The sequence below is a fragment of the Xanthomonas sp. 60 genome, assembly GCF_011761925.1.
This window is the reverse complement of the sequence record NZ_JAASQW010000003.1, coordinates 296,374-352,354: the sequence shown is the minus strand read 5'-3', so window position 1 is coordinate 352,354 and position 55,981 is coordinate 296,374. Positions and strand designations below refer to the sequence as shown.

General features: G+C 68.9%; 52 protein-coding genes (2 of these 52 running past the window's edge). 29 read left to right on the top strand and 23 right to left on the bottom strand.

Annotation, left to right across the window (positions count from 1 at the left end; all coding sequences use genetic code 11):
- Window positions 1–254, top strand: partial view of a malonyl-ACP O-methyltransferase BioC gene (gene bioC / locus FHY09_RS08525; RefSeq protein ID WP_166926125.1) — the end only. The gene continues 631 nt to the left of window position 1, outside the view; 254 of the gene's 885 nt are visible here — the last part of the coding sequence; its start codon lies beyond the left edge, outside the window; it ends in the stop codon at window positions 252–254.
- Between the two features lie 16 nt (window positions 255–270).
- Here bioC and FHY09_RS08520 read toward each other — a convergent pair whose 3' ends face one another.
- Both FHY09_RS08520 and FHY09_RS08515 read right to left on the bottom strand, forming a co-directional pair.
- Window positions 271–888, bottom strand: coding sequence for a YdcF family protein (locus FHY09_RS08520; protein WP_166926578.1), 618 nt, complete (start codon window positions 886–888; stop codon window positions 271–273).
- Window positions 873–1,835, bottom strand: a complete 963-nt coding sequence (locus FHY09_RS08515) for a pyridoxal-phosphate dependent enzyme (RefSeq protein WP_166926123.1) — start codon at window positions 1,833–1,835, stop codon at window positions 873–875. The genes FHY09_RS08520 and FHY09_RS08515 overlap by 16 nt, the downstream gene beginning before the upstream one ends.
- A gap of 157 nt (window positions 1,836–1,992) precedes the next feature.
- Between FHY09_RS08515 and FHY09_RS08510 the strand changes: the two genes are divergently transcribed.
- The 9 genes from FHY09_RS08510 to FHY09_RS08470 all read left to right on the top strand — a co-directional run bounded on the left by FHY09_RS08510 (window position 1,993) and on the right by FHY09_RS08470 (window position 12,422).
- Window positions 1,993–2,511: a hypothetical protein gene (locus FHY09_RS08510; RefSeq protein ID WP_166926121.1), complete on the top strand. Its 519-nt coding sequence runs from the start codon at window positions 1,993–1,995 to the stop codon at window positions 2,509–2,511.
- Window positions 2,512–2,971: 460 nt separating this feature from the next.
- Window positions 2,972–4,861: a tRNA uridine-5-carboxymethylaminomethyl(34) synthesis enzyme MnmG gene (gene mnmG / locus FHY09_RS08505; protein ID WP_166926119.1), complete on the top strand. Its 1,890-nt coding sequence runs from the start codon at window positions 2,972–2,974 to the stop codon at window positions 4,859–4,861.
- Window positions 4,862–4,889: 28 nt separating this feature from the next.
- On the top strand, window positions 4,890–5,420 hold the full coding sequence (locus FHY09_RS08500; protein ID WP_166926117.1) for a gamma carbonic anhydrase family protein: 531 nt from the start codon (window positions 4,890–4,892) through the stop codon (window positions 5,418–5,420).
- Between the two features lie 150 nt (window positions 5,421–5,570).
- Window positions 5,571–6,248, top strand: a complete 678-nt coding sequence (locus FHY09_RS08495; protein ID WP_166926115.1) for an RDD family protein — start codon at window positions 5,571–5,573, stop codon at window positions 6,246–6,248.
- Entirely contained in the window at window positions 6,245–7,243 is a 999-nt protein-coding gene (locus FHY09_RS08490; protein WP_166926113.1) for a stage II sporulation protein M, read from the top strand. Before FHY09_RS08495 ends, FHY09_RS08490 begins: the two co-directional genes overlap by 4 nt.
- Window positions 7,233–8,915, top strand: a complete 1,683-nt coding sequence (locus FHY09_RS08485; RefSeq protein ID WP_166926111.1) for a DUF4129 domain-containing protein — start codon at window positions 7,233–7,235, stop codon at window positions 8,913–8,915. The genes FHY09_RS08490 and FHY09_RS08485 overlap by 11 nt, the downstream gene beginning before the upstream one ends.
- Window positions 8,912–10,111, top strand: coding sequence for a DUF4350 domain-containing protein (locus FHY09_RS08480; protein WP_166926110.1), 1,200 nt, complete (start codon window positions 8,912–8,914; stop codon window positions 10,109–10,111). The genes FHY09_RS08485 and FHY09_RS08480 overlap by 4 nt, the downstream gene beginning before the upstream one ends.
- The gene (locus tag FHY09_RS08475) at window positions 10,108–11,127 is read left to right on the top strand and encodes an AAA family ATPase (protein ID WP_166926109.1); all 1,020 of its coding nucleotides are present in this window, start codon (window positions 10,108–10,110) and stop codon (window positions 11,125–11,127) included. Before FHY09_RS08480 ends, FHY09_RS08475 begins: the two co-directional genes overlap by 4 nt.
- Window positions 11,124–12,422, top strand: a complete 1,299-nt coding sequence (locus FHY09_RS08470; RefSeq protein WP_166926108.1) for a DUF58 domain-containing protein — start codon at window positions 11,124–11,126, stop codon at window positions 12,420–12,422. The genes FHY09_RS08475 and FHY09_RS08470 overlap by 4 nt, the downstream gene beginning before the upstream one ends.
- 24 nt (window positions 12,423–12,446) lie before the next feature.
- Here the strand turns inward: FHY09_RS08470 and FHY09_RS08465 are convergent, their stop codons facing one another.
- A complete protein-coding gene (locus tag FHY09_RS08465; RefSeq protein ID WP_166926107.1) occupies window positions 12,447–13,625 on the bottom strand; it encodes a glutathionylspermidine synthase family protein in 1,179 nt (392 codons plus the stop codon).
- A 3-nt stretch (window positions 13,626–13,628) separates the two neighbouring features.
- A complete protein-coding gene (locus FHY09_RS08460; protein WP_166926106.1) occupies window positions 13,629–14,201 on the bottom strand; it encodes a DUF1190 domain-containing protein in 573 nt (190 codons plus the stop codon).
- 211 nt (window positions 14,202–14,412) lie between these two features.
- On the opposite strand from FHY09_RS08460, the gene ilvD reads away from it, so the two are divergent.
- Window positions 14,413–16,245, top strand: a complete 1,833-nt coding sequence (ilvD, locus tag FHY09_RS08455) for a dihydroxy-acid dehydratase (RefSeq protein ID WP_166926105.1) — start codon at window positions 14,413–14,415, stop codon at window positions 16,243–16,245.
- A 3-nt stretch (window positions 16,246–16,248) separates the two neighbouring features.
- On the opposite strand, the gene dinG is transcribed toward ilvD, so the two are convergent.
- The 3 genes from dinG to aroE all read right to left on the bottom strand — a co-directional run bounded on the left by dinG (window position 16,249) and on the right by aroE (window position 19,698).
- The gene (gene dinG, locus FHY09_RS08450) at window positions 16,249–18,351 is read right to left on the bottom strand and encodes an ATP-dependent DNA helicase DinG (RefSeq protein ID WP_166926104.1); all 2,103 of its coding nucleotides are present in this window, start codon (window positions 18,349–18,351) and stop codon (window positions 16,249–16,251) included.
- A gap of 138 nt (window positions 18,352–18,489) precedes the next feature.
- Complete coding sequence (locus FHY09_RS08445) at window positions 18,490–18,852, bottom strand: hypothetical protein (RefSeq protein ID WP_456362745.1); 363 nt, start codon at window positions 18,850–18,852, stop codon at window positions 18,490–18,492.
- Window positions 18,853–18,855: 3 nt separating this feature from the next.
- Window positions 18,856–19,698: a shikimate dehydrogenase gene (gene aroE, locus FHY09_RS08440; RefSeq protein ID WP_166926102.1), complete on the bottom strand. Its 843-nt coding sequence runs from the start codon at window positions 19,696–19,698 to the stop codon at window positions 18,856–18,858.
- A 67-nt stretch (window positions 19,699–19,765) separates the two neighbouring features.
- Here aroE and FHY09_RS08435 point away from each other — a divergent pair, with 67 nt between their 5' ends.
- The gene (locus FHY09_RS08435; protein ID WP_166926100.1) at window positions 19,766–20,638 is read left to right on the top strand and encodes a tolB family protein; all 873 of its coding nucleotides are present in this window, start codon (window positions 19,766–19,768) and stop codon (window positions 20,636–20,638) included.
- A gap of 11 nt (window positions 20,639–20,649) precedes the next feature.
- On the opposite strand, the gene FHY09_RS08430 is transcribed toward FHY09_RS08435, so the two are convergent.
- From FHY09_RS08430 to FHY09_RS08420, 3 genes are all read right to left on the bottom strand, one after another.
- Window positions 20,650–20,931, bottom strand: a complete 282-nt coding sequence (locus FHY09_RS08430; RefSeq protein ID WP_166926098.1) for an SHOCT domain-containing protein — start codon at window positions 20,929–20,931, stop codon at window positions 20,650–20,652.
- A gap of 32 nt (window positions 20,932–20,963) precedes the next feature.
- Complete coding sequence (gene hemB / locus FHY09_RS08425) at window positions 20,964–21,953, bottom strand: porphobilinogen synthase (protein ID WP_166926096.1); 990 nt, start codon at window positions 21,951–21,953, stop codon at window positions 20,964–20,966.
- A 103-nt stretch (window positions 21,954–22,056) separates the two neighbouring features.
- Complete coding sequence (locus FHY09_RS08420) at window positions 22,057–22,305, bottom strand: hypothetical protein (RefSeq protein WP_166926094.1); 249 nt, start codon at window positions 22,303–22,305, stop codon at window positions 22,057–22,059.
- A gap of 182 nt (window positions 22,306–22,487) precedes the next feature.
- On the opposite strand from FHY09_RS08420, the gene FHY09_RS08415 reads away from it, so the two are divergent.
- Window positions 22,488–22,895, top strand: coding sequence for a hypothetical protein (locus tag FHY09_RS08415; RefSeq protein ID WP_166926092.1), 408 nt, complete (start codon window positions 22,488–22,490; stop codon window positions 22,893–22,895).
- A gap of 69 nt (window positions 22,896–22,964) precedes the next feature.
- Here FHY09_RS08415 and FHY09_RS08410 read toward each other — a convergent pair whose 3' ends face one another.
- From FHY09_RS08410 to FHY09_RS08395, 4 genes are all read right to left on the bottom strand, one after another.
- Window positions 22,965–24,758 carry a DUF885 domain-containing protein gene (locus FHY09_RS08410; protein ID WP_166926090.1) on the bottom strand — a complete coding sequence of 598 codons (1,794 nt, stop codon included), beginning with the start codon at window positions 24,756–24,758 and terminating at the stop codon, window positions 22,965–22,967.
- Window positions 24,759–24,875: 117 nt separating this feature from the next.
- On the bottom strand, window positions 24,876–25,376 hold the full coding sequence (locus tag FHY09_RS08405) for a cytochrome c oxidase assembly factor Coa1 family protein (protein WP_166926088.1): 501 nt from the start codon (window positions 25,374–25,376) through the stop codon (window positions 24,876–24,878).
- A 36-nt stretch (window positions 25,377–25,412) separates the two neighbouring features.
- Window positions 25,413–27,638, bottom strand: a complete 2,226-nt coding sequence (locus tag FHY09_RS08400) for a S9 family peptidase (RefSeq protein WP_166926086.1) — start codon at window positions 27,636–27,638, stop codon at window positions 25,413–25,415.
- Window positions 27,639–27,738: 100 nt separating this feature from the next.
- Window positions 27,739–28,374, bottom strand: coding sequence for a glutathione binding-like protein (locus tag FHY09_RS08395; protein ID WP_166926084.1), 636 nt, complete (start codon window positions 28,372–28,374; stop codon window positions 27,739–27,741).
- A 111-nt stretch (window positions 28,375–28,485) separates the two neighbouring features.
- On the opposite strand from FHY09_RS08395, the gene FHY09_RS08390 reads away from it, so the two are divergent.
- The gene (locus FHY09_RS08390; RefSeq protein WP_166926082.1) at window positions 28,486–29,100 is read left to right on the top strand and encodes a TIGR00645 family protein; all 615 of its coding nucleotides are present in this window, start codon (window positions 28,486–28,488) and stop codon (window positions 29,098–29,100) included.
- A 168-nt stretch (window positions 29,101–29,268) separates the two neighbouring features.
- Window positions 29,269–30,288: an energy transducer TonB gene (locus FHY09_RS08385; protein ID WP_166926080.1), complete on the top strand. Its 1,020-nt coding sequence runs from the start codon at window positions 29,269–29,271 to the stop codon at window positions 30,286–30,288.
- A gap of 62 nt (window positions 30,289–30,350) precedes the next feature.
- On the opposite strand, the gene FHY09_RS08380 is transcribed toward FHY09_RS08385, so the two are convergent.
- From FHY09_RS08380 to FHY09_RS08370, 3 genes are read right to left on the bottom strand one after another with little or no spacing between them, the layout of a single operon-like run.
- Window positions 30,351–31,535 (bottom strand): ABC transporter permease, encoded by a 1,185-nt coding sequence (locus tag FHY09_RS08380; protein ID WP_166926077.1) that lies wholly within the window; start codon window positions 31,533–31,535, stop codon window positions 30,351–30,353.
- Window positions 31,532–32,278, bottom strand: a complete 747-nt coding sequence (locus FHY09_RS08375) for an ATP-binding cassette domain-containing protein (RefSeq protein ID WP_166926075.1) — start codon at window positions 32,276–32,278, stop codon at window positions 31,532–31,534. The genes FHY09_RS08380 and FHY09_RS08375 overlap by 4 nt, the downstream gene beginning before the upstream one ends.
- Window positions 32,275–33,792, bottom strand: a complete 1,518-nt coding sequence (locus tag FHY09_RS08370; RefSeq protein ID WP_166926073.1) for an alpha/beta hydrolase — start codon at window positions 33,790–33,792, stop codon at window positions 32,275–32,277. Before FHY09_RS08370 ends, FHY09_RS08375 begins: the two co-directional genes overlap by 4 nt.
- A gap of 135 nt (window positions 33,793–33,927) precedes the next feature.
- Between FHY09_RS08370 and FHY09_RS08365 the strand changes: the two genes are divergently transcribed.
- The 6 genes from FHY09_RS08365 (at window position 33,928) to FHY09_RS08340 (ending at window position 40,450) form a co-directional block, all read left to right on the top strand.
- Complete coding sequence (locus FHY09_RS08365) at window positions 33,928–34,824, top strand: LysR substrate-binding domain-containing protein (RefSeq protein ID WP_166926071.1); 897 nt, start codon at window positions 33,928–33,930, stop codon at window positions 34,822–34,824.
- Window positions 34,825–34,920: 96 nt separating this feature from the next.
- Entirely contained in the window at window positions 34,921–36,117 is a 1,197-nt protein-coding gene (locus FHY09_RS08360; RefSeq protein WP_166926069.1) for a CoA transferase, read from the top strand.
- Window positions 36,114–37,046, top strand: coding sequence for a hydroxymethylglutaryl-CoA lyase (locus FHY09_RS08355; protein WP_166926067.1), 933 nt, complete (start codon window positions 36,114–36,116; stop codon window positions 37,044–37,046). The genes FHY09_RS08360 and FHY09_RS08355 overlap by 4 nt, the downstream gene beginning before the upstream one ends.
- A 68-nt stretch (window positions 37,047–37,114) precedes the next feature.
- On the top strand, window positions 37,115–38,455 hold the full coding sequence (locus FHY09_RS08350; protein ID WP_166926065.1) for a GntT/GntP/DsdX family permease: 1,341 nt from the start codon (window positions 37,115–37,117) through the stop codon (window positions 38,453–38,455).
- 41 nt (window positions 38,456–38,496) lie between these two features.
- The gene (locus FHY09_RS08345) at window positions 38,497–39,756 is read left to right on the top strand and encodes an OprD family outer membrane porin (protein WP_166926063.1); all 1,260 of its coding nucleotides are present in this window, start codon (window positions 38,497–38,499) and stop codon (window positions 39,754–39,756) included.
- 199 nt (window positions 39,757–39,955) lie between these two features.
- Window positions 39,956–40,450, top strand: coding sequence for a hypothetical protein (locus tag FHY09_RS08340; RefSeq protein ID WP_166926061.1), 495 nt, complete (start codon window positions 39,956–39,958; stop codon window positions 40,448–40,450).
- A gap of 99 nt (window positions 40,451–40,549) precedes the next feature.
- Here the strand turns inward: FHY09_RS08340 and FHY09_RS08335 are convergent, their stop codons facing one another.
- Window positions 40,550–41,299: a ferredoxin--NADP reductase gene (locus FHY09_RS08335; RefSeq protein ID WP_166926059.1), complete on the bottom strand. Its 750-nt coding sequence runs from the start codon at window positions 41,297–41,299 to the stop codon at window positions 40,550–40,552.
- Between the two features lie 142 nt (window positions 41,300–41,441).
- Here FHY09_RS08335 and FHY09_RS08330 point away from each other — a divergent pair, with 142 nt between their 5' ends.
- The 4 genes from FHY09_RS08330 to FHY09_RS08315 all read left to right on the top strand — a co-directional run bounded on the left by FHY09_RS08330 (window position 41,442) and on the right by FHY09_RS08315 (window position 45,060).
- A complete protein-coding gene (locus tag FHY09_RS08330) occupies window positions 41,442–42,353 on the top strand; it encodes an ABC transporter ATP-binding protein (RefSeq protein WP_456362763.1) in 912 nt (303 codons plus the stop codon).
- Window positions 42,350–43,150, top strand: coding sequence for an ABC transporter permease (locus FHY09_RS08325; protein WP_166926057.1), 801 nt, complete (start codon window positions 42,350–42,352; stop codon window positions 43,148–43,150). The genes FHY09_RS08330 and FHY09_RS08325 overlap by 4 nt, the downstream gene beginning before the upstream one ends.
- Before the next feature lie 75 nt (window positions 43,151–43,225).
- The gene (gene panE / locus FHY09_RS08320) at window positions 43,226–44,164 is read left to right on the top strand and encodes a 2-dehydropantoate 2-reductase (protein WP_166926055.1); all 939 of its coding nucleotides are present in this window, start codon (window positions 43,226–43,228) and stop codon (window positions 44,162–44,164) included.
- Window positions 44,161–45,060, top strand: a complete 900-nt coding sequence (locus FHY09_RS08315; protein WP_456362744.1) for an NAD-dependent epimerase/dehydratase family protein — start codon at window positions 44,161–44,163, stop codon at window positions 45,058–45,060. The genes panE and FHY09_RS08315 overlap by 4 nt, the downstream gene beginning before the upstream one ends.
- A gap of 4 nt (window positions 45,061–45,064) precedes the next feature.
- On the opposite strand, the gene FHY09_RS08310 is transcribed toward FHY09_RS08315, so the two are convergent.
- Entirely contained in the window at window positions 45,065–45,880 is an 816-nt protein-coding gene (locus FHY09_RS08310) for a TatD family hydrolase (protein WP_456362743.1), read from the bottom strand.
- Window positions 45,881–45,948: 68 nt separating this feature from the next.
- On the opposite strand from FHY09_RS08310, the gene hrpB reads away from it, so the two are divergent.
- The gene (hrpB, locus tag FHY09_RS08305) at window positions 45,949–48,453 is read left to right on the top strand and encodes an ATP-dependent helicase HrpB (protein WP_166926053.1); all 2,505 of its coding nucleotides are present in this window, start codon (window positions 45,949–45,951) and stop codon (window positions 48,451–48,453) included.
- 127 nt (window positions 48,454–48,580) lie between these two features.
- Window positions 48,581–48,976 carry a hypothetical protein gene (locus FHY09_RS08300; RefSeq protein ID WP_166926051.1) on the top strand — a complete coding sequence of 132 codons (396 nt, stop codon included), beginning with the start codon at window positions 48,581–48,583 and terminating at the stop codon, window positions 48,974–48,976.
- Window positions 48,977–49,076: 100 nt separating this feature from the next.
- Here the strand turns inward: FHY09_RS08300 and FHY09_RS08295 are convergent, their stop codons facing one another.
- Both FHY09_RS08295 and FHY09_RS08290 read right to left on the bottom strand, forming a co-directional pair.
- Window positions 49,077–49,661: a pseudouridine synthase gene (locus tag FHY09_RS08295; RefSeq protein ID WP_456362742.1), complete on the bottom strand. Its 585-nt coding sequence runs from the start codon at window positions 49,659–49,661 to the stop codon at window positions 49,077–49,079.
- A gap of 78 nt (window positions 49,662–49,739) precedes the next feature.
- The gene (locus FHY09_RS08290) at window positions 49,740–50,594 is read right to left on the bottom strand and encodes a class I SAM-dependent methyltransferase (RefSeq protein WP_166926048.1); all 855 of its coding nucleotides are present in this window, start codon (window positions 50,592–50,594) and stop codon (window positions 49,740–49,742) included.
- 172 nt (window positions 50,595–50,766) lie between these two features.
- Between FHY09_RS08290 and FHY09_RS08285 the strand changes: the two genes are divergently transcribed.
- The gene (locus FHY09_RS08285) at window positions 50,767–51,723 is read left to right on the top strand and encodes an aldo/keto reductase (protein ID WP_166926046.1); all 957 of its coding nucleotides are present in this window, start codon (window positions 50,767–50,769) and stop codon (window positions 51,721–51,723) included.
- Window position 51,724: 1 nt separating this feature from the next.
- Here FHY09_RS08285 and FHY09_RS08280 read toward each other — a convergent pair whose 3' ends face one another.
- Together FHY09_RS08280 and FHY09_RS08275 are read right to left on the bottom strand one after the other, a co-directional pair.
- Entirely contained in the window at window positions 51,725–53,911 is a 2,187-nt protein-coding gene (locus FHY09_RS08280) for a hypothetical protein (protein WP_166926044.1), read from the bottom strand.
- A gap of 107 nt (window positions 53,912–54,018) precedes the next feature.
- A complete protein-coding gene (locus FHY09_RS08275; protein ID WP_166926042.1) occupies window positions 54,019–54,921 on the bottom strand; it encodes a LysR family transcriptional regulator in 903 nt (300 codons plus the stop codon).
- A 105-nt stretch (window positions 54,922–55,026) separates the two neighbouring features.
- On the opposite strand from FHY09_RS08275, the gene FHY09_RS08270 reads away from it, so the two are divergent.
- Window positions 55,027–55,981, top strand: partial view of an MFS transporter gene (locus FHY09_RS08270; protein WP_166926040.1) — the 5' portion only. Its footprint extends 281 nt past the window's final position; the window shows 955 of its 1,236 coding nt (coding positions 1–955); its start codon is at window positions 55,027–55,029; its stop codon lies beyond the right edge, outside the window.

Sequence of the window (55,981 nt, the reverse complement as noted above, 5' to 3'; positions counted from 1 at the left end):
GCGAGCTGCGCGCGCTCGGCGCCACCAATGCGCGCCAGGACCGGCGCCGCACGCTTACCGGACGCGCGCGTTTTTCCGCCGCGGCGCAGGCCTACGAGCCGCTGCGCCGCGCCGACGGCACGCTGCCCAGCAGTTGGGAGGTGATCTATGCGCACGCCTGGGCGCCACCGCCCGGCGCCCCGATCCGCGGCCAGGGCGAAGACATCGCCAGCATGCCCGTCGCGGCCATTCCGATCCGCCGCCGGACGCCCTGACCGGTCGGCGGTCCGGTCAGCGTGCCTGGCCCGTGAGCAGGTCGCGATGGAAGAAATAGATTTCCTGCGCCAGGAAACGCCAGCTGGTATGGAAGCTGCGGAAACGCGTGCTCGGCGTGGATGACGCCAGCGCGTCGATGTCCAGCGCACGTGCCAGCCGCAGCGCGCGCGCCATGTGCAGCGGATCACTGACGATGATCACCCGGCCGATGCCGCGCTGGTCCATCAGCCGCTTGGCTTCTTCCAGGTTCTGCACCGTGTTGCGCGAAGCCGTTTCGATCAGGATGGCATCGTCCGGTACGCCTTCCTTCATCGCATAGCGCCGCGCCACCTGGGACTCGGAAAAGCGTGCACCGCTGCCGCCGTAGCCGCCGGTGAAGATCAGCAGGGGTGCGTAACCGGCGCGGTACAGATCCAGGCCGTGGCGGATGCGCTCCTGGAACACCGGCGAGGGTTTGGCATCGTAGGCGGCCGCGCCGAGCACGATGATCGCGTCGGCACGACCGGCCTGGTCTCGCTCACCCACCCAGACGATCCACGCGGTCACCCCCAGCAGCCAGGCCAGCACCAGCAGGAACAGGCGCCACAGCCACCCCAGCACGCCGGTGCGGCGGCGGCTCATCGGCCCCCCCAGGGCAATGCGTCCAGATCGACATTGCCACCGGACAGCACCAGTCCCACGCGCAGCCCGGCCAGTGCGTCGCGGTGGGCCAGCACCGCCGCCAGCGCGATGGCCGAAGAAGGCTCCACGACCTGCTTGGTCACCTGCCAGAGCAGGCGCATGGCGGCCACGGTCGCGGCGTCTTCCACGACTACCACGTCGGCGCCTGCGGCGCGCAGCACGGCGAAGTTGGGGGCGCCCAGGGTGCCGCGCAGGCCGTCGCAGAGGGTCTGCGGCGTGAACTCCAGGCGCAGCGCACCGGCCGCCAGCGAGCGGGCGGTGTCGGCCGCGCCGGCGGGCTCGGCCAGCAGCAGGCGGCTCTGGGGCGCGGCATGCTGCAGCGCCAGCGCCGTGCCGGCGGCCAGCCCACCGCCACCGACCGGCACCACCATCACATCCAGCGGTCCCACCGCGTGCAACAGCTCCAGCGTCGCGGTGCCCTGCCCGGCCATGACCTCGGTATTGGCGTAGGGATGCACCAGCGTGGCGCCGGTCTCGGCCTGCACCTGGGCGCACATCCGTTCGCGCGCGGCGATGGTCGGTGCGCACCGCCACAACGTGGCGCCGTGGCGGGTGATGTTGTCCAGCTTGGCGGCCACGGCGCCTTCGGGTACCACGACATGGCAGGCGATCCCGCGCGTGCGGGCGGCAAGCGCCAGCGCCGCCCCGTGGTTGCCCGAGGAATGCGTGACCACGCCCCGCGCGGCCTGTTCGTCCGTCAGCGCCCACACGGCATTGCAGGCGCCCCGGAACTTGAAGGCCCCGGTGCGTTGCAGGTGCTCGGCCTTCATCGACAGGTCCAGGCCGGCGAGCGCATCCAGCGCAAGCGAACGCAGTACCGGCGTCACGGTGGCGTGCGTCGCAATCCGCGCGGCGGCGGCGAGCAGGTCTTCAGTGCGGGGCAGCAACACCTCATTCATGCACAGAGATTAACGTAAGCCCGGCGTGCGTTTGCGCTCGCGTGCAGGCCGGAACGGGCTGGCTAAAATCCGCCGTTCATGCTTTGTCTTCCGAGTTAAGGGCGTATTCAACGCGCTCGGCCGAAGCTGGGGTACAGAACCCTGGGGGGCACCCATCATGAAGATCCGTCTGACTCTCGCCGGAGGCCTGTTGCTGGCCCTGTCCGGCTGTGCGACGTACGACTATGTCGGTAGTGGCGGCGGTGGCGGCGGAAGCGGCTACTACCACGGCACGCCCTCCACCCAGTACCGGTATCCCTACGGCTACCCCTCCAGCTATCCCTATGGTTATGGGAGCGGCTACTACGGCGGGGGTGGCTATTACGGTGGCGGCTACTATGGCGGTGGGTACCCGGTCTACCGCCCGTACCCGAACTACCGCCCGCCGCACAATCATCGTCCGCCGCAGGGGGGCCACCGTCCACCGCCGGATCGGCCGCGGCCGCCGCGCCAGAGCGGCTCGCCCTGGCGCAACATGGATGGCAACGCCGGTCCGCGCCCGAGCATGGGCGGGAACCGTCCGTCGCCGCCGCCGCAGTCACGTCCCTCTCCGCCGCCGCGTCCGGCAAGCCCGCGTCCGAGCGGCTCGCCGTGGCGAAACATGAACCGCTCCACAGAACGGCAGGTTGAACGCTGAAAACCGCTTGATCAGCTTTCAAAGAAGCGGCAAGCTGATCGCGCAGTGCCCCGCAGCGTCCTAAAGTGACAAAAACGACGCGGCAGGTCACCCCGTTCCATGCCGATATCCGCCGGGAACATCTGGATCCCCCCTGTTCCGGCCCTGTCGGATGTCGGCACCTCTGAAAGCAAAGGCCCCGCGCAAGCGGGGCCTTTGTGTTTCACCGGTGCTGGAAAAAAACCGGGCCGGACAGTCCCCCGACTGCCGGCCCTTCGCTTCCCCCGCGTGCATCTGGACCAGCCCCTGTTCCAATTCCGGTCCGTAGCGCCTGAGGCGCCGATCACGTTGAGTGCTGAATAGTTATCCGCAGGAAACATGCCAACTTTAGGGTCGTTTTCGGCGCGGGCCGTGATTGGCGCTAAAATCACCACCCCCGGCGCCCGACCTGCGGCACCTGACCCCCTGCGAATGTCCTTCCATGACTGATTCCTTCCAGCGCTACGATGTCATCGTCATCGGCGGTGGCCATGCCGGCACCGAAGCCGCACTGGCCTCGGCACGCGCCGGTGCGCACACCCTGCTGCTGACCCACAACATCGAGACCGTGGGCGCGATGAGCTGCAATCCGGCGATCGGCGGCATCGGCAAGGGCCATCTGGTCAAGGAGATCGACGCCCTCGGCGGCGCCATGGCGCATGCCGCCGACCGTGCCGGCATCCAGTGGCGCACCTTGAACGCGTCCAAGGGCCCGGCCGTGCGCGCCACCCGCTGCCAGGCCGACCGCAACCTGTACCGCATGGCGATCCGGGCGATCGTCGAATCGCAGCCGAACCTGACGGTTTTCCAGGCCGCCGTGGACGATCTGGTGATCGAGGGCGACCGCGTGTGCGGTGTGCTCACCCAGACCGGCCTGCGTTTCGACGCGGCGGCCGTGGTGCTGACCGCCGGCACCTTCCTGGCCGGGAGGATCCATGTAGGCCCCACCCAGTATGCCGCCGGACGCATGGGTGACCCGCCGGCCACCACGCTCGCCGCACGCTTGCGCGAGCGTCCCTTCCAGGTGGATCGCCTGAAAACCGGCACGCCGCCGCGTATCGACGGGCGCTCGCTGGATTACACCGTGATGGACGAGCAGCCCGGCGATGACCCGCGCCCGGTGATGTCCTTCCTGGGCTCGGTGGACGAGCATCCGCCACAGGTGAGCTGCTGGATCACCCATACCAGCGCGCGTACCCACGAGATCATCCGCCAATCGCTGCACCGCTCGCCGCTGTACAGCGGGCAGATCGAGGGCATCGGTCCGCGTTACTGCCCGTCCATCGAAGACAAGGTGGTGCGCTTTGCCGAGAAGGAAAGCCACCAGATCTTCGTCGAGCCCGAGGGACTGGGCATCGTGGAGATCTACCCGAACGGAATCTCCACCTCGCTGCCGTTCGATGTGCAGCTGGCGATGGTGCGCAGCATCCGTGGCTTCGAGAACGCGCACATCACCCGGCCCGGGTATGCCATCGAATACGACTACTTCGACCCGCGCGGACTGAAGGCCACGCTGGAAACCAAAACGGTCCAGGGGCTGTTCTTCGCCGGGCAGATCAACGGCACCACCGGCTACGAGGAGGCGGCGGCGCAGGGCCTGCTCGCCGGCCTGAACGCCGCGCGCCAGGTGCAGGGGCTGGAGGGCTGGTGCCCGCGCCGCGACGAGGCCTACCTCGGCGTGCTGGTGGATGACCTGATCACCCACGGCACCACCGAGCCGTACCGCATGTTCACCAGCCGTGCCGAGTACCGACTGCAGCTGCGCGAGGACAACGCCGACCAGCGCCTGACGCCGGTCGGCCGCGGCATGGGCCTGGTGGATGACCGGCGCTGGGCGGCGTTCGAGACCAAGCAGGCCGCCGTGGCCGCCGAAAGTGCCCGGCTGCGGGCCGTGTGGGTGACCCCGGGCAACGCGCTGGGCCGTGAGGTGGAGCAGGTCCTGGGGGTGGCGGTGAGCCGCGAGACCACGGTGCTGGACCTGATCAAACGCCCCGAACTGGATTATGCCCGGCTGATGCAGGTGCCCTCGCTGGGCCCGGCGGTGGACGATGCCAAGGTGGCCGAACAGGTGGAGATCGGGGTGAAGTACGCCGGTTACCTGGACCGCCAGCGCGATGAGATCGAGCGCCAGCAACGCCACGAGCGCACGGCGATCGATGCCGCGTTCGATTTCGCCAGCGTGCGCGGGCTCTCCGCCGAGGCCCTGCAGAAACTCGAGCGCGTGCGCCCGCAGACCATCGGCCAGGCCCAGCGCATTCCCGGCATGACACCGGCGGCGATCTCGCTGCTGCTGGTGCATCTGGAGCGTGCGCGGCGCGGCCGCGTGGCCTGATCTTCCCCATCCTGCAGGAGCCCCACCCATGACCTCACTCCGCCCGTTCCGCGGCACGCTGCCGGTGGTTGGCGCGCGCGCCTACGTGGACCCTGCCTGCACGATCATCGGCGATGTCGAGCTGGGCGAGGATGTGTCCGTGTGGCCCGGCACGGTGATCCGTGGCGACGTCAACCATGTGCGCATCGGCGCACGCACCAACGTGCAGGACGGCACCATCATCCATGTCAGCCATCACAGCCCGTTCAACGCAGCCGGCCATCCCACGCTGATCGGCGAAGGCGTGACGGTCGGGCACGGCTGCATCATCCACGCCTGCACCATCGGCGATTACAGCCTGATCGGCATGGGTGCGTGCATCCTGGATGGCGCGCGGGTGTCGATGCATGGCTTCGTCGGTGCCGGCGCCGTAGTGGGCCCGGGCAAGGTGGTCGGCGAGGGCGAGCTGTGGCTGGGCAATCCGGCACGCCCGGCGCGCCTGCTGCGCGACAAGGAAATCGAGGCACTGCATTACTCGGCCGACCACTACGTGCGGTTGAAGGACGAGTACCTGGCCTGACGGTGCGCCGTGCCCGGAAGCGTCCGCCGGGGGTGACTCTGCTAAAGTCGGGCACCGACCAGGACGACGTCGAGACGCCATGCCCCTGCATGCCAGCCGGAGAGGACTCCGGTACCCCTGCCCAGCCCCTGCGCCGTGACGCCGGCTCCCATGCTGGACACCTACCGTGAGGTGATCACGCCGGAAGGCGTGCCGCTGCAGCTTCCGGTGGCCGGCCCGGTCCCGCGTGCGCTGGCCTGGCTGGTGGACCTTGGCGTGCGCCTGGGCGCGCTGACCGTACTCTCGGTCCCGCTCGCGCTGGGCGGTGGCTTCGGCCGCGGGCTGTACCTGATCCTGATGTTCCTGCTGACCTGGGCCTACACCATCGTGCTGGAAGCGCTGTGGGGCCAGACCGTTGGCAAGCGCCTCCTCGGCCTGCGGGTGGTGGCGCAGGATGGCGCGCCGATCGGCTGGAATGCCGCGGTCACCCGCAACCTGCTGCGTACCGTGGACATGCTGCCGCTCGGGTATGCGGTGGGGCTGCTGAGCAGTCTGTTCGATCGCCATGGCCGGCGCCTCGGCGACCTCGTGGCCGGCACCGTGGTGGTGCATGCCGCGGCCGCACCGGGCCTGGCGCCGACCACCATCGACAGCGTGCTGGCCCCGGCGGTGCCGCTGCAGCCCCTGGAGCAGGCCGCCGTGATGGCCTTCGCCGAGCGCGCGCCGCGCCTGTCGCCGCAGCGGCAGCAGGAACTGGCGGCACTGGCCGTGCCCCTGACCGGTGCCGGTGGACAGGCCGGCGTGCTGCGCCTGTATGCCATGGCCAACTGGCTGCTGGGCCGCCGATGAAACAGGAGCAGTTCGTCGCCCGCTACGAGCAGGAATGGCGTGAGCTGGAGTACTGGCTGCTGCACGGCCGGCGCAGCGCACGCCGCGTGCCGGCGATGGCCGAGGGTGCCCCGGCGGCGATCGCCGACGGCGAGGTGCCGCAGCGTTACCGGCGGCTCTGCCAGCACCTGGCGCTGGCGCGGCGCCGTGGTTACAGCCCCCAGCTGGTGGCCCGCCTGCAGCAGCTGATGCAGGCAGGCCACAACGCGCTCTACCGCACACCGCGCTTCCGCTGGCGACGGATTCCCGAATTCCTGCTCGCCGATTTCCCGCAGCTGGTGCGTGACCACGCCACGGCCATGTGGGTCTCGCTGGCGTTGCTGGGCGTGCCGCTGGTGGCCAGCTTCGTGCTGGTGCAGCGTTATCCGGAGCTGATCCACCTGCTGATGAGCAACACGGCCGTGGCGGACCTGGAGCGCATGTACGACCCGTCCAACCCGCGCCTGGGCCGCGACAGTGGCGATGACTGGATGATGTTCGGCTACTACATCATGAACAACATCAGCATCGGCCTGCGCACGTTCGCCAGCGGGCTGCTTGCGGGTGTGGGCACGGTGTTCGTGCTGCTGTTCAACGGCCTCAACATCGGCGCGGCGGCCGGCCACCTGCAGCGGATCGGGCATGGTGATCCGTTCTGGCGCTTCGTGGCCGGCCACGGCGCGTTCGAGCTCACCGCCATCGTGATCGCCGGTGGCGCGGGCCTGCAGCTCGGCATGCGCCTGCTGGCACCGGGCCGCCAACGCCGCCGGGATGCCCTGATAGAAGGGGGCAAGGCCGGTGCCCGGCTGTGCCTGGGCATCGTGGCGATGCTGCTGGTGGCTGCCTTCATCGAAGCCTTCTGGTCCTCCATCGCCGAGGTGCCGGCGTGGGGCAAGTACAGCGTGGCTGCGGTGCTGTGGACGGCGGTGCTGGCGTGGTTGTGGCGGGGTGGACGCGGGGGGCCGCGTGCAGATTGACCAGCTCAACGTGGTGCTGCGCGAGCGCAGCAGCTTCGAGGCGATGGAACTGGGGACCGCCCTGGCCCGCCGCCAGGGGCGTACGGCGTGGGGTGTCTGGCTGCTGGCCGGGCTGCCCCTGTTCGCGCTGTTCAACGGTTTGGCATGGTGGCACGGCGACGCCTTCGGCTGGGCCTGGCTGGCGATGTGGTGGTGCAAGCCGGTCTTTGAACGCATCACGCTGTACGTGCTCTCGCGCGACGTGTTCGGTGATGCGGTGGGCGTGCGCCAGGCGCTGTGCGCGCAGCGGCAGTGGGACGTGCGCGGGTTCTGGGGGTATCTCGGCTGGCGGCGCCTGAGCCCGTTCCGCGCGGTATGCCTGCCGGTGAACCTGCTCGAAGGCGCCGATGCGGCCCAGCGCGCGCAGCGCCGGCAGGCGGTGCTGGCGACGGCGGGCGGTCCGACGATGGTGCTCACCGTACTCTGCCTGGTCTTTGAAGCCGTGCTGGTGGCCGGCGCACTGGCCGCGGTGTTCCTGTTCATGCCGCTGGAGCTGATGTCCGATTCGTGGCGCGCGGCCTGGGACATGATCCAGCGCGATACCCCGGCGTGGGCCAGGCTGGGCCTCAACCTGCTGTGGTGGCTGGCGGCCTGCACCATCGGTCCATTCTACGTGGGCGCCGGCTTTGGCATGTACCTCAACCGCCGTTCGCAGATGGAAGCCTGGGACGTGGAGATCAGCTTCCGTCGCCTCCGTGCCCGTCTGCAGCGCAGCGCACCGGTGGCCGTGGTGGTGCTGGCGGTCGCCCTGCTGCCGCTGTGGCCCGGTGCCGTGCACGCGCAGGCCAGCGATGGGAGCGTGCCGGAAAAGCCGCTGAAGCATCACGCCGCCACGCCCGGCGACGAAGGCAATGTCACCGAAGCCACGGGCCCTAATCGCAAGCAGCACGCACAGGCCATGCCCGCGCTGCGCAAACGGGCGCAGGCGCGAAGCAACGCCGTGCGGCAGCCGGACGACACGCCAGCCGGCGTCTTCGGCAATGCGCCGGTGGACACCGGAGGATTCCGCCAGGCAGTGCAGCGCGCGTATGAAGACCCCCTGCAGCGGCCGGTCCAGACCGGCACGCGCTGGGAGCGCAACACGCCCACCGAAGCGCGTGAAACCAGGCCCGACACCACGTTGCCGCCGGAGGTGATCGCCGGGGTGGCCGCGCTGATCGCGCTGGTCAGCAAATGGGGATTGTGGCTCGTGGTAGGACTGCTGGTACTGGTCCTGCTGCTCACGGTGCGGCGCTGGCTGCCCTGGATGCGCGGTTCCGCACGCCGCCGCGCCCCGGTGCACAGCGCCATCGCCGAGGACAGCCTGGTGCTGCCCGACACCCTGCCACCGGACATCGCCACGCGTGCGCGGCACCTGTGGCGGGAGGGACGGCCACGGCAGGCGCTGGCCCTGCTGTATCGCGCAAGCGTGGACACCGTGGCCGAACGCACCAGCGTGGTACTGCCACCCGGGGCGACCGAAGGGCAGGTGCTGCGGGCCTCGCGGCGCATGCCCGAGGCGGCCGACCGCGATGCCTTCGCCGCGGTCGTGCGCCTGTGGCAGTACGCGGCCTATGCCGACCGCCTGCCTACCTTTGCGGACTTCGACGAGATGGCCTCGCGGCTGCAGGTGCAGTACGGGTGGCGCGCATGAGCCCGCGCGTGCGCTGGGCGCTGGCGAGCGCGGCGGCCGTGGGGATCGCGCTGCTGCTGGCGCTGGTGTTCTTCAGCACCCATCACAAGGTCACGGAAACGAAGGTGCTGCCGCCCAAGGGCGAAGCCAGCTACAACGCCCTGTACGTGCTCAAACAGGCGCTGCGCGCCGACGGCCTGACCGTGCACAGCCGCGCACGGCTGGACTGGGCAGCGATGTCGCCCGGCCCGCGCGACACCGTCGTGCTGCTGCAGGACAGCGCCGAGCTGGCACCGTCGCAGGTGCGGCACCTGCTGGCCTGGGTGGAGAGCGGTGGCCACCTGCTGGTGCGCACGCCCCCGCCCGACGCAGACTCCACTGCGGCCGAGCCGCGCCTGCTGCAGGCGCTGGGCATCGACAGCCGCGGCCATGAGAGCAGATGCCAGCCCTTCCACGTGGCCGACGATCCGGGCCACGTGGAGTTCTGCCGCGGCCGTCGCTTCCAGATCGAACCGACCGCCGACGCCGACGTGCAGCGTGCGTGGCGAAGCGAGGCCGGCTACGTGTTCGTGCGGCTGCGCCGCGGCCAGGGCCTGGTGGACGTCCTGGCGGACATGGACTTCATGAAGGGCATGCCGGACGGCAGCGCGTCACCAGACGTGCTGGACATCCGACCGCCCTACGATCCCGCCGCGCCGCGCGATGGCCTCTACGATCGCGCGCACCGCGATCTCACCCGCTACCTGCTGGCGCCGAACTATGGCAAGGGCACGATGTGGCTGGTATACGCCAGCCGCTCGCCCTCGCTGTGGGCGCGCATCGTCCATGAGGGCTGGCCGCTGTGGCTGCCGCTGCTGCTGGCCCTGCTGGCGTGGCTGTGGGCGCGCGCGCAGCGCTTTGGCAGCCTGCTGCCGACACCGCCGGATGAGCGGCGTTCGCTGCTGGAACACGTGCGCGCCAGCGGCGAACTGCTGCTGCGACACCAGCAGGGACCGCGCCTGCATGCGGCCGTGCGCGAGCTGTTCCTGCGCCGCCTGCACCGGCGCGCGCCTAGTGCGGCGGTGCTGGAAGGCGCCGCACGCGAGCAGGCCATCGCCGAGTTGCTGCACTGGCCACGCGGGCAGGTGCAGACCGCACTGACGCCCCCCGCCCCCCACGATACGGCCGCGCTGAAGGCGCGGATCACCCTGCTGCTCCAGATGAGACGCCTGCTATGACCGAACTGGACCCCACCCTTCCCTCGCCGCCGCCTGCCTCGCCACGGCCCCCACCGCTGGGCGGCCCCACGCTGCTCGAACGCGTGGACGCCATCCGCGACGCGGTCGGCCAGGCGTTCATCGGGCAGTCCGAGGTGCTCGACCAGATCCTGATCGCCTTGCTTGCCGGTGGCCACGTGCTCATCGAAGGCGTGCCCGGGCTGGGCAAGACCCTGCTGGTGCGCGCGCTGGCACAGGCGCTGGAACTGGACCACGGGCGTGTGCAGTTCACCCCCGACCTGATGCCGAGCGATGTCAGCGGGCACGCGGTGTATGACCCGAAAAGCGAGAGCTTCAAGATCCGTCGCGGGCCGGTGTTCACCAACCTGCTGCTCGCCGACGAGATCAACCGTGCACCGGCCAAGACCCAGTCCGCCCTGCTGGAGGTGATGCAGGAAGGCCAGGTGACCATCGAGGGCGAGTCGTTCCCTCTGACGCCGCCGTTCATGGCGCTGGCCACGCAGAATCCGCTTGAACAGGAAGGCACCTATCCGCTGCCCGAAGCGCAGATGGACCGCTTCCTGCTGAAGGTGATCATCGGTTACCCCTCGCTGGAGGACGAGCGGCGCATGGTGGATGCGGTGACCACCGGCCACAGCGCTTCGGATTTCGATCTGCAGCAGGTACCGCGCGTCCTGTCGCGCGGGGAGGTGGTGGCGCTGCAGCAGGCCACGTCTGCGATCACGGTCGATGCCGAGGTCATCGATTACGCGGTGCGCATCGTGGCCGCGACCCGTCGCTGGCCCGGCATCGCGGTCGGCGCCGGTCCGCGCGGCAGCATCGCGCTGGTACGCGCCGCGCGGGCGCAGGCGCTGCTTTCCGGACGTGATTTCGTCACGCCCGACGATGTGCGTGACATCGCCCGTCCCGCGCTGCGGCATCGCATCGGGCTCTCGCCCGAGCTGCAGATCGAAGGCCAGGGACCGGACGATGTGCTGGGCGCGCTGCTGACCAAGGTGGAAGCCCCGCGTCGATGAGGCCGGCCGCGCTGCTGCTGTGGCTGTTGCTGGGCTGGGCCGCGACCGGCGCGGCGATACTGGCAGGCGCGCTGCCGCTCTGGAGCTGGCCGGCGGTGGGCGCTGGCATGCTCGTGGTGGCGCTGATCGATCTGCTGCGCCTGCGCCGGCTGCCCTCGCCCGAGGTGCAGCGCGAGCTGCCCGAAGCGCTCGCCCTCGGCGTGCGGCGCGAGGTGACGCTGCGCCTGCACAGCACGCGCGCGATGGCGGTGGAGGTGTTCGATCTGGTGCCGGGGGCATGGCACTGCGAAGGCCTGCCGCGCCGGCTGTCGCTGGTGCCTGGCAGCGTGCGTGGTTTCCACTACATCGTCGTTCCCCAGCAGCGCGGCGCGTTCCGTTTCGAAGGCACGCACGTGCGGCTGCGCTCGCCGTGGCGGTTGTGGCGGCAGCGCCGCACGCTGCCGCCGCCGCTGGACGTACGCGTGTTTCCCAACTTCGTGCCGCTGACCCGCTTCGCGTTGTCCAGTGCCGAGCAGGCCTCGCGCATGGTCGGGGCGCATCTCAAGCGCCGCCGTGGCGAAGGCACCGATTTCAACCAGATGCGCGAGTACCGCGTGGGCGACAGCCTGCGCCAGATCGACTGGAAGGCGACCTCGCGCGCGCGGCGGCTGGTATCGCGCGAGTACCAGGACGAGAAGAACCAGCAGATGCTGCTGGTGATCGATACCGGACGCCGCATGATGGCCAGCGATGGCGGCCTCTCGCATTTCGACCACGTGCTCAACGCCGCGCTGGTGGTGGCCTATCTGGGGCTGCGCCAGGGCGACGGCGTCGGCCTGTTCGCCACCGGCGGCGACGCCCGCTGGGTCGCGCCGAAGCGAGGCATGGGCACCATCGACGACCTGCTGCGGGCCAGCCATGACCTGCAGCCGCAGCCGGTGGCCACCGACTACCTTGCCGCGGCGACGGAGCTGGCGCTGCGCCAGCGACGGCGCTCGCTGGTGATGCTGGTGACCAACGTGCGCGATGAGGACATCGAAGACCTGCTGGCTGCGGTCAAGCTGCTGCAGCGCCGCCACCTGGTGTGCGTGGCCAGCCTGCGCGAGCAGGTGCTGGACCGCGTGCTGGATGCGCCGGTGGACACGCTGGAGGAGGCCACCCAGGCGGCCGCGGCCGCCCTGTACCTGGAGCAGCGCGCGCAGGCCCACGACGCATTGCGCAGCCACGGGGTGGTGGTGCTGGATGTCACCGCCGACGCGCTGCCCGGTGCGCTGGTGGAACGCTACCTGGCGGTCAAGCGCGGCGGCCTGCTGTAGGCGGCCCCGACCCCACGCCCTGGCCTACACGTAGATCTGCGTCGGAGCTTCGTCGATGATCGCGTGCGGCACGAAGCGCGCACTGTCACGGGTGATCGCGCTGTCGTCTTCGCGGATGCCGATGCCGCAGGCCTGGTCACCGATCACCCAGCTGCCGATCAGCGGATAACCTCCTTCGAACCGGGTCAGCGGGTGGGCCTGCTGCAGGATCGCCGCGCCGTCGTAAGGACCGTCGCTGCGCTGCACGCTGCCATCGGCCAGGTGCATCTCGATGTTGGCCCCTTCCCGCGAGAACAGCGGCTTGCGCACCCAGCCCGGGGCCAGCACGCGGCCGTCATCGAAGTGCGATTCCAGCAGGTTCGGGTGGCCGCGGTGGCGCTCCCACAGCAATGGCAGGATGCCCTTGTTGCTCAGCACCGCCTTCCAGGCCGGTTCGAGCAGCTGCACGCCGGAGGTCGGCAGTGCGCGGCCGAATTCCTCGGCCATCAGGTCTTCCAGCGGATACAGCTTGAACAGCGTACCGATCACCGTGTCATCGACAGCGGTGAAGCGGCCATCCTCGGACAGTCCGATGTCTTCGATGGCGATGCCCTCGCCATGCAGGTTGGCCTGTGCGGCGCAGTCGCGCAGGTACTCCACCGTGCCGATGTCTTCCTGCGAACTGCCCACCGCGCTGAAATACAGCGGCGGCGGCAGCCGCGAGGCGAGTTCGCCAAAGCGCGCCACCAGGGTTTCATGCAGGGCATTGAATTGGTCGGCGTGCGCGGGCAGGCGGCCCGCCTCGCGCTGTTCCTCCAGCCACTGCCACTGGAAGAAACTCGCTTCGAACAACGAGGTGGGCGTGTCGTAGTTCAGTTCGTACAGCTTGGCCGGACCGGAGCCGTCGTAGGCCAGGTCCAGGCGGCCGTACAGGTGCGGCTGGCGCTGGCGCCAGCTCTCGGCGATCCAGTCGCGGTAATGCGCTGGAATCGCCAGGCGCTCCATCAACGCATCGGAGGCGACGACGTCGTCGACGAGCGCCATCGCCATCTGGTGCAGCTCGGCACTCGGATCTTCGATGTCCTGCTCGATCTGGCGCAGGGTGAAGGCGTAGTACGCGGTCTCGTCCCAGTACGGCTGGCCGTCGATGGTGTGGAACCGGAACCCCGCCTCTTCAGCGCGTGCCCGCCACTGGGCACGCTCGGCAATGCGCACGCGCTGCATGGATCAGCCGCCGAAACTGTTGGAACTGCGGCGCGCGCTGGTGCCGCCGAACCCCGCACGCGACGCGGTGACAGCGCGGTTCGGCGTGGCGCTCACCGGCTGCAGGCCGGCCTTGCCGGCACCGATGCCGCTGGCCGTGTTCAGGCCACCGGTACCGCCAGGAGCGGGACGGGCCCAGCCGGCATTGCGGTCCTGGAACGCCGGGCTCGCCGCAGGGGCCTGCTGCGCCAGGCCAGCGCGACCGCTGTTCATCATCTGCGACATGAAGAAGCCCATCATCATCGGACCGATGAACGAGGTGCCCGCCGACGTGCGCTGCTCCTGGCACTGCTCGGCCGGATACTCCTTCGCACACGCCTCCTTGCTGGCGTATTTCGGTGCGGCATCGGCCGACTGCTGCTGCGCGGCGGCGAAGGCATTGCGGCACGCCGACGGATCGGCAGTGGCTTCGGTGCACGCTTCAACCGAGGTATACAGGCCTTCCTGCACCTGGACCTGCTCCTGCTTCTGGCAGGCGGTGAACAGCAGCGGCGCAGCGCTCATCAGCAGCAGTGCGGTGGTGCGGGAACGTTTCATGGCCTCATGCCTCTCGTGCGTATCAACGCTGCAATGATGCCGCATCGGCGCGTGCAACCAAAGTCGGCACAGCCGCAAACATGAACGGCAGCCGTGGCGGCGCGGTCTTCCCGGCCTACTGCGCCCGGGCTGTGGTTGCAGCAGCAACCGAAAAAAATGGCGATGATCCCTCCACCCCCCTGTCTTCACGGCTCGCCCGTCACTGCCCGCCATGCCCGAATACCGTTCCCGCACCTCCACCGCCGGCCGCAACATGGCGGGCGCCCGCGCCCTGTGGCGCGCCACCGGCATGAAGGACGGCGATTTCCACAAGCCGATCATCGCCATCGCCAATTCCTTCACCCAGTTCGTGCCCGGCCACGTGCACCTGAAGGACCTCGGCCAGCTCGTGGCGCGCGAGATCGAACAGGCCGGCGGCGTGGCCAAGGAGTTCAACACCATCGCCGTGGATGACGGCATCGCGATGGGCCATGACGGCATGCTGTATTCGCTGCCCAGCCGCGAGATCATCGCCGACTCGGTCGAATACATGGTCAACGCCCACTGCGCGGATGCCCTGGTGTGCATCTCCAACTGCGACAAGATCACCCCCGGCATGCTGATGGCCGCGCTGCGCCTGGACATCCCGGTGATCTTCGTTTCCGGCGGGCCGATGGAGGCGGGCAAGACGCGGCTGTCCGGCCACAAGCTGGACCTGGTCGATGCGATGGTGATCGCCGCCGATGCCGGCGCTTCGGACGAAACCGTGGCCGAGTACGAGCGCAGCGCCTGCCCCACCTGTGGTTCGTGCTCGGGCATGTTCACCGCCAACTCGATGAACTGCCTGACCGAGGCCTTGGGCCTGTCGCTGCCCGGCAACGGCACCACGCTGGCCACGCACGCCGACCGCGAGCAGCTGTTCCGACGCGCCGGCCGGGTGATCGTGGAGCTGTGCCATCGCTGGTATGGCGGTGAGGATCCACGTGCGCTGCCGCGTGGCATCGCCACGGCGGCCGCGTTCGGCAATGCCATGACGCTGGACATCGCCATGGGCGGCTCCACCAACACGATCCTGCACCTGCTCGCTGCGGCGCGCGAAGCCGGAGTGGATTTCGACCTGGGCCATATCGATGCGCTGTCACGGCGCGTGCCGCAGCTGTGCAAGGTAGCGCCGAACACGCCCGACTACCATGTCGAGGACGTGCACCGCGCCGGCGGTGTGTTCGGCATCCTCGGCGAGCTGGACCGCGCCGGCCTGCTCGATACCTCGGTGCCGACGGTGCACAGCGCCACGCTGGCCGATGCCCTGCAGCGCTGGGACGTCACCCTCACCGCAGATCCCCAGGTGCATGCGTTCTTCGCAGCGGGGCCGGCCGGCATCCCCACGCAGACCGCCTTCAGCCAGAGCACGCGCTGGCCCTCGCTGGACCTGGACCGCGCGGGCGGCTGCATCCGCTCGCTGGCCCATGCCTATTCGCAGGATGGCGGGCTGGCGGTGCTGCGCGGCAATCTGGCGGTGGACGGCTGCGTGGTGAAGACCGCGGGCGTGGACGCGTCCATCCATGTGTTCGAAGGAACCGCACGCGTGTTCGAGAGCCAGGACGCGGCCGTGGCGGGGATCCTGGACGATGCCGTGCAGGCCGGCGATGTGGTGGTGATCCGTTACGAGGGACCCAAGGGCGGCCCCGGCATGCAGGAGATGCTCTACCCGACCAGCTATCTGAAATCGAAGGGGCTGGGCAAGCAGTGCGCGCTGCTCACCGACGGACGTTTCTCCGGCGGCACCTCGGGACTGTCGATCGGCCATGTTTCGCCGGAAGCCGCCAGCGGCGGCCTGATCGGTCTGGTGGAGGACGGTGACCGCATCCGTATCGACATCCCCGCCCGGCGCATCGACCTCCAGGTGGACCAGGCCGTCCTGGCCCAGCGCCGTGCCGACGCCGATGCACGGGGCTGGACGCCGCGCGCACCGCGCCCACGCAAGGTCACCAGCGCGCTGAAAGCCTATGCCCTGCTGGCCACCAGCGCAGACAAGGGCGCGGTGCGCGACACCTCGCTGCTGTGAGGGTCAGCCGATGGTGCGCTTGAACGGCGGCAGCGAATCGATGATGCGCTTGCCGTAACGGCGGGTGAGCAGCCGCGAGTCGAGGATGATCACGCGGCCGGTGTCGGTGGAGGTGCGGATCAGGCGGCCGGCGAACTGGGTCAGCGTGCGCAGCGCATGCGGAATGGCGATCAGGTTGAAGGCGTTCAGACCGCGCGCCTCGAACCACTCGCTCAGCGTGGCCGTCTGCGGATCGGTCGGCACCGCGAAGGGCACCTGGGTGATCACCACGGTCGTGCACGCTTCGCCCGGAAGGTCCAGGCCTTCACCGAACGAGTTCAGTCCGAACAGCACCGAACCCTCGCCGGCCGCTACGCGGCGCAGGTGTTCGTCGATCAGCCGGGTCTTGGACATCTCGCCCTGCACCAGCACCTGCTTGCGCTTGGCGGCCGGCATCAGCGTGGCCACCTTCTCCATCTTCCAGCGCGAGGTGAACAGCACCATGGAGCCTTTCTTCCAGTCCAGTTCCTTGCCCAGGTAGCGGGCCACTTCGCGTGGATGGCCCTCGCGGTCATCGGGCGTGACCGGGAACGGCGGCACGATCAGTTCGGCCTGGTTGGGCAGGTCGAACGGCGAGGACAGCGAGACCATCTCCGCTTCGGCGGGGATGCCGTTGTCGATGGCCAGCGACTGGAAATCACCGCCACCGGTGAGCGTGGCCGAGGTCATCACCACCGAATCCACTTCATCCCACAACAGCTTGCGAAGCACGTGCGCGGCCGATACGGGCGAGCCGTGCAGCACCAGGTCGCCATCACGGGTGGCCGTGATCCAGCGCGCCATCGGCGGTGCGCCTTCGCGGTCCTCGCGGCGCCACGCCTGCCACAGGTTGTACTGGCCCTCGATCATCTCCAGCGCCATGCCGAGCGTGCGCTGCAGCCGCTCGCGGCCGGCATCGTCCGGCTTGCCCTTGGCCACCTGGCTGTTGGCCGCATGGGCCCAGTTGTAGAGGCTGCGCGTGTCATCGGCGAGGGCTTCGATCGGCTCACGCCAGGCCTCGGGCAGGCGCCCGTTGGCGGCGCGCCACATCGGTTCCTCGTCGGCGGGTGCCGGCATCCAGACCGCTTCGACGTGATCGCGGAACGCGCGCAGCTGCTTGGCCACGCCGGTGGCCACCTCGATGGCCTCGTTCGGCAGCAGGTTGCCCAGCCGGTCCTTGTCCACGGCGCGGTAGGCACCGGCGATGACGATCTGCAGCCGGCCCACGCGCTTGGCCATGTCATCCAGCGCCAGGCTGGCCGCGCCCTGGTCGATCGCCACGTTGCCGACATGGTGGCCTTCGTCCAGCACCAGCAGCATGTCCGAGGGCGGGGCGATCAACGGCTGCCCGTTGTCGCTCTCCCCTATGGACAGCGCCGACAGCAGCAGCGCGTGGTTGGTGACCACGATCTGTGCATCGCGCACGGTGGTGCGTGAGCGCAGTACCGCGCACTGCGCGGCGTAGGCGCAACGGCGTCCCGCACAGGCCGAGGCCGGCGTGGTGATGCGGCTGCGCAGCCCGGGGCTGATGGTCTCCGGCGCATTGTCGATGTCGCCGTCCCACGCACCGGACGTGAAGGCCGCCGTGAGCCGCGCGGCGATATCCATTTCAACCGGCGCCAGCGGCCGGTCGTACAGCACCTGGTCGTCCTCGAACATCCCGTTCTGCGCGCCCTCGCCCTGCGCTTCGGCGGCATTGCGCGTGCACAGGTAGCGCGTACGACCCTTGGCGAGCGCGATGGTGGCGTCCAGTCCGGTGGCCTTGAGGAAGTTCGGAATATCGCGCTCGACCAGCTGCGACTGCAGCGCCACCGTACCGGTGCTGATGACCAGCTTCTTCTTCGTCGCCAGCGCGATGGGCACGCCGGCGGTGAGATACCCCAGGCTCTTGCCGACCCCGGTCGGTGCCTCGACCACGCCCACGCCGCCACTCCGGGACAGCGCACGCGACACCACGCCGATCATCTGGCTCTGCGAGCGGCGGGTGGCAAAGCCGGGGGTGTTGGCCTGCAGCGCGGTGTAGGCCTTGCGGATCGCATCCTTGAGGCCATCGTCGAGCGTGCGGGGTGCGGCGACGGGTTCGGTCACGCCGGAATCTTCAATGCAGGATCAGGCTGCGTAGTGTCTCACGCCCGGCACGCCCGACTGCGGCGGCACGCTGAACCTGTCAGGCGCGGACCACAGACGGCCCGCGCGCGGCCGCTGCATGGGCGGCCGCCCGTGCGATCACGGCAATCCCGGCGGCGATGCCGTGGACAGGCGCATGGCGCGCGTCATCGCCCACACCACCAGCACCAGCCCGAAGGCATCCAGCAGCCCCAGCACCAGGCGCACCCCGCCGAACACGTCGCCGAGCGCGGCGACCAGGGCGAAATCGCCGGCCTTGAGCAGCCATACCGGCACCAGTGACGCCAGCATGTTGAGCACGCTGGCGCTGGCCAGCAGCACCAGCCCCGCCAAGGCACCGGTCCGCACCGGGCCCCGTGGGGCCGGGAACACCCACACCAGTCCCACGCACGCAGCGATCAACACGGGCAGGCGCATTCCAAGCGCGCCGAGCAGGGCGGAGAGCAGGTCCTGCGTCGGCACGGCTCAGTCCTGCCCGGCCAAGGGCGAAGCCGCGCGCAGGGTGGCGTACACCGCATCGGTCTGCGGGCGTACCTCATGCCACTGCTGGAAGCTCTCGGCGGCCTGCTCCACCAGCATGCCCAGGCCGTCGATGGCGTGGCGGCAGCCGGCCGAACGCGCCCAGGCCAGGAAGGCCACCGAGGCATCGCCGTAGTTCAGGTCCACTGCCGTGGTGAGCGAATTGACCAGCGACAGCGGCAGGGTGAACGAGGCCTCGCGGTCACGCCCGGCCGAGGTCGCGTTGATGATGAGTTCGAAGTCGCCGAGGTCGCGCAGGTCATCCCAGTAGCGGCTCAGCGCACGCCCCGGTTCACCCATGGCGTCGATCAGCGCATCGGCACGCTCCGGCGTGCGGTTGACCACCACCAGCTCGCGGATGCCCGCATCAAGCAGCGACGGGGCCACGCTGCGCGCCGAGCCGCCCGCACCCAGCAGCAGCACGCGGCGCCCACGCAGGTCCAGGCTGTGGCGATCGGTCAGGTCGCGTACCAGGCCGGCGCCATCGGTGGTGTCGCCGTGCCAGCGCTCGCCCTTGCGCAGCAGCGTGTTGACCGCACCGGCGCGGGTGGCGCGCGCGGTCAGCGTGGTGCACGCCGCGAAGGCGGCTTCCTTGTGCGGCAGGGTCACGTTGGCGCCGATCCCGCCCTCGGCCGCGAAGGCCTCCAGCGCGGCGGCGAAGTCGCCGGGGGCTGCGTCGATGGCGCGGTAATCCACCGCGATCCCTTCCTGGCGGCCGAACGCGGCGTGGATCTCCGGCGATCTGGAGTGGGCGACAGGGTGGCCAAAGACAGCGTAGCGATCGGTCATGGAATCCTCGTTCGTTTCAAAGAAGACGCCCTACACTGGGCGCCCCTGATGCGCATGGACCCGGACGATGCGAACCGCCCCGACCCTGCTGGTACTGGCTGCCAGTCTACTCTGCGCCCCCGTGGCGATGGCGTTGAGCGAATACGGCATCGAAGGCATGGGCGTGGTGTCCACCCGGGCCGCCGAGGGCCGTGCCAGCGTGTCACCGGACGGCCAGCGCATCGTGTTCGCCAGCGACCGTGCCGGCGGTGCCGGCGGCTGGGACCTGTGGCAGGCCTCGCTGCGGGAGGGCCGCTGGCAGTCCGCGCAGCCCCTGGCGCTCAACACCGCGCACGATGAGGTGGACCCGTATTTCAGCCACGACGGGCGCTGGCTGCTGTTCGCATCCAGCCGCGAGGCTGGCCTGGCGCTGTACCGCGCGCCGGTCTCCCCGAGCGGTGAGGTGGGCACGCCGGAACGGCTGCCGGGTGAGGCCGGTCGTGCACCCGAGCGCAGCCCGGCGCTGAGCGCTCAGGGCGACTGGCTGCTGTTCTCGCGCAAGGACGCCGAGGGCGGCTGGAACCTGCATGCGGCGCCGATGCAGCCGTCTGGACGCGGCACCGCGCGCGCGCTGGTGACCCTCAACACGGCCGCCGACGAGCGCAGCGCGGACTGGCTGGGCACGCAGGGGGCGGTGGTGTTTACGCGGCTCGAGGGCGATACCGCCCGGGTATGGCACGCGGCCTGCGCCTTCTCCGGGGCCGATGCGCGGCCGCTGGCGCTGTCGTTCAACACCGCCGAAGGCTTCACCGAAGCGCCGGTGGTGGACGCGGCCAAGCCGACCGAGCTGCTGGTGTCCAGTGGCAGCGCGCGTTCGCCGCGGGCCGGCGGCACCGATGTCTATCGGCTGGTCACGCCGCAGGCGCCGGCCACGCCGGGCTGCCTGCCTGCCGTGCGCTGAGGCGCAGACGCTCAGCGCGGGGCGGCGTGCTCGGCGAGCAGCCGCGAACGGGCCTGTTCGTAGTCCAGCTCGCTGAGCTTGCCGTCGTCCTTGCGCTGGTTGAGTTCGGCCAGGGCGTCCTGCAGCGCCTGCGGCAGCTGCTGCCGACGGGCCAGGGCAGCGGCGGCGGAAGGCTGTTCCGGAGGCCGCCGGCGTTCGCGTAGTGCGGCACGGGCCAGCAGCACGATCGCCAGCCCGAACACCAGCACGCCGATGATCCAGATCATCCAGTGGGCGGTTCCAAGGATCTCCATCGTGCTTCCCTCCTGTGTGCGGAGCGCTATTGTCAGCGCTCGCGCAGCCAGCGCGCCACCTGGGGCGCGAAATAGGTCAGCACGCCATCGGCACCGGCACGCTTGAAGCACATCAGCGATTCCATCACGCACGCACGCTCGTCCAGCCAGCCGTTGGCCACGGCGGCCTTGAGCATCGCGTACTCGCCACTGACCTGGTAGGCGAAGGTGGGCACGCCGAAGGTGTCCTTCACCCGGCGCACCACGTCCAGGTAGGGCATGCCCGGCTTGACCATCACCATGTCCGCGCCCTCTTCCAGATCCAGCGCGATCTCACGCAGCGCCTCGTCTCCGTTGGCGGGGTCCATCTGGTAGGTCTTCTTGTCCGCCTTGCCGAGACTGCCGGCACTGCCCACCGCCTCGCGGAATGGGCCGTAGAACGCGGAGGCGTACTTGGCCGAGTAGGCCATGATGCGGGTGTTGATGAAGCCGGCCTCGTCCAGGCCGCGGCGGATGGCGCCCACGCGCCCGTCCATCATGTCCGACGGGGAGATCACGTCCACGCCGGCACGGGCGTGGGAGACCGACTGCTTCACCAGCGCGTCCACGGTGATGTCGTTGAGCACATAGCCGCTGTCATCGATGATGCCGTCCTGGCCGTGCGTGGTGTACGGGTCCAAGGCCACGTCGGTCATGACGCCAAGCGTGGGGAAGCGCGCCTTCAGGGCCCGCACCGCGCGCTGCGCCAGTCCGTCATCGGCCCAGGCCGCTTCGGCGTCGAGCGATTTCAACGCCGGGTCGATCACCGGGAACAGGTCGAGCACGGGAATGCCAAGCTCGACGGCCTCTTCGGCCACATGCAGCAGGTCGTCCAGCGACAGCCGTTCCACGCCGGGCATGGAGGCGATCGGGGTGCGGCCGGCGCGCTCATGCACGAAGACCGGATAGATGAGGTCGTCGACGGTAAGGGTGTTCTCACGCATCAGCCGGCGCGAGAAATCGTCGCGGCGCATGCGGCGGGGGCGATAGAGGGGATGGGTCATCGCAGGCTCCGGAAACAAGCGCCGCATTGTACGCCCGCCCGGCCCGCCTCCCGCCCCCGGTGCGACCGAGGGTCGCAGGCCGGCATCCGGCGGGCCGCAGGCGTCAGATCACGCCGCCGCCAAGCCCCAGCCGGAAGATGCCGACGATGATGACGATGCCGTTGAGGAGCAGTCCGGTCCATGCGCGGCCGCGCTTGCTGGGGTGGGTGAACAGGATGCCGATCGCCGCGATCACCGCGCCCACCGCCGCGAACGGGATCAGGAACCAGTTGCCCCAACCCAGCAGGGGGATCAAGGCAACGACCATCCAGACCAGCGCGAACACGCCCCACAGCAGACTTATCAGACCCATGTCCCCCTCCCATGTCCCAAGGTGTGGCCCACCATAACGGTTCAGGCGTGGAGAGCAAGAGGCGCCACGGCTTGCCGCCCCACTCACCCGTCCGGTGCTAGCGTCAGCGTGACGGTGGCCAGGTTGGCGCCAATTCAGACGCTTGCCACGATGATCGGTTCCTTCCAACAGGGGTTGATGCCATGAAGATGCGAATTGCCGCACTGGCGGCGGTACTGCTGGCCGCCGCAGGCTGCGCCAGCACCTCGAAGGTGATGCTGGGCCAGGCCCGCGCGCCCATCGATCCGGCGCTGGTCCAGGTCTATTCCACGCCGCCGCCGGGCTCGGTGGAAATCGCCCAGCTCGAATCGGCCAGCGCGGTCGGCTTCGGCACCCAGGGCCAGACCGATGCGGCCGTGGCCCGCCTCAAACGCGAAGCCGCCGCCCTTGGTGCCAACGGCGTGGTGATCATGGGCGTGGGGTCCAGCGGCTCGCCGGTAGGCATGTCGGTAGGCGCGGGCAGCTTCGGCTCCCATGTCGGCGGCGGTGTCGGCATCGGCATTCCGACCACCCAGAAGCGCGCTGCCGGCGTCGCCATCTACGTGCCTTGAACATCCCCGCCGTTGAAGGGGACGGAAGGGGTCACGCCGGTGCTGGCCCGACCTGACCCCTGACCCGCATCAGCGCTTGACGAAGGTGTCCTTGACGGCCTTGCCCAGCTGGTCGGGCGGCAGCAGTCCCTGGTCCAGCAGGAAGTTGTTGAACGCCTGGCGGTCGAACGCCTCGCCCATCGCCAGTTCCGTCTGCATGCGCAGTTCGAGGATGCGCGTATAGCCGTAGAAGTAGCTGCCCGCCTGGCCCGGCATGCGCACCATGTAGCGGTCCAGCTCCTGGGTGGCCATCGCCTTGGACAGGCCCACTTCGTCCAGCAGCACGCGCTCGGCACGCGCCCGGTCGATCAGGCCGAGGTTGAGCATCGGATCGAGCATGGCGCGCGCGGCGCGCAGCAGGCGGAACTGCAGCGCGATCAGCTGGCCGTCCAGCGGTTCGTACGGCACCATTTCCGCTTCAGCGTACAGCGCCCAACCTTCCACGTTGACCGAATTGAAGGCGTACATGGTGCGTGCCAGGGAGATGCCGCGCTCGACCATGGCGGTGAACTGCAGCTCGTGGCCCGGTCGGCCTTCGTGCGCGCTGAGCGTCCAGGCCGCCGAACCGAAGTTGAAGTCATCGTACTGCGCGCCCTCGCCTGCGGCCGGGTTGCCCAGCGGCAGCACGAAGGTACCCTGCTGCCCGGTGTTGTTGACCAGCGGAGCGGGCAGGAAATGCGGCGCCGGGCTGGCCGCGCTCTCCGCTGCCGAGCCCAGCCGCATCTGCATCGGACGCTGCGGCACATCGACGATGCGGTGCTCGCGGATCAGCGGGTCGATCGCATCGATGACCTTGCGATAGTGGCCTTCGAGCTGATCGTTGGGAATGGTGTCCTGCTTCAGCGCGCGCACCACCGCGACCGGATCGGTCGGGTCGCCCACCTTCAAGCCCTTGGCCTGCACCACCAGCGGCGCGAGCGCGCGCATGGCCGAGCGGGTTTCCATGAACTCCAGCTGCGCGCGCTGCATCAGCACCTGCGGATCGATGTCGATGCCCACCTGCTTGAGCTGATAGGCATACAGCGGCGCCGGCAGGCGGGCATCCTCGCGCGCCTTCGGCAGCACGGTGCTGCGCGTCCACGCCGCGTAGTCCTTCATCTGCGTGGCGAGGGCCTGCATGGCCTCGTCCGCACCGGCCACCTGGTACTTCTTCAGCAGCGACTCGATGCCGCTGATGTAGGTCTCCACGTTGTCCAGCGACTGCTCGACTTCGATCTTCGTCGGCTGCAGCAGCGCGGTATCGCGCAGGCGTTCCTCATAGCGCTGGCGGGCCAGCGTGGTGAGGGCGGTGCCCCCCGGCTGCAGGCCGGCATAGGCTTTCAGGCGCTCCACGGCCTTGGCCCGGCGCTCGGCCGGCACCTGGTCGGAGAGCAGCAGGTTGAGCCCGCTGAAAATGGTCTGCGGGGCATCGGCCCACGGCAGCAGGTACTTCTCGTTGAGTTCGCTGCCCTCGATGTTCTGGGTGGCCGCGGCGATCATGATCTCCAGGTCCTGGCGGACGTTGGGATCCTTCTCGGCCGCCAGCTTCGCCTGCAGTTCGGTGCGCGCCTTCGCGGTCGCCTCGCGGTACCGCTTGCCGTTGTCGGGTCCGAAATCGGCCACCTTGTCATCGTAGCCGGGGACGCCGAAGAAGCCGGTCTGTTCGGGCTGGAACGGCCCCTGCGCGTCCAGCAGGATCTGCGCCAGTGCGTTGCTGCGGGCGACCCACGCCTGCGTCGGGGCCGGTGTCTTCGCGGCCGTGGCCGGGGCCGCCTGCGCCGGTGCGCTGGCCAGCAGCGGAGCGGCGCCAAGCGCAAGGGCAATGGCAAGAACGAGGGGCTTCATCACGCACTCCGGAAGATGGGCAGTGCCAGCACCCTACGCATTCGGCGCGGGGCCGGCAATGCGCCGGAGGTCACGTCGCCTGGCCTGCGGCACTCAGCGTTCCGGCGCCGGCGGCGGTCAGCGCCCCTCGGCACGGCAGTGCCCAAGCGCGCTTGCACCTGCGGCAGCGGTGTCATCCGGCGCGCTGAGATCGAAGGTCGTCCCTTCGCGGGCACGCACGTACATCACCGGATACTGCCACGTGCCCTGCACGCGCCTGCCCTCCACGAACAGCCGCCCTTCGCTGCGCGGGCCGTGCAGGCGGGCGCTGAGCAGGGCGGTACGCGTGCCATCACGCTGCGTGCGCAGCGTGCCTGTCGGCCTGCCGTCCAGCCGCAGGGGTTGCCCGAACGCAGCCACCAGCGCCGGCGCGCAGGCAGCGCGGCGCATCGCCTCGCGCACCGGGGGACTCACCGATGCGTCATCCTCCCAGCGCGCCAGTCCCCACCCGATGCTGCCGCCGATGAAGGCGATCCCTGCCATCACGCTCGCGGGCAGGGTCCAGCGCCAGTGCCGCCGCCAGAAGCCGGCCGGCCGCTCGGCCGCGCGGTGGCGGCCAGGTAGGGAGGGAGGCTGCACGGTGGGGCGCCTGGCCGGCTGCGGAGGGGCGAGCGGTCAGGGCGTGAGGCAGCGGCCGAGGAACGCTTCGGCCAGGCGGTAACGGTGCAGCGCATCGGCGCCGGACAGTCCGTGCTTAGCACCCGGATAGGTCATCAGCTCGAAGGGCTGGCCGCGCTTCTGCAACGCACTCATCAGGGCCGTGGAATTGCTGAAGAGCACGTTGTCATCGGCCATGCCGTGGATGAGCAGCAGGGGCGAGGTCAGTCCATCGACATGGGCCAGCACGCGGGCCGCCTTGTAACCGTCTTCATTGCGCGACGGCAGGTCCATGTAGCGCTCGGTGTAATGGCTGTCATACAGGCCCCAGTCGGTCACCGGCGCGCCGGCCACGCCGCAGGTGTAGCGGTTGGAGGCCTTGGCCAGCAGCATCAGCGTCATGTAGCCGCCGTTGGACCAGCCCTGCACGCCGATGCGCGCCGGGTCCACCCAGGGCTGGCGGGCGAGCCAGTCCATTCCACGCAGCTGGTCCTGCACTTCCACCGTGCCCTGGCGGCCATACAGCGCGCCGACGAAATCACGCCCGCGCCGCGGCGTGCCGCGGTTGTCGAGCGAGAACACCACGTAACCGTTCTGCGCCAGGTACTGGTTGAACAGGTGGTCGCCGCGCCCCGGCCACGCGTCGGTGACGGTCTGCGCAGCCGGTCCGCCATAGACATAGATGGCGACGGGATAGCGTCTGGACGGATCGAAACCGGCAGGCTTGATCAGGCTGTAGTGCAGCGTCGTGCGGTCATCGGCAGCGGTGAGCGTGCCGAATTCCACGGGCAGCTGCGCCTGGCGGAAACGCGCATATGGGTGGGCCGGGTCCTCAAGGTCGTTCTGCACCAGCGTGGCGATCTTCTCGCCGTTGGCACGGAACAGTTCGATCTGAGGCGGGGTGCGGGTGTTGGACCAGCTGTCCACGTAGACACTGGCGTTGCGGGCGAAGCTGGCGCTGTGCATGCCCGGCGCCTTCGACAGGCGCTGCGGCGACCCGCCCGCCAGCGCGACGCGGTAGATCTGGCTCTCGCGCGGGGAGGGGATGCCCGCGCGGAAGTACACCTGGCCGGCGGCTTCATCGATGGCCAGCAGTTCATCCACCGGCCAGTCCCCCTGGGTCAGCGCGCGGCGCTTGCCCGCCTTGTCCACGTGATACAGGTGCTGGAAACCGGACTGCTCGGATGACCAGAGGAAACCGCCGTCGTCAAGGAAGCGCAGGCTGTTGTGCAGCGGCACCCAGGTGCGGCTGGTCTCGGTGGCGAGCACGCGCTGCTGGCCCGAGGCGAGCACGGTCTCGACCAGCTCCAGGCGCTTCTGGTCGCGCGACTGGCGCTGGAAGCTGAGGTGGCCCGGATCGCGCCAGTCCACGCGCGCCAGGTAGATATCCTGCTCCCTGCCCAGGTCGATCCAGCGCGGCGTGGCGCCGTCCGCGGGCGCGATCACGCCCAGCTGCACGCGCACGTTGGGATCACCGGCAGCGGGGTAACGCTGCTCGATCACATCCGTGCGGTCGGCGTAGACCTCCGGGCGCTTCTGGACCGGTACGCCGCTTTCGTCGATGCGCGCGAAGGCGATGGCCGAATCATCCGGTGCCCACCAGTACCCGGTGTGGCGATCCATTTCCTCGTCGGCCACGAACTCGGCCACGCCGTTGCCGATGGTGGCGCTGCCATCGTGGGTGAGCTGGCGCGCCTTGCCACTGGCCAGGTCGATCACCCACAGGTTGCGCTTGCGGATGAAGCTGACGAAGCCGCCGCGCGGGGACAGCTTCGCATCGGTGGCGAAGCCTTCGCCGTGGGTCAGCTGGCGCACGGCATCGCGGCCCTGGCGATGCAGGTCATAGAGGTACAGTTCGCCGCCGAGCGGGAACAGCAGCGTGCCCGCATCCGGCGACCACTGGTAATCCACGATGCCGGTCAGGGCGGCGATGCGCTGCCGCTCGCGGCGCGCCTTTTCCTCGTCGCTGAGGGTTTCGGTGCCGGGCAGGACCACCTTCGAATCCACCAGCAACCGCGTCTGCCCGCTGGCGATGTCGTAGGTCCACAGGTCCAGCTGGTTGCGGTCCGCCTCCTTGCCGCGCAGGAAGCTCACCTGCGAACCGTCCGGAGCGACCTTCGGTTTCATCAACGTCGGGCCGGACAGCGGCTGTGAACCGGTGATGGCTTCGAGCGTGAGTTTCTCGGCGTGGACCGGGGCGGTGGTGGCGAACATCAGGGCAAGGGTGGCGAACAGGGGGCGCATGGACGGTTCCGGTATACGGCAATCCCAATCCTAACCCGAGGCACCCCCGCGCCGTGCAGCGCGGCAGGCCCCCGGGCCGTCCCGGCAACGCGTCCTGGACCTAGTTGACCACCTGCTCGCGTACGGCGTAAGCGCGCTGCGTGGCGGGACGCGCGGCGATCGCGCTGTGCCAGCGCTGCAGGTTCGGGAATGCGGCGTAGTCCACCGGCAGGGCCTCGTACGCGCCGATCCACGGATAGCAGGCCATGTCGGCGATGCTGTACGCGCTGCCGGCCAGCCATTCCCGCTCGGCCAGGCGCTTGTCCATCACCGCGTGCAGCCGCTTCACTTCACTGCCGTAGCGCTCGATCGCATACGGAATCTTCTCCGGCGCATAGACGTTGAAGTGGCCCATCTGCCCGCTCATCGGCCCCAGCCCGGCCATCTGCCAGAACAGCCATTCGAGGGTCTCCACGCGTTGGCGCGGATCGTCGGACAGGAACCTGCCGGTTTTCTCCGCCAGGTACAGCAGGATGGCGCCGGACTCGAACACGCTCTGCGGCGGCCCACCGTCGGCCGGTGCATGGTCGACGATGGCCGGCATCTTGTTGTTCGGGGAGATCGACAGGAAGGCCGGCTTGAACTGGTCGCCGGCCCCGATGTTCACCGGGTGCACGCGGTAGTCCAGCCCCGCCTCCTCCAGCATCAGGGTGACCTTGTGGCCGTTGGGGGTGGGCCAGTAGTGCAGATCGATCATGGTGCAGGCGCTCCAGACAGGATGTGGGTCGAGTGTAGTGGCCGGGGTGGCTTGGCACTGTCATCGGGGGCCAGTAACCTGCGCCCTCTCCTGCAACGCAGCATGCCGTCCATGACCCCCCAGCACCGCCCCAATCCCCTGTCCACGCTGATCTTCGCTTCGCGCTGGCTGCAGCTGCCGCTGTACCTGGGCCTGATCGTCGCCCAGTGCGTCTATGTGTTCCTGTTCGGCAAGGAGCTGTGGCACCTGATTTCGCACTCGGCCTCGATGGGCGAGCAGCAGATCATGCTGATCGTGCTCGGGCTGATCGACGTGGTGATGATTTCCAACCTGCTGGTGATGGTGATCGTTGGTGGCTACGAGACCTTCGTCTCGCGCCTGCGGCTGGAAAACCATCCCGACCAGCCGGAGTGGCTCAGCCACGTCAATGCCAGCGTGCTGAAAGTGAAGCTGGCGCTGTCCATCATCGGCATCTCGTCCATCCACCTGCTGAAGACCTTCATCGCCGCCGGCGCGCTGGAAGGCCTGCCCCTGTGCCCGCCGGAACTGATGAGCGCAGCGGCAGCAGCGGCCAATCTCGGCGAGGCCGCCTGTTCCACGCTGACCTCCACCGGCGTGCTGTGGCAGACGATCATCCACGGCGTGTTCATCCTCTCGGCCATCGGCATCGCCTGGACCGACAAGCTGATGGGCGGCAGCCACGTACCGGAGCGGCCGGCGCACTGAGCCGCGGCCGGATCGGCTTCCGGGCGGCCGGGCCCGCCCCTGCCCTGCGCCGCCCGGGGATGCTAGATTGCATCCCTGATGGGTCTGTCGACGGCGCCGGGAAACGCCACGCCCCTGCTTGGGGGACATCGCCAGGCCTCTTGCATCGTCATGTTCAAGGGGGATTGAATGTCGTACGCCAAGAAGTCTGTCGTTGCCCGTGCGCGCCTGGTGGCACCGGCCCTGTTGCTGATCACCCTGGCAGCCTGTTCGGGCAAGGATGAAACGGCCGCGCCGGCGGCCTCGGGCACGCCCGCCGCCAAGCCGGCTGCGCCGGCGGCACCCGCCGCGCCGGCAGTCTCGGCCCAGGTGCAGTCGATGGGAACCGCCGAGCTGCGCGAATCGGCCAGCCAGGCACTGCGCGACAACCGCATGTACGCCCCGGCCGGCAACAACGCCATGGAGTACTACCTGGCCCTGCGCGACAAGACCCCGGACGACGCCTCGGTGAAAAGTGCGCTGACCGACCTGCTGCCCTACACGCTGATCGCCGCCGAGCAGAACCTGGCCCGCGAAGACTTCGAGGAAGGACAGCGGCTGATCGCGCTGATCGAAAAGGTGGATCCGAATGCGCCCGCGCTGCCGCGCCTGCGCCAGGGCGTGACCCGCGGCGAGGAAGTGGCCGCATTGCGGACCACGGAAGAAGCCGAGCGCGCCAAGCGCGAGGCCGAAGCCAAGACCAAGCAGCAGGCCGAGCAGCGCACGCGCGAAGCCGAAGCGGCGCGCCAGATCGCCGCCCAGCAGGATGCCGCGCGGACAGACGCCCCGCGCCCGGCTGATACCGCGCGCGAGGACGCCGAGCGCCAGGCCGCTGCCCGCCGCGAAGCCGAACAGCGCCAGCAGCAAGCCGCTGCCCAGCAGGCCGCCGCCGCACGCCAGTCGACCGCTGCCGCACCCGCCCTGCGCCCGGTCAGCACGCCGGCGCCGCGTTACCCGACCGAGGCGCTGCGTTCGGGTACGTCCGGCGAGGTCCTGGTGGAAATCACGGTCGGCACCGATGGCTCGGTGACCAACGCGCGCGTGCTGCGTGCCACGCCGGCCCGGACGTTCGACCGCGAAGCCCTGAATGCCGTCAAGCGCTGGCGCTTTGAACCGGTCGCCGCGCCGGTGACCACCCGCCGCACCCTGGCCTTCTCCCCGGGCGGCTGACCGAAACCGCAGGAAGGGGACGGAGGGCGCGATCAACAACGTGATCCCCTCCGTCCCTTCTGTCAGCCGGAGATCGCCAGACGTTCCTGCTGGTAGCGGCGTACGGCGGCGAACCAGAGCAGGGCGGCCAGGCCGAGGTTCGCGCCCAGGTAGATCGCCCAGATCGTCGGGCTGATGGACTCGTGGCGGATCACCTTCAGCAACATCTGGTTCTGCGACAGGAACGGTACGGCGTACTGCCACAACACGCTCTTGAGCGGATAGGCCAGCAGCGCGTAGCTGGGCAGCATCGGCAGCAGGATCAGCCAGGTCATGTGGCTCTGCGCCTCCTTCATGCTCTTGGATGCCGCCGACAGGTAGGTCAGCAGCGAGGTACCGATCAGCAGCATCGGCACCATCACCAGCAGCATCTGCAGCATCGAGCCCAGGCCCATGTTGAGCTGGCGGCCCACTGCGCTGTCGGAAAGCTGCGCGCTCAGCTTGAACGCGGCCAGGGTCAGCAGCAGCGAGACGAGGCCCACCACGCACGCGGCGGCGATCTTGCCGCTGACGATCGCACTGCGCGTGGCCGGCGTGGCCAGCAGCGGTTCAAGCGACTGCCGCTCGCGTTCGCCTGCCGTGGTGTCCATCACCAGGTACGCACCGCCAAGGAAGGAGGTGATGATCAGCAGCAGCGGCAGCAGCATCGACAGCATCACGCCCTGCTTGGCTTCCGCAGACGCGAGATCCTGGATGCCGACATCAAGCGGTCGCGCGACCTGGGGATCGATCCCGCGGGCCATCAGGCGCAACGCCCCCACCTGGCCGCTGTAGGCCTGCAGTGCCGCCTTCAGGCGGGCCGTGGGCACATCCGCCGCGCGGCGCGTGCTGTCCTGCAGGATCTCCACCAGCGCCGGGCGTCCTTCGCGCCACTGCTCGCCGAACGCATCGCTGATCCGCAGCGCCACATCGATGCGCTGCTCGGCGATGGCCTCGTTGAGGTCTTTCGGCGCAGCGGTGGTGTTGAGGCCCTGCGCGGCCAGGAAACGCACCAGGTTGGGCGCATGCTCCACGCCGATCGCCGGAATTTCCAGCGGCTGCTCGATCTGCGATTTGACGCGGCTTTCGGCCAGCTTGCCCATGCCCAGGATCAGGATCGGGTACAGCAGCGGCCCCAGCAGCAGGGTGAACGCCAACGTGCGCCGGTCACGCGAGAGATCGCGCAGCTCCTTGCCCATCACGGTCAGCAGGGTGGATAGCGTACTCATGCGTGCAGGCCCTCTTCGGTACCGATCAGCGTGACGAAGGCATCTTCCAGGTTGTCCTGGCCCGCCTGTGCGCGCAGCTCGTCGGCGCTGCCGGCGGCCATCACCGTGCCCTTGGCGATGATCACGATGTGGTCGCAGAGTGCGGCCACCTCCTGCATGATGTGGCTGGAGAAGATCACGCAGCGTCCTTCATCGCGCAGGCCATGGAGGAAACGGCGCATCGCCCGGGTGGTCATCACGTCCAGGCCGTTGGTGGGTTCGTCGAGGATCACGTTGCGCGGATCGTGTACCAGTGCCCGCGCGATGGCGGTCTTGGTGCGCTGTCCCTGCGAGAAACCGTCAGTCTGGCGGTCCATGATCTCGTCCATGTCCAGCGCCTGCGAAAGTGCCTGCGTGCGCTTGGCGATGGTGCTTTCATCCAGCCCGTGCAGGCGGCCGAAATATGCGATGTTCTCGCGCACGGTGAGGCGCTTGTACACGCCGCGCGCGTCGGGCAGCACCCCGAGCCGACGACGCACCGCGGCCGGATCGGCCGCCGCGTCGATGCCATCGACGGTGACCCGGCCCTGGTCGGGCGTCATCAACGTGTAGAGCATGCGCAGGGTGGTGGTCTTGCCGGCGCCGTTGGGCCCGAGCAGGCCGGTGATCTTTCCGTCTTCCGCACGGAAGGTCACATCCTGCACCGCCTGGATGCGCCCTGCCTTGGTCTTGAATCCCTTGTTGAGGCTCTCGGCGACGATCATGGTTCCCATCCGTTGAACGAAGTGAACGCCGGCACGTGGCTCAGCGTATCCAGGCAGGTGGCATCCAGCGCCTTGGCGTCGGCGCTGTCGATGAACTGCCCCAGCAGGCGCGGCATGCAGCCGGCGTTGAACGTGCCGTGACCCTGGCCGCGGGCGACGATATGGCGGCCGTTGGGCAATCCCTTCAGCACCTGCTCGGCGTAGCGGGGCGGCGTGACCGGGTCCAGCTCGCCGGACAGCAGCAGCACCGGCGCGTCGGACTCCAACGGCGCCGTGCTGTCCGCCGCGGCCTTGTCGTGCGGCCACACCGGACAGGCGGCGAAGAACATCTCCGCCACGTGCGGGCCCACCAGGCGATCACCGCCGGCAGACGGCTGGTAGCGGTCCGCGTCTTCGCTGCAGATCACCGACCACTGCATGCCGCGGTTGAGCTGCAGGCCCAGCGAGCGGTTGGCGTTGCGGGCAAGTGCGGCAAGCGGTGCGTAGCGTCCCTGCGCCGCTTCATCCAGCACCACCGGCAGCAGCGAGGACAGTTCGGGCATGTACGAGAACGCGAACGCCAGCCCGATCACGCTGTCGGCGGTCAGCACGTCCCGACGCAGCTGTGCGGTACCGGGATCGCGGTACTCCACGGTCACCGGGGCGGCCGACAGAGCGTCCATCACGGTGCGCAGCTGGGTGCGCGTGTTGACTGGAAAACGCTTCGCACAGGCGGCGTCCTTGATGCATTCGGCCGCCTGCAGCACGATCGCGTCTTCGAAGGTATTGGCGAAGTCACCGCCGACCACCAGATCATTGGGTGCCACGCCGTCGATCACGATCGTACGCACGTGCTGCGGGTAGCGGGCCGCATAACGCTGCGCGACCCGGGTGCCGTAGGAGACGCCCACCAGGTTGACCTGGGCCGCGCCGATGGCCTTGCGCACGGCGTCCAGGTCGTCGATGGCCTGCGAGGTCGTGTAGAAGCGGGGGTCCGCGCGGCCCTGCAGTGACGCCGCGCAGGCGCTGGCGTAGTCGCGGAGGGTGGCCTGGTCGGGCACGGCGTTTTCGTCCAGCGGCAGCTCCTTGCCGTCCGGCCCCTGGCAGGTGAGCGGATTGGAGCCCCCGGTACCACGCTGGTCGATCAGGTAGATATCGCGCTTCTTGCGCGCCTGGCGCAGCGCGGTGCTGACCGGCAACGCCACGTCGGAGGCGGCCTGCCCCGGTCCGCCGGCAATGAAGAAGATCGGGTCGGCGGCCGCGCCCGGGTTGTCCGCGTCAAGCCGCGCGATGCGCAGGTCGATGCGCCGCCCCTGCGGCTGGGCCGGATTCTCCGGTACCGAGAGCGTGCCGCAGTGGGCTTCGACAGTGCTGCTGGCCGAGGCGCCGGAGAGCGTGCAGGGTTGGAAAACGATGGGCTGCGCTTCGGAGGCAGCGTCCCGCCCTACAGCCTGCGGCGTCGGCGCGGGGCCGCTGCAGGCCGCGCACACAAGACTGGCCAACACCCCGGCCAGCGTCAGGTGGTTTCTGGACATCTTCCTTGCTTCCCCTTGCTGATGATCATGCGGCAAGGACGGGGCCCCGCCGCGGTTGTGACCCAACTTACACGGAACCGGTCGCCGTACACTATCCACCGCCCCTGCCGAAGGTCCGCCGCCATCTCCCAGCCGATGTCCATCGACCGGATCAGCCTGACCACGCTGCGGTTGTTCGTGGCCGTGGCCGAGGAAGGCTCGTTGACCCGCGCCGCCGAACGCGAAGCCATCGCGACCTCGGCGGCGAGCCGGCGCCTGAATGATCTGGAGAGCGGGCTGGATGTCGCGCTGTTCACCCGCAACGCCCGCGGCATGCAGCTGACCCTGGCCGGCGAGAGCCTGCTGCAGCACGCACGCCGCATGCTGCTGGCGGCCGCGGCGCTGTCTTCGGAGCTGCTGGAATACCGGCGCGGCATCCGCGGCCACATCCGCATGCTGGCCAATCTGTCGGCCATCGTGGCATACCTGCCCGAAGCGCTGGAGCAGTTCTTCCTGAGCCATCCGGACCTGCGCATCGAGCTGGAAGAGCGGCCCACCGGCGGCGTGGTGCGCGGCATCCAGGAGGGCTGGGCGGAAATCGGCGTATGTTCCGGCGATGGTGAAGTGGGTGAACTGGCCACCCTGCCGTTCCGCCGCGACCGGCTGGTGATGCTGATGCGGCCGGACCATCCGCTGGCCGGTGCCGGTCCACTCGCCTTCGCCGATACGCTGCCGTTCGACCAGATCGCACTGCATGCGGAGAGCTCGATCTTCACCCGTTCGCAGATGGCCGCGCGCGATGCCGGCCGCCCGCTGCGGCGGCGCATCCACGTGCCCGGGTTCGATGCGATCTGCCGCACCGTGCAGGCCGGGCTGGGCATCGGCGTGGTGCCCGAGCCGGTGTTCGAGCTGTTCGGCCGGGCGATGCGCCTGCACATCGAACCGCTCACCGATGCCTGGGCACAGCGTGAGCTGAAGCTGGTCTGGCGCGGTGACCGGACGCTGTCCACCGCCGCGCAGCAACTGCTCGACCACCTTCGACTAAAGGCGTAGACGTTCGCAATACGCGAACGCTTTTTCGTCAGAAAGGCATGGCGCCTCCACGCTGTTGCACCCTACCCTGCGGATCGATTCCTGGGAGGGTTGATGATGACCGGTCCATTGCACGGCATCCGCGTTGTTGAATTCGGAACACTGATCGCCGCGCCCTTCGCCGCGCGGCTGTTCGCGGAGTTCGGCGCCGAGGTGATCAAGATCGAATCGCCCGAGGGCGGCGACCCGCTGCGCAAGTGGCGCAAGCTCCATGGCGACACCTCCCTGTGGTGGTCCCTGCAGGCACGCAACAAGAAGTCGGTGGCGCTGGACCTGAAATCGGCCGAGGGCGCGGATGCGGCGCGCCAGCTGGCGGCCAGCGCGGATGTGGTGATCGAGAACTTCCGCCCGGGCGGGCTGGAGAAACTCGGCCTGGGCTGGGACGTGCTGTCCGCGCTCAATCCGGACCTGGTCATGGTGCGTATTTCCGGGTATGGGCAGGATGGTCCGTACCGGGACCGGCCGGGGTTCGGCGCCATCGGTGAAGCGATGGGCGGCATCCGCTACACCACCGGCGACCCGAGCACGCCACCGGCGCGTGTAGGCATCAGCCTGGGCGATTCGCTGGCCTCGCTGCACGGGGTGATGGGCGCGCTGATGGCCCTGCTGCGGGTGAAGACCGGCCAGGGCGGCGGCCAAGTGGTGGACGTTTCGCTGGTGGAGAGCGTGTTCAACCTCATGGAAAGCCTGGTGCCGGAGCATGCGATGTTCGGCACCGTGCGTGAGCGCACCGGCGGTGCGCTGCCGGGTATCAGCCCGTCCAACACCTATCCCACCGCCGATGGCGCGTTCGTGGTGATCGCCGGCAACAGCGATCCGATCTTCCGGCGCCTGATGCGGGCCATCGGCCGGCCGGATCTGGCCGAGGATGCAGCGCTGGCCACCAATCCCGGCCGCGTGCAACGCAACGCCGAGCTGGATGCAGCCATCACCCACTGGACCAGCGGCATGGCGATCGACGCCGTGCTGGCCGCGCTGGAACAGGCCGAGGTGCCGGCAGGGCGCATCTACTCGGCCGCCGATATCGTGGCCGATCCGCATTACCGTGCGCGCGGCATGCTGCTGGAAACCACGCTGCCCGATGGCCAGCCGATCACTCTGCCGGGCATCGTCCCCAAGCTCTCGGCCACGCCGGGGAAGATGCAGTGGACAGGCCCGGCCCTGGGCGAGCACACCGATCAGATCCTGGCCGGGCTCGGCATGACCGCTGCTGCCATCGCGGCGGCCCGTGGCCGCTCGGGAGATACCGCATGACCACCGTCCGTCCCTTGATCGTGCAGGAAGTCTGCCTGCGCGATGGCCTGCAGATCGAGCCGGTGTTCGTTCCCACCGATGACAAGATCCGTCTTGCCGATGCGTTCAGCGCGCTGGGTTTCGCACGCATCGAAGTCAGCAGTTTCGTCTCGCCCAGGGCGGTGCCCGCCCTGGCCGATGCGGCCGAGGTGTTCGCTGGCATGCAACGCGCACGCGGTACTGTGTACGTGGCGCTGGTGCCGAACCTGAAAGGCGCCGAACGTGCGCTGGCCGCCGGTGCGGGCGAGTTGAACCTGGTGATGTCCGCCGGCGAAACGCACAACCTGGCCAACATGCGCATGACCGCTGCGGAGAGTTTCGCCGGCTTCGCGCAGATCGCCGCGCTCGCTCGCGGCCAGGTGCGGCTCAATGGCACCGTGGCCACCGCGTTCGGATGCCCGTTCGAAGGTGACCAGCCCGTGCCGAAAGTGCTCGATCTGGTGCGCCGATACCTGGATCTCGGCTGCACGGGCATCACCCTGGCCGACACCACCGGCATGGCCAATCCACGCCAGGTGGCGCGCTTGGTCGAGCAGGCATTGGCGATCGTCGGTGCGGGAGCGTTGACCCTGCATTTCCACAACACCCGCGGCCTGGGGCTGGCCAACGTCATCGCCGCCTACGATGCCGGCGCGCAACGCTTCGACGCCGCCCTCGGTGGACTGGGCGGCTGCCCGTTCGCGCCGGGTGCATCGGGCAACATCTGCACCGAGGACCTGGTGGCGATGTGCGAAGAAATGGGCATTCCCACCGGCCTGGACCTGCCCGCCCTGATCGCCCTGTCACGCACCCTGCCGGCCCTGGTCGGCCATGACACCGCCGGGCAGGTGGCCAAGGCAGGCCGCGTGGCCGACCTGCACCCCGCACCACCGGGCCTGCGCGCCCGCTGATCGAGCCTTCAATCCTGCAGTGGGCTGCGCCTGCTGTGCCGTTGCTGCTTTATTCCTGGGAGGGAATCATGCACGAGTGGTTTGTGCTGGCGAACGCGCTGTTCGCCATTCTGTTGATCGTCCTGTTGATCATCTATTTCAAGGTCAATCCGATGATCGCGCTGATCGCCGGCCCGTTGTATTTGGGCCTGTCATCCGGGCTTGGCTTCGGGGACACCATCGAAGCCATCACCGATGGTTTCGGCGAACTCATGGGCAAGATCGGCCTGTTGATCGGCTTCGGCGTGATGATCGGCGCGTTCCTGCACCGCATGGGCGCCTTCCAGCAGGTGGTCCGGCTGCTGGTGCGAACGTTCCGGCCCACGCAGATGCCGTATGCGTTCGCCACCATCCTCACCGCGATCTTCCCGCCGATCTACACCGACGTGCTGCTGCTGATGTCCGCGCCACTGGCGCGTGCCACGGCCAAGCGCATCGGCGGCGACGCGTTGCCGAAGATGGCGGGTGCGGTCGGGGTGGGCATCTACCTGGCGCTGACGATGGTGGTGCCGGGCGTTGCCGCGCTGGCGCTGTCAGCTGTGCTTGATGTGGACCTGGGCACGATGCTGGTCACCGGTCTGGCGATCGCCATTCCCACGGTGTTCCTGACCCTGTGGGGCTTCCATTTCCTGCTGCGCCGCCGTTTCTGGAACCCGGACACCGATGAACTGCCCGACGACCAGGCCCCTGCCGTGATTGCCGAAGTGCCCGAGCAGGGCCGCGATGCGGTGCCGCTGAAGCTTTCGCTGCTGCCGATCGTGGTGCCGCTGCTGATGATCGCCACCGGTGCGGTGGACCGCGCGTTCGGTCTGGACATTCCGGCGCTGGCTGCCATCGGCAACTCCACCTTCGCGCTGTTCTGCGGACTCGTGCTGGCGTTCGTCATCGCACGCTTCACCCTGCCCCCGGCCGATCGCAGCGGTGCGGTCACCGACGCCTTCAAGGAAAGCGGGCAGATCCTGCTGCTGACCGGTGTGGCCGGTTCGCTGTCGGCGGTGGTCGCCACCACGGGGCTGGGCGACATCCTATCCGGCTACTTCAGTGCCAACACCGCCGCGCCCCTGCTGCTGGTCTGGCTGGTGGCCGCCATGCTGCATATCGCCATCGGTTCGGTGTCCGCCTCGGCGATCACCGCCGCCAGCATGCTCGCCCCGGCACTGCATTCGCTGGATGTGCCACCGGTGCTGGTGGCGCTCGCCGCCGGTTCCGGGTCGCTGTTCCTGGTGCATGTGACCAGCAATACGTTCTGGCTGATGCAAACCACCTTCGGCATGACCCTGCGCGGCACGCTGAAGACGCTGAGCCTGCCGGTCTCACTGGCCTCGGTGATTTCCCTGCTGCTGATCCTCGCGGCCGGTGCGATCTTCTGAGCCGGCTTCTTCCACTCGTGTACGGCGGAGGGGCCGGACTCATGAACATCTCACGTACTGCTGTTTTCCTGGGTTGCACGCTGGCCGCCGTCCCGGCGCTGGCGGAGGAAGGGACCGGCTTCCTGGCCGGGGCCAGCGCCGAGCTCACCGCGACCAATTTCTACTACAACCGCGATTTCCGCAGCGGCGCGGGCCAGGGCAAGCGCGAGGAGTGGGCGCAGGGCGTCCTGCTTGACGCCAGGAGCGGCTATACGCCCGGCGTGGTCGGCTTTGGTGTGGATGTGCTGGGCCTGGCGGATTTCAAGCTTGACGGCCTGCAGTCCGAAGTGGGCACGGGCATCCTGCCTTACGATGCCGATGGCGCGCGTTCGGCGTTCGGACGCATCGCCCTGACCGGCAAGGCCCGGATGGGTCCTGCCGTGCTGCGCGCGGGCAGCCACATCACCTCCGACCTGACGTTGAAATCCAATACCAGCCGGGTGCTCCCACAGACCTTCGAAGGCGCATCACTGGGCGCGACGTGGCGCAACGGCATCGAACTGGGCTACTCGCGCTTTGACCGTTCCTGGTACCGCGATGGCACCGATCGCGTGGACCTGACCGTCACCAACAAGGACCGGCGGTTCAGCGGCACGCCGGATTCGGACGGCTTTGCGCTGTTCACCGCCTCGTGGGCGCCTGGCGAACGCTTCAAGCTGCACTACGAACACGGTGAACTGCGTGACATCTACCGGCAGCAGGTGGCCGCCGTGACCTTCAAGCAGCCGCTTGCGCTGGGCCGCCTGAGCACGGAGGCACGCTACTACGTGTCCGACGATGTGGGCCCGGCGCTGGCGGGCCGCGTGGACAACCGTGCCTTCAACGCGCTGGTGGCCTGGCAGCATGCCGGCCAGGAGGTCGCAGTTGCGTTCCAGGACATGCACGGTGACACGGCCATGCCATTCGTTGGCGGCACCGATGGCAACGTCTTCAACTGGACCTTCATCAATGACTTCATGGAGCGCGAGGAACGCAGCTGGCAGCTGCGGTACCAGCTCGACGGCAAGCAGATCAACGTGCCGGGCCTGAAGTTTCTGGTGCGCTACGTGAAAGGGGACAACGCGCGCCCGGCCACGTTCGATGGTGAGGGCCGGCAATGGCAGCGGGATTTCGAGATCGGCTATACGTTCCAGACCGAGGCGCTGAAGCATCTGTCCGTACGCTGGCGCAATGGCTTCTTCCGCTCCAACTATCAGCGTGACGCGGAAGAGAACCGGCTGATGGTGATCTACAGCGTGCCGCTGTGGGGTGAGAACGGGTAAGCCTTGGGCGGAGTATCGCTGTATCAGCTGTTGCGCTGTGGCACCACCCTGCCACGTGATGAACCACCAGGCAACAGCATCTGAAAAGATGCAGCGCATCGCTTGTGCTTGTAGAGGTTGTTCGGCTACTGGCAGTGGATCAAAGGTTAGGTTTAAGATTCAGCGAGCCAGATCAAGCAAAGGGCGTGGGTAGTCAAGGATGAAATATTTACCGCTGTTGGAAATGGCTTTTTGTGTGATTCTGATTTACCTCATTCCTGAAGGTATTTACCAGGTAACCAAGCGGCGCCTTGGGCTCGATCAGTCCCCCTTTCGAAAGTTCATCGTCACAAACGTAAAAGGATTTCTGTTCGGCAGTGTCGTAACGCTGCTTTTTCTCTTCGCTTTTGGTGTCTCCTATGAGGATTTCACCTCTGGTACTGTCCGAAAGCTTGCTGATGTGACGCGGCGGATGGTCGGCATGGATTCTGTGGCAATCTGTGTGAGACGCTCGAGGGAGAGATTCCGCTACGACGCCCGGGATTTCTTGGAAGCCTCCGCTTCTTTTCAGCCGTTCGGAAGGACTTTGGAGGAACGGGAGTTGCTTCTGTCCGAAGGCTGGCGGCTAATCATGCTTCCCCGTAGTCCCGGTTCTGAAGACACCCCTGAGGCGCTTTACCATCAGGCTTTGACTGCACATTGCAGCAGGAAATAGCTGCTCGAAGGCGGGCTGCCTGAGCGCAAAAGTTTTTCAGCCACAATGCTGCCTGAAAACTGTAAAGCTGAGCCTTGAGGGCCATGCATCGCCTGACCCTCACTTGCTCGAAACGTACTTCTCCCGCCGCACCTGCGGATTCCCCAATCCCGCCTCCTTCAGCGCCTCCACGCAGGCATCCACCATGTCCGGGTTGCCGCACAGGTAGGCGATGTCCCGGGTCACATCCAGTGCCAGCCCGGCCAGCTGCTGCTGCACATACCCGTGGCGCACGTCGGCTGCGGGATGCTCGGGCAGCTCGCGTGACAGGCACGGCATGTAGCGGAAGCCCGGGTGCGCGGCGGCGAAGGCCTCGAAGTCTTCGCTGTACAGCAGCTCGGCCGGCGTACGCGCACCCTGCAGCAGCACCACCTCCACGCCCCGGCGGGTCATGGCCTCGGCCAGCAGGGGCAGCATGGAGCGGTAAGGGGTCACGCCGGTACCGGTGGCGATCAGCAGATACCGGCCATTGTGGTCGCCAGCGTTCAGGCAGAACCGCCCGTAGGGACCGCTGGCCATGAGCTGGCCACCGATCTCCAGGCCCTCGAACAGCGCCGTGGCGGCCCCGCCGGGGACGAAGCTCACCGCGATATCCACCGCCTCGCCCGGCCCCAGCGCGTGGTCGTGGATGGTCGCCAGCGAGTAACTGCGCTTGGTTTCCGTGCCATCGGCGTAGTGGAAATGGACCTGGATGAACTGGCCGGGCTGGAAATCCAGCGGCTGGCCGTCATCGCGGAGGAACTGGTAATGGCCGACGGTCGGGGCCACCATGCGGCGGCCGACCAGCTTGAGGGGGAATTGGACTGGCACGACGATGGGAACAGTGTGTAGCCGGGGCAAGCCCGCGAGGGGATCTATAATAGCGGTCCCTGCCCCACTCCATGCGCCTTGCCCGGGCGCGAAGGCTTCGAGCTTGGCTTCCCTGAACGACAACACCGCACCTGCGCTGCGCGTGCGTGACCTGCGCAAGACCTACGACAACGGCACCACGGCGCTGAAGGGCGTCTCACTGGAGGTGGCTCCGGGCGATTTCTTCGCCCTGCTCGGCCCCAATGGGGCCGGCAAGTCGACCCTGATCGGCATCGTCAGCTCGCTGGTGAACCTCAGCCAGGGCCAGGTGGAGGTGTTCGGCACCGACCTGGTGCGCGAGCGCAGCGCCGCCATGCGCCTGATCGGCCTGGTCCCGCAGGAGATCAACTTCAACCTGTTCGAAAAGCCGTTCGACATCCTCGTGAACTACGCCGGGTTCTACGGCGTGGAACGCGCCGAGGCGGAGAAGCGGGCCGAAGAAGAGCTCAAGCGTTCGCACCTGTGGGAAAAGGCGCAGGTGATGAGCCGCACCCTGTCCGGCGGCATGAAGCGCCGGCTGATGATCGCCCGCGCGATGATGACGCGGCCGCGCCTGCTGATCCTCGACGAGCCGACCGCCGGCGTGGACATCGAGATCCGTCGCGACATGTGGCGCGTGCTCAAGGAGATCAACGGCTCGGGCACCACGATCATCCTGACCACGCATTACCTGGAAGAAGCCGAGCACCTGTGCCGCAACCTGGCCATCATCAACCATGGGCAGATCGTCACCCAGGGGCCGATGCGCGAACTGCTGGCCAAGCTGGACGTGGAAGGGTTCCTGTTCGATATCGATGGCGCGCTGCCGTCCGAACTGCCGCAGATCGAAGGCGCCACGCTGACGGCCATCGACGGCCACACGCTGGACATCGACATGCCGCGGGCGATGGACCTCAACCGCGTTTTCGCCGCGCTCAACGCCGCGGGCATCCGCGTGCGGTCCATGCGTACCAAGAGCAACCGCCTGGAGGAGCTGTTCGTGCGCCTCACCGGCACCCCGGAGAATGTGGCATGAGCAGCACCCCGACCCCCGTCCTGACCGATGCACAGCGCAACCGGATCGCGCTGAAGACCGTGGTGCGCCGCGAAGTGGCGCGCATCCTGCGCATCTGGGGCCAGACCCTGGTGCCGCCGGCGATCACCATGACGCTGTACTTCCTCATCTTCGGCGGGCTGATCGGCTCGCGCGTGGGCGAGATGGGCGGCTACAGCTACATGCAGTTCATCGTGCCCGGACTGGTGATGATGAGCGTGATCCAGAACAGCTACGGCAACATCAGCTCATCGTTCTTCGGTGCCAAGTTCGGCCGCCACGTGGAAGAGCTGCTGGTCAGCCCGATGCCGAACTGGGTGATCCTGTGGGGCTACGTGGCCGGCGCCGTGCTGCGCGGCCTGATGGTCGGAGTCATCGTGCTGATCATCGCGATGTTCTTCACCCCGGTGCGCATCCCGCATCCGCTGATCACCCTCACCACCGTGCTGCTGGGCGCCACGATCTTCTCGCTGGCCGGTTTCATCAACGCCGTGTACGCCAAGAAGTTCGATGACGTGGCCATCGTGCCGACCTTCATCCTCACCCCGCTGACCTACCTCGGCGGCGTGTTCTATTCGGTGAAGCTGCTGCCGGCATGGGCCGAGGCCGCCACGCACGCCAATCCGATCTTCTACATGGTCAACGCGTTCCGCTACGGCCTGCTTGGTACCAGCGACGTGCCGATCTGGGTGGCGTATGCGCTGATGCTTGGTTTCGTGGTGGTGCTGACGTTCGTGGCGCTGTGGCTGCTGCGCCGTGGCGTGGGCATGCGGAGCTGACCCATCCGCGCACGGATTGACTGAGGTGGACTCCCGCCGGGCGTGGCCCGGTGCTAGCGAAAAGGCGAGACAGAAATGCGCATCCTGATCCTCGGCGCCGGCGGTACCGGCGGTTATTTCGGCGGCCGCCTGGCGCAGGCCGGCGTGGACGTGACCTTCCTGGTACGCCCCCCGCGTGCCGAGCAGCTGCAGCGCGACGGGCTGGTGATCCGCAGCCCGCTGGGCGATGCGGCCTTCCCGGTGCAGCATGTGACCGCCGCGGACCTGGGCGCGCTGGCAGCGCAGCAGCCCTTCGATCTGGTCATCCTGAGCTGCAAGGCCTACGACCTGGACAGCGCGATGGAGGCCATCGCGCCGGCCGTCAGCCCACGCACCAGCGTGCTGCCGATCCTCAACGGCCTGCGCCACTACGCGGCGCTGGACGCGCGCTTCGGGCGCGATGCGGTACTCGGCGGCCTGTGCTTCATCAGTGCCGCCAAGGCTGACGACGGCGCCGTGCTTCACCTGGGCAAGGCCGCGAAGCTGACCTTCGGCGAGCGCGACGACATCGGTCTCAGTGCGCGCGTCAACGCCTTCGCGGCAGCCTGCGTGCAGGCAGGCGTGGAGTTCACCGCCAGCGAGCACATCGGCCGGGAACAGTGGATCAAGTACACCTTCCTCACCGCGCTGGCGGCGGCGACCTGCCTGCGCCGCGCCGACATCGGCACGATCCTGGCCAGCAGGGACGGCGAGGCGCTCCTGCGCGGGCTGTACGCCGAGTGCGTGGCGGTCGCTGAAGCGGAGGGCGAGCCCGTTCCGCAGGCCGCGCAGGACACCGCGCTGGCGACGCTGACCCAGGCCGGTTCGCCGATGAAGGCGTCGATGCTGCGTGACCTGGAAGCCGGCCAGCAGGTGGAAGCGGCGCATATCGTAGGTGACATGCTGGAGCGGGCGCGGGGCTTCAACCAGCACGCCCCGCTGCTTGCCCAGGCCGATGCGGATCTGCAGGCCTACCAGGCGCAGCGTCCGGTGTGACCGACCTGCCCGCCCGCGTGCTGATCCTCGGCCTGGGGTTCAGTGGGCGCGCCATCGCACGGCACCTGCAGGACCGCGGCATCGAGGTGTCGGGCACCGTGCGTGATCCGCAGGCCGCCCCGGCCGACGGTCTGAAGCGGCACCGCCTGAACGACGATGCGACCCCTGATGCGGCGCTTTGCAGCGCCCTGGCCATGGCCGAGGCGGTGATCAGCAGTGTGCCGCCGGACGCCGCAGGCGACCCCGCGCTGCGCCGCGTGCAGGCGCACCTGCAGGCGAGCACCGCGTTGCGCTGGGTGGGCTGTCTCTCCTCTACCGGCGTCTACGCCGATCGCCGGGGCGGGTGGGTGAACGCAGACTCGGCCGCCGATGCGACCGGCCCGATCGCCCTGCAACGACGATCTGCCGAGGCCCAGTGGCAGGCGCTCGCGCGCGATCGCGGCATCGCCTCGGCCGTGTTCCGGCTGCCCGGCCTGTACGGTCGCGGCCGCAATGCGCTGGTGCAGCTCGCCGAGGGCCGCGCGCGGCACGTGGTGCGCCCCGGCCTGGTGTTCAACCGCCTGCACGTGGAGGATGTCGCAGGCGTGGTGCTGGCAGCGCTGGCACGGCCGGAGCGCGATGCCGTGTATCTGCCCAGCGATGATCTTCCCGCGCCGTCGCAGGACGTGCTGGCGTACGCCGCCGCGCTCAGTGGCTGGCCGATGCCGCCCGCGCAGGCGTGGGATGATCCATCACTGAGTGCCACCTTGCGGCGCTTCTACGCGAGCAGCAAGCGCATCGACAGCCGCCAGACGCGCGAGCGGCTGCAGTGGCAACCGCGTTTCCCCACTTACCGCGAGGGACTGGACGATGCCTGGAAGGCCGGCGACGGCGCCGGGTCCGTCCGGGCCCGCTGAGCGCTCAGGCCGGCAACCGGAAGAACGCGCGCGTGGTGGCCGTGGCATGGGCCGCTGCCACCGCCACCGGCTCCCCACGGTCCCGCGCCAGTTCCTCCACGATGTGGGCCAGGAACATCGGTTCGTTGCGGCGATCCTTCGGCATCGGGGTGAGCGAGCGCGGCAGCAGATAGGGTGCATCGGTCTCGATCATCAGGCGGTTGGCCGGAATGTGCTTGACCAGCTCCCGCAGGTGCGCGCCACGGCGTTCGTCGCAGAGCCAGCCGGTGATGCCGATGTACCAGTCCTGGTCAAGGTAATCGAACAGTTCCTGGCGCTCGCCGGTGAAGCAGTGCACCACGGCCGGGCCGATGCGTCCTTCGAAGTTCTTCATCTGCGCCATGAAGTCCGCATGCGCGTCGCGCTGGTGCAGGAACAGCGGCTTGCGCGCACCGTCGGGCGCCACCACGTCCGCGGCCAGCTGCAGCTGGCGTTCGAACGCGCGGTGCTGGGCCGGGCGCGGTGCGAAATCGCGGAAGTAATCCAGTCCGCATTCGCCGACCGCCACCACCTCGGCATGGGCGTGCAGTGCGCGCATTTCGGCGTCGCACTCGTCGGTGTATTCAACGGCGTGGTGCGGGTGCACGCCGGCGGTAGCGAACAGCACGCCGGGATGCTGCTGCGCCAGCTGCAGCGCCAACGGCGAATGTTCGCGGCTGGCACCGGTGACGACCATCTGCACCACGCCGGCCTCCCGCGCGCGCGCGAGAACGGCATCGCGGTCGCGGTCGAACGAATCGTGGGTGAGGTTGGCGCCGATATCGATCAGGGGCAGGGTCATCGTGGAACGCGGTGCAACGTGGGGACGCCATTGTACCTGCCGCTCCTGCCGCCCCTTATCCTTGTGCCATGACTGCTCCGCATTTCCCCATTTCCATGCTGTTGCCGCAGGTGCTCGCGCACCTGGCCGATCATCCGCGGCTCGTCCTGGAGGCGCCGCCCGGCGCCGGCAAGACGACCCAGGTGCCGCTCGCCCTGCTGCATGCGCCGTGGCTGGGCAGCCAGAAGATCATCGTGCTGGAGCCGCGCCGGGTGGCCGCGCGCAGTGCCGCGCAGTTCATGGCGCGGCAGCTGGGCGAGGACGTCGGCGGCACCGTCGGCTACCGCATCCGCTTCGAGAACAAGGTTTCGGCGCGCACGCGCATCGAGGTCGTCACCGAAGGCATCCTCACGCGCATGCTGCAGGACGATCCCCTGCTGGAGGGCGTTGGTGCGCTGCTGTTCGATGAGTTCCATGAGCGCCACCTCAGCGCCGATCTCGGCCTCGCGCTGGCGCTGGATGTGCAGGCGCAGCTGCGCGAAGACCTGCGCCTGGTGGTGATGTCGGCCACGCTGGACGGGCAACGCCTGGCTGGCTTCCTGGACGCGCCACGACTGAGCAGCGAAGGCCGCAGTTTCCCGGTGGAGGTTTCGCACTTTCCTGCCCGCCGCGACGAATCGCTTGAACTGCAGGTCCGTCGTGCCGTGCAGCAGGCCCTGGCCACGCATCCCGGCGATGTGCTGGTGTTCCTGCCCGGGCAGCGTGAGATCAGCCGCGTGATGACCGGGCTGCAGGACACCCTCGATGCCACGGTGGAGGTGCTGGCGCTGCATGGCGAGCTGCCGGTGGAACAGCAGGGCCGCGTGCTGCAGCCGGCCGGCGACGGCCGCCGGCGCGTGGTGCTGGCGACCAACGTGGCCGAATCCTCGGTCACCCTGCCCGGCGTGCGCGTGGTGATCGACAGCGGACTGGCGCGCGAGCCGCGCTACGATCCCAACAGCGGGTTCACGCGGCTGGACGTGGTCAACATCGCGCAGGCCTCGGCCGATCAGCGCGCGGGCCGTGCCGGCCGCGTGGCCCCCGGCTGGGCGTGGCGGCTGTGGCCGGCCTCGCAGCGGCTGGACGCGCAGCGCCGCGCGGAGATCGAGCAGGTGGAGCTGGCCGCGCTGGCACTGGAACTGGCGGCGTGGGGCAGCAGCGACCTGCGCTTCGTGGATCCCCCGCCTGCCGGTCCGATGGCTGCGGCCCGCGAGCTGCTGCAGCGGCTGGGTGCGCTCTCGGGCCCGACCACCGTCACCGCGCTGGGCCGCCGCATGCTCGCGCTGGGTACGCATCCGCGCCTGGCGGCCATGCTGCTGGCGCCGCGCGACGGGCCGGGACAGGCACTGGCCGCCGACATCGCCGCGCTGCTGGAAGCGCGGGATCCGCTGCGCCAGGGCGGCGATGCACTGGCCCTGCGCTGGCGCGCCCTTGCCGCGCTGCGCGCCGGTCGCGTGCCGCCCGATGCCAACCGCAGCGGACTGGCCGCCATCGATGCCGCCGCCCGGCAATGGCGCCGCCGCCTTCGTTGCGAAGCCGCTCCCCCCACCGGCGTGGAAGCGCACCGGATCGGCGACCTGCTCGCGCATGCCTTTCCTGACCGCATCGCCTTCCGGCATCCCGCCGATCCGCTGCGCTATATGCTGGCCAATGGCCGCAGTGCGCGCCTGCACGAGCTCAGCGACCTGCGCGGCGAACCGTGGCTGGTGGCCAGCGAGCTGCGCCATGAGGGCCGCGACGGCCTGCTGCAGCGTGGCGCACCGGTCGATGAAGCGCATCTGCGCGCGGTTTTCCCGGATCGCTTCGTCACCACCGATGAGGTGCGCTGGGATGCCGGGCGCCGCGCGCTGGTGGCCCTGCGCGAAACCTCGTTCGACCGCATCGTGATGGACAGCCGCTCGGCCGGCCGCGTGGATCCCGCGCAGGCCGCGCAGGCGCTGGTGGCGGCGGTCGGCGAGCTTGGCCTGCAGGTACTGCCGTGGACCGATGCACTGCGCCAGTGGCAGGCCCGCGTGGAATCCCTGCGCAGCTGGATGCCGGAACTGTCGCTTCCGGACTGCAGCGACAGCGCGCTGCTGGCCACGCGCATGCAGTGGCTGCAGCCGGCGTTCGAAGGCATGACCCGGCTCGACGCTTTGGATGAAGCGCGCTTTGGCGAGGCGTTGCGCGGGCGGCTGGCGTGGGCGCAGCGACAACAGGTCGATCGGCTGGCACCGCAACGCATCGCCGTGCCCTCCGGCCAGGAACGTGGCATCCACTATGCGCTGGACGGCGAGACGGGCGCGCCCGCGCCGCCGGTGCTGGCCGTCAAACTGCAGGAACTCTTTGGCCTGGCCGACACCCCACGCATCGCGGAAAGTCGTATTCCGCTCACCCTGCACCTGCTCTCCCCCGGCGGACGTCCGCTGCAGGTGACGCAGGATCTGCGCAGTTTCTGGGCCAGTACCTATGCCGAAGTGCGCCGGGAGATGAAGGGTCGGTACCCGCGTCACCCTTGGCCCGAGGATCCCTGGACGGCATCGGCGACCCACCGGGCCAAGCCGCGCGGCACGTGAGGTCTGTGCCGATGGCAGCCAATCCTGAACAGACGCACGCTGCAGGCGCGTGTGGCGTCATCGACTGACGCGCCGTTTACAGCCACCGCGCGACACTGGAGCTCGACCCGAGGCAAAGGACCCCAGCATGAGCCGATTGACCGTTATCACCGACCGCGCCCTTGAGCGTGCCCTGGATCTGGCCCACAGCGCGGGCGACGGCCTGAAGCACGCCGGCGACAGCCTGGGCGGCGGCCTGCGCCACTTCGGTCCGACGGCCAGCGACTGGCTGAAGACCGGTGCCGCGCTGGGCGCGGTGAAGACCGGTGGCCGCGTGGCCAGCAAGGTGGTCCGCCGCAACCCGGCGGTGACCATCGCGGCAGCCGCCGTGGGTGTCGGCCTGCTGGGCTACGCGCTGTACCGCAAGCAGAAGAAGAAGCAGGGTGGCCACGTCCTGGACGGCCAGGCCAAGCGCGTGGCGGCGCAGAACCGTCGCGACACCACGGTGACCGATGAGCACAGCGACATCGGCAGCGATGCCTGAGCGGCGCGGACGCTCCGGCGTCTGAACCCCCGGCGGTACCTGCAGCATGCGAAGGGCACGGCACACGCCGTGCCCTTCGTTGTTTCCAGTCCGGCACGCGTCAGCGCGTGCGGCGGCCGTGGCCGGCGAGGCCCGTCATCAAGGCCGCGTCTGCTTCCGCCCATTGGCCCGGCTGCAGATCATCGAGCCGGTACGGGCCCATTGCCACGCGCACCAGGCGCAACGTGGGCAGTCCGACGGCAGCGGTCATGCGCCGCACCTGGCGGTTGCGTCCTTCGCGCAGGGTGACGGCCAACCACGCATCGGGCACGGTCTTGCGGAACCGCACGGGCGGGTCCCGTGTCCACAAGGCGGGAGGCGCCATCGGCTCCACGCGTGCCGGCAGGGTCGGCCCGTCATTGAGCGTGACGCCGTGCCGCAGCTGGTCCAGCGCGTGCTCATCCGGGTCCCCTTCCACCTGCACCCAGTACGTCTTGTCCGCCTTGTGCCGCGGATCAGTCAGCCGATGGGCGAGATTCCCGTCATCGGTGAGCAGGAGCAGGCCTTCGCTGTCGTGGTCAAGCCGCCCCGCCGCATAGACCGCGGGCGGCAGTCCGTAGCCTGCCAGCGTAGGCCGCGGCGGCACGCTGCGGTCGGTGAACTGGCAGAGCACGTTGAACGGCTTATTGAACAGGATCAGCGCCAACACACGGGCCTGGGGAGGATGGCCTGCAAGTCTGACGCATCGCGCCCTGCACGTCACAGGGCGCGAGCACCCAACGCCTCAGGCCTTGGGTTTGACGAAGCGCAGCGTCATGCGATCACTTTCGCCTATGGCCTGGTATTTGGCCGCATCGGCCTTCTCGTGCTGGTTGCTCGGCGGCAGCGTCCACACGCCGTTCGGGTGGTCCTTGGTGTCCTGCGGGTTGGCGTTGATCTCGCTGCTCGCCTGCAGCTGGAAGCCGGCCGCCTGTGCCATGGCGATCACCTGCTGCTGGCCGACATAGCCGGTGCCGTCGTCGGCCGGAACATCGGCGTTGGCGCGATGCTCGACCACGCCCAGCACGCCGCCGGGCTTGAGCACGTCGAAGAAGCCCTTGAACATGCCTTCGGCCTGACCGGCCTTGCGCCAGTTGTGCACGTTGCGGAAGGTCAGCACCACATCGGCCGAGGCGGCCGGGCCGAACACCGGGCGCGCCGGGTCATAAGCGACGAAGGTGGCCTTGTCGAACTGCGCCGGCGCGGCGGCGAATTTCTGCTCCAGGCCGGCACGGCTGCGCTGCTGGAACTCGCGCCCACGGCCCTCGGCGACGGCACCGGGATCCACCACGGCGGCGACGTACTGGCCTTTGCCGCGCAGCAACGGCGCCAGGATCTCCGAATACCAGCCGCCGCCCGGGGTGATCTCGACCACCGTGCTGCCCGGCTGTACCGTGAAGAAGGAGAGCGTTTCCGCGGGGTGGCGATAGCGATCGCGGACGATGTTGGCCGGATCACGCGTACCGGCCTTGACCGCAGTGGCGATGGCGTCGCTGACCTGTATCGGCGCCTGTGCGGGCGCCGCGGTGGGCGTGGCCGCCCATGCCGGCGCTGCCAGCAGGGAGGCGGCGAGAACGAGACAGCACGTGCGCGAGGTCATGACGTTTTTCATCTCTGGTATCCGGCAAGGGTTGGCTGCAGCCTAGCAGGCTTCGCGGCGCGCGACCCGTGAGCGCCGGGGCGGGACGGAACACAGTTTTGCAGCCGCTGCCGCATCGCGGTCACAGGGCGCGCTCTATGCTGATCCATCCGCAACCACGTGAGAATGCGCCATGACCACCCTTCGGGAACTCGGCCGCTCCGGCCTGCAGATCCGCCCCATCGCCTTCGGTGGCAACGTGTTCGGCTGGAGTGCCGATGAGAAGACATCCTTCGCGCTGCTGGACGCCTTCGTCGATGCGGGCTTCAATCTGGTGGACACCGCCGACGCCTACTCCGCCTGGGTGCCGGGCCATCACGGCGGTGAGTCCGAGACGCTCATCGGCCGCTGGTTCGCGCGCAGTGGCAAGCGCGACCGCGTGGTGCTGGCCACCAAGGTGGCGAAGTGGAGCGAGCGCCCCGGCCTGTCGCCTGACAACATCATCGCGGCGGTGGACGATTCGCTGCGGCGCCTGCAGACCGATGTGATCGATCTCTACCAGGCGCACGAGGACGATGAGTCGGTGCCGCTGGAATCCACCCTGGCCACGTTCGCGCGGTTGATCGAGCAGGGCAAGGTGCGTGCGATCGGCGCGTCGAACTACAGCGCGGCCCGCTTTGCCGAAGCGCTGCAGGTTTCGGCGGATTACCAGCTGCCGCGTTACGAGACGCTGCAGCCGGAGTACAACCTCTACGACCGCGCCGGCTACGAGCGGGAACTGGAGCCGCTGGTGGTGCGCGAACAGGTGGGGGTGATCAGCTACTACGCACTGGCCAGTGGTTTCCTCAGTGGCAAATACCGCACGGCCGAGGACGCCGGCAGAAGCAGTGCGCGCGGGGCGACGGTCGTGCAGCGCTATCTCAATGCACGCGGTACCCGCATCCTGGAGGCGCTGGACGATGTCGCCGCCCGCCACCGGGCCCAACCGGCGCAGGTGGCGTTGGCGTGGCTGATCGCACGGCCCTCGATCACCGCCCCGATCGTCAGCGCATCGTCGGTGGACCAGCTGCAGGAAATCCTCGCTGCGGCATCGCTGGTGCTTTCCCCGCAGGACATGGGCGCGCTGGAACAGGCCAGCGAAGGCACCTGAGTCACGTCGGAGGCGGCAGGAAGACCAGATCCTGCTCCTCCAGCATCTCGATCAGTTCCAGTGCTTCATAGGGGACGCCCGCGCGCAGCCCATAGTCCAGCAGGAACGCCTGGCTGTGGCCGCGTGCAGGCTGCAGAGTGAGGGTGTGCTGGTCCTGCGTGTCCGACTGCAGGGCCAGGGTGCCGATACGGCCGGCAGGGTCGCGGTGGATCAGGGTGTCGCCCACGATCATGAAACTGCCGGGGAACATCCGTGCCTCCTGGTCCGTGCCCGGGATGCGTATTCCCCTCACCCGCAGCAGGGACAGTTCCGGATTGTGGGCCTGCACATCGTACTGCTTCCGCCCACACCAACTGGCCTGTTCGCTGACCTGCAGGTTCTGTGCGTGCGTCAGCAGCGCGCCGTCCGCACTGCCCCGCAGCAGACGTCGCCCGGAAATCCGCTGCACGCCCTCGGCAAGGAGTTCAAGCGTGGCGCCGGAAAGTACGTAGCCGGACTGCGTATCGGCCACAGCCACGTGTCCTGGCTCATCTTCAGTCACATCCAGCCAGCCGACCTTGACCCCGCGGCACACGGCGCCGGCATCGTTGAGGAAGTACGCCAGCACGGTGCGATTGGATCCATCCCACTGCGGAACGGACAGAACGCGGAACGTGTTGGGTTCCAGGTGGGGCGCGGCCGTCCGGGGCGGGTGACGCACCGGGTGCGCGGGGCTCACCGCGACGGTCATGGTCGAATAGGCCATGTCGCCACCGAGCGGTGCACGAGGCCCTGACGTCTCACCGGCATGGAGCGCCGTCGGCGTTGCATGACGCACCACGGGAATGGCCTGCCGGGCCGGTGGCATCCGATGCGGCAGAAGATGGGCCTGCACCCAATGCACGGCGCCGGCCACCTCCGGCACGCGGACCTTGATCGCATGGGTCAGGCTCGCGGCCTGCTCCGGTGGTGCGCAGTACGTCAGCCCGCGCGCATCCATCACCCCGTGCTGGAGCTGTCGCGCCACCGCACGTTCGGTCTGGTAGGGCACGCAGTGGCGAATGACCTTCGACACGGGGTCGGGTGCAACCGCCGGCGTGCGCACGGCGCTGCGTCCCGCATGGCTGGTGGCCGAATGCGTGCGCACGCCGTCTGCCAAGGCTTTGCCGCCATCCGCATGGCCCTTCCGACGCACGCTGGCGGCACCTGCGGCGGCCTTGCCAGGCCTGCTCTTGGCAACGGAAGTACTTTCCTTGTTCGAGGACGGTGATTGCAGGCCCAGGCGGCTGACGGCAAGGCGCCGGTGGGACTGTGCCGGGCCGTGACGGGGCGCCGTATGGCCGCTGCCGCCGGGTTTGCCTGCCCCGCCAGGACGGTGCGGCGGACGGGGCCCTTTGCGGCGCCCCGCGCAGACGCCCGACAGGAGCGCGACGTCCCCGGCCGGGCACGGTGCGGAACGCTCGCGCCGGGCTGCCGCGGTCGCCGGAAAGGCCTGCTGCAGAACGGCGCCGACACGGTCTTCAGGGTCGTGCACACGGGGCGGCAGGGGCACGGAAGCAGGCTCCGCGGGAGCCCGGCCGGCGGTGCTGTGGGCATTGCAGACACGGCGCAGCGTACCCCACGTGTCCAGCATGGCGCGTACCCTGCGCAGCCATGTCACGCTGGTCACGTCGTACCCTGCGCGCGGTGCGGGGGCGCCACACTGGGCCTGGTGCAGCAGGGCGCAGGCCGCCAGCGCCAGGACCAGCGGCTCGTGATCGGGCACGTTCTGCAGCAGGTCGTTCACCCCCTCCCCCAGAGTTCCCGCCACCAGCCGGGCTGCCTGACCCAGCGCCAATCCCGCCAGGGGCAGACGGTGGAGTGCGGCAGACAGATCGCCCCGCAGCGCGTCGCGGAGACTGGCATGGAGGGCCGGCGCCAGCAGCATCATCGCGACACCTGGCACCTGCGTGTCCGCCACCTGCGTGGCACGCGCGGCGCAGAGCGTGGCGGCCCAGTCGATCAGCTCCGTTCCAAGCAGCGCCAGCTGGGACGGGGGGCCGGAGGGGATGTTACTGGCCTGCGCCGCCTGCAGCGCGGCGTCACCATTGCCAACCTGGGTCGGTGGCCTCCACGGGCGTATCGGTACCAGCGCGCGCAGCGCGTTGGCCGCGTTCATCGGTCCGGCGCAGCCGCTGCGCGGACAGGGGGCGAAGGACAGGGGCAACATCGCGGCGGTCCGCTCCGGCAGGCAGCCGCTGTGGGCCGCGGAACGACGACAGTAGTGGATCCGGGCGCGCGCCCTTTGCAGGAAACGCTCAGCGTCGAGGCGCACGCTCAGGGCAGGAACGGCGGTCCCTGCATGGCCTCGGCCAGCACGTCCACGAACGAACGCACTCGGGCCGACACGGCACTGTTGCGGTAGTACACCGCATGGATCGGCTGGTGCACCTGGAGGGTCTGCGCGTCCAGCACGGGCACCACTGCGCCCGTCAGGCGGTCGGCGTGGATCAGGAAGTCGGACAGGCAGCTGATGCCCACGCCTTCCACCACCAGCCGGCGCAGCGTCTCGCCGCTGGAGGCGGCGATGTGGGGGCGCACGCGCAGCTGGCCGTCGTCATCGCCGGGGAGCGGCCAGCGGTTCAGTGACGCAGGCTCGTTGAAGCCGAGCAGTGTGTGCGCAGAGAGCGCGCCGACGCTCGTGGGCGTGCCGTGCTGGCGCAGGTACGCCGGACTGGCGACCAGCCGCAGCCGGCTGCTGCCCAGCCGTTTGGCATGCAGCGACGAATCGGCCAGTGGCCCGATGCGGATGGCCAGATCGGTGCGTCGCTCGAGCAGGTCGATGTAGCGCTCGGAGCTGTTCACTTCCAGCGCCACGTCCGGGTACTGCGCGCGATAGCGCCCCACCAGGGGCGCGATGACATGCAGGACGAAGGGCATGGCCGCGTCCACGCGCAGTCGGCCGGCGGGGCGTTGGCGACGCAGGGCCATCTGCTCCTCGGCCGAATCCACTGCGCCGACGATCTGCCGCGCGTGCTGTACGAACAGCTCGCCCTCGGCGGTGAGGTGCAGGCGGCGCGTCGTGCGCGTCAGAAGGGTGGTGCCGAGCTTGTCTTCCAGGCGGGCCAGCGCGCGGCTTACTCCGGAGGGCGTCTGGCCCAGCTGCTCGGCGGCGGCGCTGAGCGTGCCGCTGTCGATCACCGCCAGCAGCGTCTGCATTTCATCCAGCGTGGTCTTCATGCCGCCATTATTGACCATACGGCACAAGTGAGTGACCCATTGGCGGCTTTTTCGGCAAGGATCCACGGCGCAGACTGCGCACCTTCCTCTTCTGCCGGACCTGCCATGACCCGCGGCCTGCCTCTCGCCCTGCTTGCGCTTACGCTGGGTGCCTTTGCCATCGGCACCACCGAGTTCGTCATCGTCGGACTCATTCCCACCATCGCCGCCGACCTGCAGGTCAGCCTGCCGTCCGCCGGCCTGCTCGTTTCGCTGTATGCGCTCGGGGTGGCGATCGGCGCACCGGTGCTTACCGCCCTGACCGGGCGTGTACCGCGCAAGACCCTGCTGGTCGCCCTGATGCTGGCTTTCACCGTGGGCAACCTGGTGGCGTGGATGGCCCCGGGCTATGCCGCCCTGATCATTGCGCGCCTGCTGACCGGCCTGGCCCATGGCGTGTTCTTCTCCATCGGTTCGATCATCGCCACCTCGGTGGTGCCAAAGGAGAAGGCCGCCAGCGCGATCGCCATCATGTTCACCGGGCTCACCGTGGCCCTGGTGACCGGCGTGCCACTGGGCACCTTCATCGGCCAGCACCTGGGCTGGCGCGCGACCTTCCTCGCCGTGGCGGGGCTCGGCGTGGTGGCACTGCTCGGCAGCCTGCTGTTCGTGCCGCGCGCGTTGCCGATGAGCACCCCGGCGCGCTTCCGGGAACAGCTGGCGGTGCTGGCGCAGCCGCGGCTGCTGCTGGTGTTTGCGATGACCGCACTGGGATACGGCGGCACGTTCCTGTCCTTCACCTATCTGGCGCCGATCCTGCAGCAGGTCACCGGGTTCTCGGCCAACGCGGTCAGTGGTGTCCTGCTGGTTTACGGTGTGTCGGTGGCGTTCGGCAACCTCTGGGGTGGCCGCCTGGCCGACCGCCTGGGCCCCGTCTCGGCGTTGACGCGCATCTTCGCGCTGCTGGCCCTGGTGCTGTCCGCCCTCACCTTCACTGCCTACCTGCCGTGGACGGTGCTGTTGACCGTGCTCGCGCTGGGTGCGGTGGCCTTCGGCAACGTGCCGGGCCTGCAGGTCTACG

What these genes read in the sequence shown, in the direction of transcription:
- FHY09_RS08325 (WP_166926057.1), top strand. Translation starts at nt 42,350, where the DNA reads ATGAGCAGCACCCCGACCCCCGTCCTGACCGATGCACAGCGCAACCGG.
- FHY09_RS08500 (WP_166926117.1), top strand. Translation starts at nt 4,890, where the DNA reads ATGACCTCACTCCGCCCGTTCCGCGGCACGCTGCCGGTGGTTGGCGCG.
- FHY09_RS08290 (WP_166926048.1), bottom strand. Translation starts at nt 50,594, where the DNA reads ATGACCTCGCGCACGTGCTGTCTCGTTCTCGCCGCCTCCCTGCTGGCA.
- FHY09_RS08490 (WP_166926113.1), top strand. Translation starts at nt 6,245, where the DNA reads ATGAAACAGGAGCAGTTCGTCGCCCGCTACGAGCAGGAATGGCGTGAG.
- FHY09_RS08470 (WP_166926108.1), top strand. Translation starts at nt 11,124, where the DNA reads ATGAGGCCGGCCGCGCTGCTGCTGTGGCTGTTGCTGGGCTGGGCCGCG.
- ilvD (WP_166926105.1), top strand. Translation starts at nt 14,413, where the DNA reads ATGCCCGAATACCGTTCCCGCACCTCCACCGCCGGCCGCAACATGGCG.
- FHY09_RS08310 (WP_456362743.1), bottom strand. Translation starts at nt 45,880, where the DNA reads ATGACCCTGCCCCTGATCGATATCGGCGCCAACCTCACCCACGATTCG.
- FHY09_RS08465 (WP_166926107.1), bottom strand. Translation starts at nt 13,625, where the DNA reads ATGCAGCGCGTGCGCATTGCCGAGCGTGCCCAGTGGCGGGCACGCGCT.
- hemB (WP_166926096.1), bottom strand. Translation starts at nt 21,953, where the DNA reads ATGACCCATCCCCTCTATCGCCCCCGCCGCATGCGCCGCGACGATTTC.
- FHY09_RS08435 (WP_166926100.1), top strand. Translation starts at nt 19,766, where the DNA reads ATGCGAACCGCCCCGACCCTGCTGGTACTGGCTGCCAGTCTACTCTGC.
- FHY09_RS08345 (WP_166926063.1), top strand. Translation starts at nt 38,497, where the DNA reads ATGAACATCTCACGTACTGCTGTTTTCCTGGGTTGCACGCTGGCCGCC.
- hrpB (WP_166926053.1), top strand. Translation starts at nt 45,949, where the DNA reads ATGACTGCTCCGCATTTCCCCATTTCCATGCTGTTGCCGCAGGTGCTC.
- FHY09_RS08355 (WP_166926067.1), top strand. Translation starts at nt 36,114, where the DNA reads ATGACCACCGTCCGTCCCTTGATCGTGCAGGAAGTCTGCCTGCGCGAT.
- FHY09_RS08430 (WP_166926098.1), bottom strand. Translation starts at nt 20,931, where the DNA reads ATGGAGATCCTTGGAACCGCCCACTGGATGATCTGGATCATCGGCGTG.
- FHY09_RS08475 (WP_166926109.1), top strand. Translation starts at nt 10,108, where the DNA reads ATGACCGAACTGGACCCCACCCTTCCCTCGCCGCCGCCTGCCTCGCCA.
- FHY09_RS08340 (WP_166926061.1), top strand. Translation starts at nt 39,956, where the DNA reads ATGAAATATTTACCGCTGTTGGAAATGGCTTTTTGTGTGATTCTGATT.
- FHY09_RS08390 (WP_166926082.1), top strand. Translation starts at nt 28,486, where the DNA reads ATGACCCCCCAGCACCGCCCCAATCCCCTGTCCACGCTGATCTTCGCT.
- FHY09_RS08370 (WP_166926073.1), bottom strand. Translation starts at nt 33,792, where the DNA reads ATGTCCAGAAACCACCTGACGCTGGCCGGGGTGTTGGCCAGTCTTGTG.
- FHY09_RS08380 (WP_166926077.1), bottom strand. Translation starts at nt 31,535, where the DNA reads ATGAGTACGCTATCCACCCTGCTGACCGTGATGGGCAAGGAGCTGCGC.
- FHY09_RS08415 (WP_166926092.1), top strand. Translation starts at nt 22,488, where the DNA reads ATGAAGATGCGAATTGCCGCACTGGCGGCGGTACTGCTGGCCGCCGCA.
- FHY09_RS08495 (WP_166926115.1), top strand. Translation starts at nt 5,571, where the DNA reads ATGCTGGACACCTACCGTGAGGTGATCACGCCGGAAGGCGTGCCGCTG.
- FHY09_RS08410 (WP_166926090.1), bottom strand. Translation starts at nt 24,758, where the DNA reads ATGAAGCCCCTCGTTCTTGCCATTGCCCTTGCGCTTGGCGCCGCTCCG.
- FHY09_RS08275 (WP_166926042.1), bottom strand. Translation starts at nt 54,921, where the DNA reads ATGAAGACCACGCTGGATGAAATGCAGACGCTGCTGGCGGTGATCGAC.
- FHY09_RS08480 (WP_166926110.1), top strand. Translation starts at nt 8,912, where the DNA reads ATGAGCCCGCGCGTGCGCTGGGCGCTGGCGAGCGCGGCGGCCGTGGGG.
- FHY09_RS08420 (WP_166926094.1), bottom strand. Translation starts at nt 22,305, where the DNA reads ATGGGTCTGATAAGTCTGCTGTGGGGCGTGTTCGCGCTGGTCTGGATG.
- FHY09_RS08365 (WP_166926071.1), top strand. Translation starts at nt 33,928, where the DNA reads ATGTCCATCGACCGGATCAGCCTGACCACGCTGCGGTTGTTCGTGGCC.
- mnmG (WP_166926119.1), top strand. Translation starts at nt 2,972, where the DNA reads ATGACTGATTCCTTCCAGCGCTACGATGTCATCGTCATCGGCGGTGGC.
- FHY09_RS08360 (WP_166926069.1), top strand. Translation starts at nt 34,921, where the DNA reads ATGACCGGTCCATTGCACGGCATCCGCGTTGTTGAATTCGGAACACTG.
- FHY09_RS08515 (WP_166926123.1), bottom strand. Translation starts at nt 1,835, where the DNA reads ATGAATGAGGTGTTGCTGCCCCGCACTGAAGACCTGCTCGCCGCCGCC.
- FHY09_RS08395 (WP_166926084.1), bottom strand. Translation starts at nt 28,374, where the DNA reads ATGATCGATCTGCACTACTGGCCCACCCCCAACGGCCACAAGGTCACC.
- FHY09_RS08400 (WP_166926086.1), bottom strand. Translation starts at nt 27,638, where the DNA reads ATGCGCCCCCTGTTCGCCACCCTTGCCCTGATGTTCGCCACCACCGCC.
- aroE (WP_166926102.1), bottom strand. Translation starts at nt 19,698, where the DNA reads ATGACCGATCGCTACGCTGTCTTTGGCCACCCTGTCGCCCACTCCAGA.
- FHY09_RS08350 (WP_166926065.1), top strand. Translation starts at nt 37,115, where the DNA reads ATGCACGAGTGGTTTGTGCTGGCGAACGCGCTGTTCGCCATTCTGTTG.
- FHY09_RS08460 (WP_166926106.1), bottom strand. Translation starts at nt 14,201, where the DNA reads ATGAAACGTTCCCGCACCACCGCACTGCTGCTGATGAGCGCTGCGCCG.
- FHY09_RS08280 (WP_166926044.1), bottom strand. Translation starts at nt 53,911, where the DNA reads ATGTTGCCCCTGTCCTTCGCCCCCTGTCCGCGCAGCGGCTGCGCCGGA.
- FHY09_RS08375 (WP_166926075.1), bottom strand. Translation starts at nt 32,278, where the DNA reads ATGATCGTCGCCGAGAGCCTCAACAAGGGATTCAAGACCAAGGCAGGG.
- FHY09_RS08385 (WP_166926080.1), top strand. Translation starts at nt 29,269, where the DNA reads ATGTCGTACGCCAAGAAGTCTGTCGTTGCCCGTGCGCGCCTGGTGGCA.
- panE (WP_166926055.1), top strand. Translation starts at nt 43,226, where the DNA reads ATGCGCATCCTGATCCTCGGCGCCGGCGGTACCGGCGGTTATTTCGGC.
- FHY09_RS08300 (WP_166926051.1), top strand. Translation starts at nt 48,581, where the DNA reads ATGAGCCGATTGACCGTTATCACCGACCGCGCCCTTGAGCGTGCCCTG.
- FHY09_RS08285 (WP_166926046.1), top strand. Translation starts at nt 50,767, where the DNA reads ATGACCACCCTTCGGGAACTCGGCCGCTCCGGCCTGCAGATCCGCCCC.
- FHY09_RS08510 (WP_166926121.1), top strand. Translation starts at nt 1,993, where the DNA reads ATGAAGATCCGTCTGACTCTCGCCGGAGGCCTGTTGCTGGCCCTGTCC.